General features: G+C 70.9%; 40 protein-coding genes, 4 tRNA genes, 1 other RNA gene and 4 pseudogenes. 18 read left to right on the top strand and 31 right to left on the bottom strand.

Annotated features, from left to right (window positions below):
- Nucleotides 1-492, top strand: a pseudogene (locus tag FM125_RS07550) (integrase core domain-containing protein); the annotation flags it as partial.
- 7 nt (nt 493-499) lie between these two features.
- Here the strand turns inward: FM125_RS07550 and FM125_RS07545 are convergent.
- From FM125_RS07545 to FM125_RS07520, 6 genes are all read right to left on the bottom strand, one after another.
- The gene (locus FM125_RS07545; RefSeq protein ID WP_087134174.1) at nt 500-1807 is read right to left on the bottom strand and encodes a glutamate-5-semialdehyde dehydrogenase; all 1308 of its coding nucleotides are present in this window, start codon (nt 1805-1807) and stop codon (nt 500-502) included.
- An 87-nt stretch (nt 1808-1894) separates the two neighbouring features.
- Nucleotides 1895-3112, bottom strand: coding sequence for a glutamate 5-kinase (gene proB / locus FM125_RS07540; RefSeq protein ID WP_070638995.1), 1218 nt, complete (start codon nt 3110-3112; stop codon nt 1895-1897).
- A gap of 104 nt (nt 3113-3216) precedes the next feature.
- On the bottom strand, nt 3217-4770 hold the full coding sequence (gene obgE / locus FM125_RS07535) for a GTPase ObgE (RefSeq protein WP_070638996.1): 1554 nt from the start codon (nt 4768-4770) through the stop codon (nt 3217-3219).
- Between the two features lie 221 nt (nt 4771-4991).
- Nucleotides 4992-5249: a 50S ribosomal protein L27 gene (rpmA, locus tag FM125_RS07530; RefSeq protein WP_067190216.1), complete on the bottom strand. Its 258-nt coding sequence runs from the start codon at nt 5247-5249 to the stop codon at nt 4992-4994.
- A 57-nt stretch (nt 5250-5306) separates the two neighbouring features.
- Nucleotides 5307-5612: a 50S ribosomal protein L21 gene (gene rplU / locus FM125_RS07525; RefSeq protein ID WP_067190214.1), complete on the bottom strand. Its 306-nt coding sequence runs from the start codon at nt 5610-5612 to the stop codon at nt 5307-5309.
- Between the two features lie 212 nt (nt 5613-5824).
- On the bottom strand, nt 5825-8884 hold the full coding sequence (locus tag FM125_RS07520) for an Rne/Rng family ribonuclease (protein ID WP_087134173.1): 3060 nt from the start codon (nt 8882-8884) through the stop codon (nt 5825-5827).
- A gap of 434 nt (nt 8885-9318) precedes the next feature.
- Between FM125_RS07520 and FM125_RS07515 the strand changes: the two genes are divergently transcribed.
- Entirely contained in the window at nt 9319-10002 is a 684-nt protein-coding gene (locus FM125_RS07515) for a vitamin K epoxide reductase family protein (protein WP_087134172.1), read from the top strand.
- Nucleotides 10003-10065: 63 nt separating this feature from the next.
- Here FM125_RS07515 and ndk read toward each other — a convergent pair whose 3' ends face one another.
- The 4 genes from ndk to ileS form a co-directional block, all read right to left on the bottom strand.
- Entirely contained in the window at nt 10066-10488 is a 423-nt protein-coding gene (ndk, locus tag FM125_RS07510; protein ID WP_087134171.1) for a nucleoside-diphosphate kinase, read from the bottom strand.
- Nucleotides 10489-10563: 75 nt separating this feature from the next.
- The gene (locus FM125_RS07505; RefSeq protein ID WP_087134170.1) at nt 10564-11049 is read right to left on the bottom strand and encodes a DUF4233 domain-containing protein; all 486 of its coding nucleotides are present in this window, start codon (nt 11047-11049) and stop codon (nt 10564-10566) included.
- Nucleotide 11050: 1 nt separating this feature from the next.
- Entirely contained in the window at nt 11051-12598 is a 1548-nt protein-coding gene (locus FM125_RS07500) for a bifunctional folylpolyglutamate synthase/dihydrofolate synthase (protein WP_373279960.1), read from the bottom strand.
- Nucleotides 12595-15963, bottom strand: a complete 3369-nt coding sequence (ileS, locus tag FM125_RS07495; protein ID WP_067190209.1) for an isoleucine--tRNA ligase — start codon at nt 15961-15963, stop codon at nt 12595-12597. Before ileS ends, FM125_RS07500 begins: the two co-directional genes overlap by 4 nt.
- Before the next feature lie 889 nt (nt 15964-16852).
- Between ileS and FM125_RS07490 the strand changes: the two genes are divergently transcribed.
- The gene (locus tag FM125_RS07490; RefSeq protein ID WP_087134169.1) at nt 16853-18094 is read left to right on the top strand and encodes a hypothetical protein; all 1242 of its coding nucleotides are present in this window, start codon (nt 16853-16855) and stop codon (nt 18092-18094) included.
- A gap of 257 nt (nt 18095-18351) precedes the next feature.
- Here the strand turns inward: FM125_RS07490 and FM125_RS07485 are convergent, their stop codons facing one another.
- Entirely contained in the window at nt 18352-19056 is a 705-nt protein-coding gene (locus FM125_RS07485; protein ID WP_245232176.1) for an SDR family oxidoreductase, read from the bottom strand.
- Nucleotides 19057-19286: 230 nt separating this feature from the next.
- Between FM125_RS07485 and valS the strand changes: the two genes are divergently transcribed.
- Nucleotides 19287-21974 (top strand): valine--tRNA ligase, encoded by a 2688-nt coding sequence (gene valS, locus FM125_RS07480; protein ID WP_087134179.1) that lies wholly within the window; start codon nt 19287-19289, stop codon nt 21972-21974.
- Nucleotides 21975-22161: 187 nt separating this feature from the next.
- On the opposite strand, the gene FM125_RS07475 is transcribed toward valS, so the two are convergent.
- The 7 genes from FM125_RS07475 to FM125_RS07445 form a co-directional block, all read right to left on the bottom strand.
- Entirely contained in the window at nt 22162-22776 is a 615-nt protein-coding gene (locus FM125_RS07475; protein WP_067190205.1) for a mycothiol-dependent nitroreductase Rv2466c family protein, read from the bottom strand.
- Nucleotides 22777-22838: 62 nt separating this feature from the next.
- Entirely contained in the window at nt 22839-24137 is a 1299-nt protein-coding gene (clpX, locus tag FM125_RS07470; RefSeq protein WP_087134168.1) for an ATP-dependent Clp protease ATP-binding subunit ClpX, read from the bottom strand.
- 258 nt (nt 24138-24395) lie between these two features.
- Nucleotides 24396-25061, bottom strand: coding sequence for an ATP-dependent Clp protease proteolytic subunit (locus tag FM125_RS07465; protein WP_087134167.1), 666 nt, complete (start codon nt 25059-25061; stop codon nt 24396-24398).
- Between the two features lie 41 nt (nt 25062-25102).
- Nucleotides 25103-25717, bottom strand: a complete 615-nt coding sequence (locus FM125_RS07460; protein WP_174520639.1) for an ATP-dependent Clp protease proteolytic subunit — start codon at nt 25715-25717, stop codon at nt 25103-25105.
- A gap of 287 nt (nt 25718-26004) precedes the next feature.
- Nucleotides 26005-27444, bottom strand: coding sequence for a trigger factor (gene tig / locus FM125_RS07455; protein ID WP_087134166.1), 1440 nt, complete (start codon nt 27442-27444; stop codon nt 26005-26007).
- A 48-nt stretch (nt 27445-27492) separates the two neighbouring features.
- Nucleotides 27493-27567, bottom strand: a tRNA-Pro gene (locus tag FM125_RS07450).
- Nucleotides 27568-27732: 165 nt separating this feature from the next.
- Nucleotides 27733-28659 (bottom strand): SDR family oxidoreductase, encoded by a 927-nt coding sequence (locus tag FM125_RS07445; RefSeq protein ID WP_087134165.1) that lies wholly within the window; start codon nt 28657-28659, stop codon nt 27733-27735.
- 89 nt (nt 28660-28748) lie between these two features.
- Here FM125_RS07445 and FM125_RS07440 point away from each other — a divergent pair.
- Nucleotides 28749-28822: transfer RNA gene (locus FM125_RS07440), tRNA-Gly, on the top strand.
- Between the two features lie 104 nt (nt 28823-28926).
- Entirely contained in the window at nt 28927-29754 is an 828-nt protein-coding gene (locus tag FM125_RS07435) for a DUF1345 domain-containing protein (protein ID WP_087134164.1), read from the top strand.
- 60 nt (nt 29755-29814) lie between these two features.
- Here the strand turns inward: FM125_RS07435 and FM125_RS07430 are convergent, their stop codons facing one another.
- Nucleotides 29815-30714, bottom strand: a complete 900-nt coding sequence (locus FM125_RS07430; RefSeq protein ID WP_087134163.1) for an Fpg/Nei family DNA glycosylase — start codon at nt 30712-30714, stop codon at nt 29815-29817.
- Entirely contained in the window at nt 30715-31188 is a 474-nt protein-coding gene (locus FM125_RS07425; RefSeq protein WP_087134162.1) for a ribose-5-phosphate isomerase, read from the bottom strand.
- A 264-nt stretch (nt 31189-31452) separates the two neighbouring features.
- Between FM125_RS07425 and pepN the strand changes: the two genes are divergently transcribed.
- The 3 genes and pseudogenes from pepN (at nt 31453) to FM125_RS12110 (ending at nt 35303) form a co-directional block, all read left to right on the top strand.
- Nucleotides 31453-34038, top strand: coding sequence for an aminopeptidase N (pepN, locus tag FM125_RS07420; RefSeq protein ID WP_087134161.1), 2586 nt, complete (start codon nt 31453-31455; stop codon nt 34036-34038).
- A gap of 26 nt (nt 34039-34064) precedes the next feature.
- Nucleotides 34065-34583, top strand: a pseudogene (locus FM125_RS12115) (OsmC family protein); the annotation flags it as partial.
- 261 nt (nt 34584-34844) lie between these two features.
- Nucleotides 34845-35303 carry a globin gene (locus FM125_RS12110; RefSeq protein ID WP_219337035.1) on the top strand — a complete coding sequence of 153 codons (459 nt, stop codon included), beginning with the start codon at nt 34845-34847 and terminating at the stop codon, nt 35301-35303.
- Between the two features lie 122 nt (nt 35304-35425).
- On the opposite strand, the gene FM125_RS07410 is transcribed toward FM125_RS12110, so the two are convergent.
- A complete protein-coding gene (locus tag FM125_RS07410) occupies nt 35426-36169 on the bottom strand; it encodes a DUF8185 domain-containing protein (protein ID WP_245829889.1) in 744 nt (247 codons plus the stop codon).
- A gap of 99 nt (nt 36170-36268) precedes the next feature.
- On the opposite strand from FM125_RS07410, the gene FM125_RS07405 reads away from it, so the two are divergent.
- Entirely contained in the window at nt 36269-37321 is a 1053-nt protein-coding gene (locus FM125_RS07405) for an acyl-CoA thioesterase (protein ID WP_087134159.1), read from the top strand.
- Between the two features lie 118 nt (nt 37322-37439).
- On the opposite strand, the gene ettA is transcribed toward FM125_RS07405, so the two are convergent.
- Entirely contained in the window at nt 37440-39122 is a 1683-nt protein-coding gene (gene ettA, locus FM125_RS07400) for an energy-dependent translational throttle protein EttA (RefSeq protein WP_087134158.1), read from the bottom strand.
- 69 nt (nt 39123-39191) lie between these two features.
- Entirely contained in the window at nt 39192-39797 is a 606-nt protein-coding gene (locus tag FM125_RS12105; protein WP_067190178.1) for a single-stranded DNA-binding protein, read from the bottom strand.
- A gap of 200 nt (nt 39798-39997) precedes the next feature.
- On the opposite strand from FM125_RS12105, the gene FM125_RS07390 reads away from it, so the two are divergent.
- Both FM125_RS07390 and FM125_RS07385 read left to right on the top strand, forming a co-directional pair.
- Nucleotides 39998-40071, top strand: a tRNA-Arg gene (locus FM125_RS07390).
- A 33-nt stretch (nt 40072-40104) separates the two neighbouring features.
- The gene (locus FM125_RS07385) at nt 40105-41607 is read left to right on the top strand and encodes a DUF2079 domain-containing protein (RefSeq protein WP_245829887.1); all 1503 of its coding nucleotides are present in this window, start codon (nt 40105-40107) and stop codon (nt 41605-41607) included.
- Between the two features lie 172 nt (nt 41608-41779).
- Here the strand turns inward: FM125_RS07385 and FM125_RS07380 are convergent, their stop codons facing one another.
- The 3 genes from FM125_RS07380 to mptB (FM125_RS07370) are packed head-to-tail and all read right to left on the bottom strand — an operon-like array spanning nt 41780 to nt 46607.
- On the bottom strand, nt 41780-43153 hold the full coding sequence (locus FM125_RS07380) for a glycosyltransferase family 87 protein (RefSeq protein WP_087134157.1): 1374 nt from the start codon (nt 43151-43153) through the stop codon (nt 41780-41782).
- Complete coding sequence (mptB, locus tag FM125_RS07375) at nt 43150-44955, bottom strand: polyprenol phosphomannose-dependent alpha 1,6 mannosyltransferase MptB (RefSeq protein WP_087134156.1); 1806 nt, start codon at nt 44953-44955, stop codon at nt 43150-43152. Before mptB (FM125_RS07375) ends, FM125_RS07380 begins: the two co-directional genes overlap by 4 nt.
- A complete protein-coding gene (gene mptB / locus FM125_RS07370; RefSeq protein WP_087134155.1) occupies nt 44952-46607 on the bottom strand; it encodes a polyprenol phosphomannose-dependent alpha 1,6 mannosyltransferase MptB in 1656 nt (551 codons plus the stop codon). The genes mptB (FM125_RS07375) and mptB (FM125_RS07370) overlap by 4 nt, the downstream gene beginning before the upstream one ends.
- Nucleotides 46608-46772: 165 nt before the next feature.
- Here mptB (FM125_RS07370) and orn point away from each other — a divergent pair, with 165 nt between their 5' ends.
- The 3 genes and pseudogenes from orn to FM125_RS12475 all read left to right on the top strand — a co-directional run.
- Nucleotides 46773-47411, top strand: a complete 639-nt coding sequence (gene orn / locus FM125_RS07365) for an oligoribonuclease (protein ID WP_087134154.1) — start codon at nt 46773-46775, stop codon at nt 47409-47411.
- A gap of 137 nt (nt 47412-47548) precedes the next feature.
- Nucleotides 47549-47624, top strand: a tRNA-His gene (locus FM125_RS07360).
- A 159-nt stretch (nt 47625-47783) separates the two neighbouring features.
- Nucleotides 47784-47879 (top strand): annotated as a pseudogene (locus tag FM125_RS12475) (antibiotic biosynthesis monooxygenase); the annotation flags it as partial.
- 26 nt (nt 47880-47905) lie between these two features.
- On the opposite strand, the pseudogene FM125_RS07355 reads toward FM125_RS12475, so the two are convergent.
- Both FM125_RS07355 and FM125_RS07350 read right to left on the bottom strand, forming a co-directional pair.
- Nucleotides 47906-49624, bottom strand: a pseudogene (locus tag FM125_RS07355) (heavy metal translocating P-type ATPase); the annotation flags it as partial.
- A 197-nt stretch (nt 49625-49821) separates the two neighbouring features.
- Nucleotides 49822-50049, bottom strand: a complete 228-nt coding sequence (locus FM125_RS07350) for a heavy-metal-associated domain-containing protein (RefSeq protein WP_087134153.1) — start codon at nt 50047-50049, stop codon at nt 49822-49824.
- A gap of 166 nt (nt 50050-50215) precedes the next feature.
- Between FM125_RS07350 and FM125_RS07345 the strand changes: the two genes are divergently transcribed.
- On the top strand, nt 50216-50917 hold the full coding sequence (locus FM125_RS07345) for a Crp/Fnr family transcriptional regulator (RefSeq protein ID WP_245829885.1): 702 nt from the start codon (nt 50216-50218) through the stop codon (nt 50915-50917).
- 91 nt (nt 50918-51008) lie between these two features.
- Nucleotides 51009-51626 (top strand): peptide deformylase, encoded by a 618-nt coding sequence (def, locus tag FM125_RS07340; RefSeq protein WP_087134152.1) that lies wholly within the window; start codon nt 51009-51011, stop codon nt 51624-51626.
- Nucleotides 51627-51772: 146 nt separating this feature from the next.
- On the opposite strand, the gene FM125_RS07335 is transcribed toward def, so the two are convergent.
- Nucleotides 51773-53218, bottom strand: coding sequence for a glyceraldehyde-3-phosphate dehydrogenase (locus tag FM125_RS07335; protein WP_070639700.1), 1446 nt, complete (start codon nt 53216-53218; stop codon nt 51773-51775).
- Nucleotides 53219-53388: 170 nt separating this feature from the next.
- Between FM125_RS07335 and rnpB the strand changes: the two genes are divergently transcribed.
- Nucleotides 53389-53775: RNase P RNA component class A (gene rnpB / locus FM125_RS07330), an RNA gene on the top strand.
- 150 nt (nt 53776-53925) lie between these two features.
- On the opposite strand, the gene FM125_RS07325 is transcribed toward rnpB, so the two are convergent.
- Both FM125_RS07325 and FM125_RS07320 read right to left on the bottom strand, forming a co-directional pair.
- The gene (locus FM125_RS07325; protein ID WP_143745281.1) at nt 53926-54984 is read right to left on the bottom strand and encodes a tyrosine-type recombinase/integrase; all 1059 of its coding nucleotides are present in this window, start codon (nt 54982-54984) and stop codon (nt 53926-53928) included.
- The gene (locus FM125_RS07320; protein ID WP_087134150.1) at nt 54981-55298 is read right to left on the bottom strand and encodes a hypothetical protein; all 318 of its coding nucleotides are present in this window, start codon (nt 55296-55298) and stop codon (nt 54981-54983) included. The genes FM125_RS07325 and FM125_RS07320 overlap by 4 nt, the downstream gene beginning before the upstream one ends.
- Nucleotides 55299-55358 lie beyond the last annotated feature (60 nt).

The raw sequence follows: 55358 nt of genomic DNA, 5'->3' as shown, positions 1-55358 counted from the left end.
CCGTGCTTCCAAGCGTGGTGCAGGCCGGCGAGTCGGGTACACGTACCTGCACTCGGCGATCGACGGGTTCACCCGCCTGGCCTACACCGAGGCACTGGAGGACGAGAAAGCGGTGACCACGATCGGGTTCTTCTGCCGGGCCCGCGCGTTCTTCGCCGCCCACGGGATCCGGATCGACAGGGTGATCACGGACAACGGGAACAACTACCGGGCCGCCGACTTCACCACGAAGGTAACTTCACTGGGTGGTCGGCATCACCGGATCCGCCCGTACACTCCCCGCCATAACGGGAAGATCGAACGGTACAACCGGTTGATGGTCGATGAGGTCCTCTACGCCCGCTCTTACCGCTCAGAGAAGCTCGGCGTGAGGCGCTGCAGGTGTGGGTGAATCACTACAACTATCATCGGCCTCATACTTCCTGCGGAGACGCTCCTCCGGCCTCACTGGCCCCTGCATGTGTCAACAACGTCATGCCCTCCTACACCTAGCCCGGAATCAGCGCCGGATCTGGCCGTCGCCGCGCAGGATCCACTTCGTGGTGGTCAGCTCCTCCAACCCCATGGGGCCGCGGGCATGCATCTTCTGGGTCGAGATGCCCACCTCGGCGCCGAGGCCGAGCTCGCCGCCGTCCGTGAAGCGGGTGGACGCATTGACGATCACCGCGGCGGAGTCGATGTCCTGCACGAACCGGTCCGCGTTGGCCAGGTCGTTGGTCACGATGGCCTCGGTGTGGCCGGTGGAGTACTGCGTGATGTGCTCCACCGCCTCCTCCAGGGAGCCCACGGTCTTCACGGCCATCTCCATGTCCAGGTACTCGGTGGCCCAGTCCTCGTCCGTGGCCTCGACCGGGTCCACGGCGTTGTCGCCGCGGTCCGATCCCTGCGGCATGAGCGTCATCGCCTCGGCGTCGGCGTGCAGGCGCACGCCGAGACGGGTGAGGGCCCGCAGGACCTCACGGGAGGCCTCCTCGGCGCCGCGGTGCAGGATCAGGGTCTCGGCGGCGTTGCAGACGGAGGTGCGATGGGTCTTCGCGTTCACGGCGATGTCCACGGCCATCTGCACCGGGGCGGACTCGTCGATGAACAGGTGCACGTTGCCCTCGCCGGTCTCGATGACCGGGACGCGGGACTCGCGGACGACCCTCTGGATGAGGTCGCGGCCGCCGCGCGGGACGAGCACGTCCACGGCCCCGTGGGTGGTCATCAGGGCCGTGACGCCCTCACGCCCGAGGTCGTCGATGCCCTGGACGAGGTTCGGGTCGAAGCCCTGGTTCTCGATCGCCTGGCGCAGCACCGCGATGAGGGTGGTGTTGGTGTCCTTTGCCGCCGAGCCGCCACGCAGCACCACGGCGTTGCCCGACTTCAGCGCGATGCCGGCGATGTCCACGGTGACGTTCGGACGGGCCTCGTAGACGGCGCCGACCACACCCATCGGGACGCGGGTCTGCTGCATGCGCACGCCGTTGGGGAGCATGCGACCGCGGACGACGACGCCCACCGGGTCCGGCAGGGCGGCGAGGGCCTCGACGGCGGTGGCCAGGCCCTCCAGACGGTCCTTGTCCAGGCGAAGACGGTCCAGCAGGGCCTCGGAGGTGCCGTTCTCGCGCCCCCGCTCCACGTCCTTCCCGTTGGCCTCGAGGATCACGGTCGAGGAGGCGCGCAGGGCGTCCGCGATGGCCTGCAGGGTCTCGTCCTTGCGGGCGCGGCCTGCGGTCGCGAGCTCCGGGGTAGCCGCGCGGGCGCGGCGGGAGATCTCGAGGATGGCGTCGACGGTCTTGTTCTCTGCGTTCTGGTTCTCGGTCATGTCAGTCACCCTTCGTCGATGGCTGCGGATGAGGATGTGCGTTCGGTCTTGATCGGTGCCGGCCGGCGGGCGTGCCCGCCCGCCGGATCAGCGGTAGGCGGAGTGCGAGGGAGCGAGCTTCACCCGGTCGTCGGCGTGGACGACGACGCCGTCGTAGCCGGCTCCGAGCTCCTCCTTGAGGGTCTCGGTGGAGCGGCCGAGCATGCGCGGCAGCTGCGAGGAGGAGTACTGGACCATGCCGCGGGCCAGCACCTTCCCGTGGGAGTCCGCGATCTCCACGACGTCGCCGGAGGTGAACTGGCCGCTGAACTCCGTGATGCCGGCGGCCAGGAGGGATCGTCCGTTCTCGATGACGGCGCGGACGGCGCCGTCGTCCAGCACCAGCCGCCCGCGGACCTCGGCGGTCAGCCCGAGCCAGGCGGCGCGCGCGGAGCGGCGCCGGCCGGCGACCTCGAACCAGGTGCCGACGTCCTCGCCGGCGAACGCGGCCGCCGCCTTCGGGGCGGAGGTCAGAAGGGTCGGGATGCCGGTGGTCGCGGCGATGCCGGCGGCGTCCACCTTGGTGACCATGCCTCCGGTGCCGACGCCGGCCGAACCCGGGGTGGCGACATCGACGCCGGCAAGGTCCTCGTCCGAACCGACCGAGTCGATGCGGCGCGAGTCGGGCTTCGACGGGTGGCCGGTGTAGAGGGCGTCCACATCGGAGAGCAGGACGAGCAGGTCGGCCTTGACGAGGTTGGCGGTGAGGGCGGCCAGGCGGTCGTTGTCGCCGAAGCGGATCTCGCGGGTGGCCACGGCGTCGTTCTCGTTGACGATCGGCATGACGTCCAGGGTGAGCAGGCGGGCCAGCGCACGGTGGGCGTTGATGTACTGGCCGCGGCGCATGAGCTCCTCCGCGGTCAACAGAACCTGGGCCACGGTGGTGTCGTAGCGGCCGAAGGACTGCGAGTAGTAGGCCATCAGGCCGCCCTGGCCGACCGCGGCGGCGGCCTGCTGGGTCGCGGTGTCCTTCGGGCGGCGGGCCAGGCCGAGCTGCGGGAAGCCGGCGGCGACCGCGCCGGAGGAGACCAGCACGACCTGGGTGCCGCGCTCGCGGAGGGACGCGATCAGGTCGACGAGCGCGTCGATGGCCTCGGTGTTCAGCCCCTGGTCCGTCGTCAGCGAGGAGGAGCCGATCTTGATGACCACCCGGCGTGCGTCCTGGAGGGTGTCCCTGGTGGTGACCGGGTTCGTCTTCGGTTCTCCGGGCGCACCTCCGGTGGCGGGGGTGGCGTAGCGGTACACGACGGTCTTGCGGTCGGCCATGGGCGGTGGACTCTCCTCGATGTCTCGGGGGCGGTGGTCGTTCGGCGGCCGGGTCGCCGACCGGGAGCTCCCCCGCGCCGGCCGCCCGGAAGCGGTGGCGGGGGTCAGTCCTCGTCGTCGCGGTCGTAGGTCTCGGTCCAGATGCCTGCGCGGCGCTCGGCCTCCATCTCGGCACGCGTGGCCGCGCGGGCGGCCTTGCGGCGGTCCTGGTCCTCGCGCTTCTCCTGGCGGGTGGCGCGCGTGCGCTCCTCCAGACGGATGTCGGAACCGCGGGGGCCGGCGAGCAGCTCGGCACCGGTGGAGATGGTGGGCTCCCAGTCGAAGAGGACACCGGTGGAGTCGTCACCGATCACGACGGCGTCGCCGGGCTTGGCGCCGGCCTTGAACAGGCCGTCCTCCACGCCCAGGCGGTGCAGCCGGTCGGCGAGGTAGCCGACGGCCTCGTCGTTGGTGAAGTCGGTCTGGGCGACCCAGCGCTCGGGCTTCGGGCCGCGCACGCGGAACAGCGGCAGCAGGTTGCGCTCCTCGCGGCGGATGTCGAACTCATGGTTCTGGCCCTTCCTGGCGCGGCGGCGCGGCACCTCGACCGGCGCGGCGTGCTCCGGCTCGGGCTCCTGGGCGCGGGCGGCCTCGACGAGTTCGGCCATCGCGTACTTGAGGGCGTCCAGGCCCTGGTGGGCGAGCGCGGAGATGTCGAAGACGCGCAGGCCGCGCTCCTCGAGCTGCGCACGGACCAGGTCCGCCATGTCCGCGCCGTCGGGAAGGTCCGTCTTGTTCAGGGCCACGAGGCGGGGGCGCTCGTTGAGCGGGACCACACCGGCGCCACCCTGGGCGAAGACGGGCTCCACCGCGTAGGCCTCGAGCTCGGCTTCGAGGGCCTCGAAGTCGCTGACGGGGTCACGGTCGGACTCGAAGGTGCCGCAGTCCAGCACGTGCACCAGCGCGGCGCAGCGCTCGACGTGGCGGAGGAACTCGAGGCCGAGGCCCTTGCCCTCGGAGGCGCCGGGGATCAGGCCCGGCACGTCGGCCACGGTGTAGCGGACGTCGCCGGCCTGCACCACGCCGAGGTTCGGGACCAGGGTGGTGAACGGGTAGTCGGCGATCTTCGGGCGGGCCGCGGAGAGGGCAGCGATGAGCGAGGACTTCCCGGCGGACGGGTAGCCCACCAGGGCGATGTCCGCAACGGTCTTGATCTCCAGGACCACGTCCCGCTGCTCGCCGGGCAGGCCGAGCAGCGCGAAGCCCGGTGCCTTGCGCTTCCTGGAGGCCAGCGCGGCGTTGCCGAGGCCGCCCTGGCCGCCGGCGGCGGCCGTGAAGGTGGCGCCCTCCCCCACCAGATCCGCGAGGATGTTGCCGTCTGTGTCCTTCACCACGGTGCCGTCCGGCACCGGCAGGATCAGGTCCTGTCCATGCTTGCCGGAGCGGTTGTCGCCCATGCCGGGGCCGCCGTTCTCGGCGGAGCGGTGCGGCGCCTGGTGGTATCCGAGCAGGGTGGTGGTCTGCGAGTCCACGACGAGCGTGATGTCGCCGCCGTTGCCGCCGTCGCCGCCGTCTGGGCCGCCGAGGGGCTTGAACTTCTCGCGCCGCACGGAGACGCAGCCGTGGCCGCCGTTGCCGGCCGTGAGGTGCAGGACCACGCGGTCCACGAAGGCTGCCATGTCGGACGTCCCTCCTCGGGTCAGGGGCGGTGCGCGGAGACCGCGCTGCGGGTACGGAGTCGGCCGTGGCCGTCCGTGGGGCCCGAAGGGCCCGGGTACGCCGACGGCGGAGGCGGGTCGTGAGTGGTGTCAGCGACCCGCCCCCGCCGGGGCGTCTGTGCGGCTGCGGGCCGGTGTCATCTCACCGATCTGCGGGCCGACGGAGTCTGTTCAGCCGAGGGTCACTCGGCGGCCGGGACGATGTCCACGACCTTGCGGCCGCGGCGCTGGCCGTAGGCCACCGAGCCGGCGGACAGGGCGAACAGGGTGTCGTCCTTGCCGCGGCCCACGTTGTGGCCCGGGTGGAACTTCGTGCCCCGCTGGCGGACGAGGATCTCGCCGGCCGAGACGACCTGGCCGCCGAAGCGCTTCACGCCCAGGTACTGCGGGTTGGAGTCACGGCCGTTCTTCGAGGAACTGCCGGCCTTCTTCTGTGCCATTGCTGTTACCTATCCTCTCGGATGCTATCGAGGTGCCGGTCCTGCGCGGGGCAGGCCTCAGGCGATCTCGGTGATCTTGACCGTGGACAGCTCAGAGCGGTGACCCTGGCGCTTCTTGTAGCCGGTCTTGTTCTTGTACTTCTGGATGACGACCTTCTTGCCACGGGAGTGGGAGACGACCTCGGCGGTCACCTTCACACCGGCGGCGTCGGTGCCTGCCTTGACCTTGTCCCCGTCCACCAGCATCAGAGCGGGCAGCTCGACGGAGCCACCGGTCTCAGCGGCAACGCGGTCAAGGGTAACGAGGTCGCCGACGGCAACCTTCTCCTGGCGGCCGCCAGCGCGGACAATCGCGTACACCACTTGGGACTCACTTCTCTCGACGTTTCGGATTGACTGTGTCCACGCCTGCTTCTCGACCGCACGTGCGGCTCCGAAATTCCGAACCTCGCCGCCGTGTGCGACGGGCATGCGGGAGCCAGCTGGCGGTGAACACCGAGTGACCATCATACGCGGTCACGGTTCACCGGACAAATGTCCGCTCCGGCGGCGTGGCGACCGGAGCGGACACCGGCTCAGCGGTGGCGGACGATGTCCTCCGCCTTGACGCCCACGCCCAGCATCACCGGGGCGGAGGTGGCCTCCTCCTTCTTCGCCGGGGCGCCGGCGGTGGCGGTGAAGGTGGCGCCGCCGGAGGCCTTCTGGTCCTCGACGGTGCTCACCGAGGAGCCGGCAGAGCCGGACGAGACGGCCCGGCGGGAACGACGACGCGGCGCCGGCTGCTCCCGGCCGTCCGCCGCGGACCGGTCGTCGGCCGCATCCCGGGCGTCGGCGGATGTGGACTTCGTCTCATTCGGCTCGGAACGGCGGCGCGAGGCCGACTTCTGTTCGAGGGCGTCCTCGAGGGCGGAGAGGTCCTTGGCGCCCTCCTCCGTCGCGGCACGGCGCCCGCCGCGACGGCGCGGCACGGAGACCGGCTCGCCGTCGAAGGTGATCACGGCGTCGTCCGTCGGACCGGCCTGGGCGGCCTCGCCCTGCCCGGCGCGCTGCTGCACGGCATCGTCGCGGCCCTCGGCCTTCGGTTCGGCGTCCTTGCGCTCCGCGTCCTGGCGGCCGGTGTCCGCGCAATCGCGGCCGTCGGACTCGGAGTCGTCCTGCTCCTGGTCCCGGCCCTCGCTGCGGCCCTCACCGCCACGGCCCTCGCCGCCGCGGCCGCGGCGGCGTTTGCCGCGCCGCTTGCGGCGCGAACGGCCGGAGGACTGCTCCCGTCCGGAACCGTCCTGTCCGTCGGAAGCATCCGGTCCGTCAGAACCGGCCGACGCGGTGGCGGGCTCGGTCGAGGCGGCGGTGTCCTCCGCTGCGGAGGCGGTGCCGTCGTCGACGGACTTGCCGGAGGCCTTGGCGATGGACTGGAGCGCGGCCCGCGCGGCGGCGGCCCGCTCCTGACGCTGCTTCTCCTCCTCGGAGACCTCGGCATCGGCGGAACCTGCGGTGTCCTTCTGAGCGGCGTCGCCGTCGTGCTGCTGTCCGCCGCTGCCGCCTCGCCTCTTCCGGCGACGACGGCCGTCGCCCTCGCCGCGCGGCTCGCCGTGGGAGTTGTGGGAGCGGTGGCGGTCCACAGGCTCGTCCTGGATCAGGATGCCGCGTCCGGCGCACTGCTCACAGGTCTCCGAGAACACCTCGACGAGGCCGGTGCCCATGCGCTTGCGCGTCATCTGCACCAGGCCCAGCGAGGTCACCTCGGCCACCTGGTGCTTGGTGCGGTCCCGGCCGAGGCACTCGACCAGACGACGCAGCACCAGGTCCCGGTTGGACTCGAGCACCATGTCGATGAAGTCGATGACGATGATGCCGCCGATGTCCCGCAGGCGCAGCTGGCGGACGATCTCCTCAGCGGCCTCCAGGTTGTTCTTGGTGACGGTCTCCTCGAGGTTGCCGCCGGAGCCGGTGAACTTGCCGGTGTTCACATCCACCACGGTCATGGCCTCGGTGCGGTCGAACACGAGCGATCCGCCGGAGGGCAGGTACACCTTGCGCTCGAGCGCCTTGTGGAGCTGCTCGTCGATGCGGTGGGTGGTGTAGAGGTCCTCGCCCTCGTGGTCCTCCGGCACCCAGTGGTGCAGACGGTCCAGCAGGTGCGGGGCCACGTACATCACGTAGGCCTCGATGTTGTCCCAGGTCTCCTGACCCTGCACGAGCATCGCGGAGAAGTCCTCGTTGAAGACGTCGCGGACGGTCTTGATGGTCAGGTCCGGCTCCGCGTACAGCAGCTCCGGGGCCAGCACCTTGGTGCCCTTGGCCTTCTCCTGGATGCCCTCCCACTGGGCGCGCAGGCGGTTGATGTCGTTCTGCAGCTCCTGCTCCGAGGTGCCCTCGGCCGCGGTGCGGACGATCACGCCGGCGTCCTGCGGCAGGTGGTCCTTGAGGATCTTCTTCAGGCGGGAACGCTCCACGTCCGGGAGCTTGCGGGAGATGCCGGTCATCGAGCCGCCGGGCACGTACACGAGGTAGCGGCCGGGCAGGGAGACCTGGCTGGTCAGACGGGCGCCCTTGTGGCCCACCGGGTCCTTGGTGACCTGCACGAGCACCGAGTCGCCGGACTTCAGGGCGTTCTCGATCTTCTTCGGCTTGCCGTCCAGGTCGGCGGCGGACCAGTCGACCTCGCCGGCATAGAGCACGGCGTTGCGGCCGCGGCCGATGTCCACGAAGGCGGCCTCCATGGACGGCAGCACGTTCTGGACCTTGCCCAGGTACACGTTGCCGATCATCGAGTCCTGCGTGGTGTGGGAGACGAAGTGCTCGGCGAGCACACCGTCCTCCAGCACGGCGATCTGGATGCGCTTGTCCCGCTGACGGACCAGCATCTTGCGGTCCACGGACTCGCGACGGGCAAGGAACTCGGCCTCGGTGATGACCTGACGGCGGCGGCCCCCGGCGCGGGAGTCGCGGCGGCGCTGGCGCTTGGCCTCCAGGCGGGTGGAGCCCTTGACGCTCTGCACGGCGTCCGTGGCCTTCACGGAGGCCTGGCGCGGGGCGCGGACACGGGTCACCGTGTTCTCCGGGTCTCCCTCCTCGCCTCCGTCCAGCTCCATGTCCACCGATCCGCGGCGACGCTTGCGACGACGGCGCGAGGTGGTGCCCGTCTCACGCTCCTCGTCCTGGTTCTCCTCGCCGGAGTCCTCGGACTCGACGTCCTCGCCGTCGGCGTCGGCGCCGGGCCCGCCGTGGTCCGTGCGGGAGCCACGGCCCCGGCCCCGGCGACGGCGGCGGCCGCGTCCGGACTCCGGCGACTCGTCGTCGTCCTGGTCGTCGTGGTCGTCACGCCCCGCTTCGTCCTTCTCCTCGTCGCGGTCGCCGCGGCGAGGCTCCGAGGCGGTGAGGGTCGGGATCAGGTCCTCCGGCACGGCGAACGGGTCCGACGGGTCGAAGGTGATGGTCTGGGCGGCGGCGGGCTGCTCGGCCTCGGCCTCGGCGGGGTCACCGGCGGCGTCGGTGCCCGCGCCCGCCGCAGCGTCCACGTCCGCGGTGGCGGCCTGCTCGGCCGTGGTCTCCGCTGCCTTCGGCGCGATCGCCGTCTCCGCGGTGGTCTCGGCGGGTTCCGCCGTGGTGGTCTCGGGGGTGTTCTCGGCTGCCATTGCAGCTCCTCCTGCCGCCGGACGGTGCCACACCCACCGTGCCGGAGGCGTCCAGGTCTGCCGCCCCGACGCGTTGCCCCCGGTGCCGGCCCCGAAGGGCCACGGGGTGCGTCGCGGAGCAGACGCCAAAGTCCTGTGGTGAACCGGCGGGCCGCTCGTCTCAAGACTCCTCGGCTGCCCCGTCCGGAACCACTGGGTCGTCCTGGCCGGTTCCGCCGGTGTCCGTTCCAGGTCCGCGCGCTGCGGGGCGAGTCGATGCCCCACGCGCTGCGTGGACCGGGTCGGACTCTGCCGACCCCGGTGCGTCGGCGGCGACCTGGCCGGTCGCCCAGAGGAACGCGTCCGCGGTGTGGCCACGGTGCGTCCGCGAATGATTCTCTCACACGCCGACACGTGAGCCAGAGCTCGTGCGCCCCGGGCCTAGACTGCCTGCCATGGACCGCACCAGTTCTGCCCCAGCCACCGCCGCTGCACCGGTCGCCCACGACGCCACCGCGCTCACGCCGCGCGGCACCGCCCCGTCCCCGGACGAGCGTGGCACTCTCGCCCGCCCGCGCGGCATCGCCGCGATGCTGCTGTTCACCTCGCTGGTCGCGCTCGCGGCGACGATCATCATCATCGTCGAGCGCGCGCTCCTGGCGGTGGACCCGAACCACCGCACCAGCTGCGACCTCAACCCCTGGATGTCCTGTGGCAAGGTGATGCAGTCCTGGCAGGCCGGCACCTTCGGCTTCCCGAACACCTACGTCGGCATCGTGGGCTTCTCCGTGCTGATCACCGTGGCCGTGTCCCTGTTCGCCGGCGCCCGCTTCGCCCGCTGGTACTGGCTGCTGATGAACCTCGGCATCCTCGCCGGCCTCGGCTTCGCCGTGTGGCTGTGGTACGCGGCCGTCTACCAGATCAACACCCTCTGCCTGTACTGCATGATCGTCTGGGCCATGGTCATCATCCAGGCCGTCATGGTGACCTCCGCCACCATCCAGAACGGTCTGATCCCCGCCTCCGAGGGCCTGCGGTCCAGGGCGCGCGAGTTCGCCTGGCCTGTGGTCGTCCTCCTGTACCTCGCGGTCGCGGCCTCGATCGTCCTCCGCTTCGGGCTGGGCGTCCTCGGCCTCTGAGCCGCCCGTCGTCGTACAGCCGGGGACGACAGTCCCCTCCTCGGCCCGGTCGTCGGCGGCGGATCAGCCGAACCAGATGCCCAGCTCGCGCTCGGCCGAGAGGGTCGAGTCGGAGCCGTGCACGAGGTTCTTCTGGACCTGCTCGCCCCAGTCGCGGCCGAGGTCGCCGCGGATGGTGCCCGGGGCGGCGGTGGTCGGCTCGGTGGCGCCGGCAAGGGAGCGGAAGCCCTCGATGACGCGGTTGCCGGCCACACGGGCGGCCACCACCGGGCCGGAGCCCATGAACTCCACGAGCGGCTCGAAGAACGGCTTGCCCTCGTGCTCCTCGTAGTGCTTCACCAGCATCTCGCGGGTGGGGGTGAGCATCCTCAGCTCGGTGATCACGTAGCCCTTCGCCTCGATGCGGGCGAGGATCTGGCCGGTCAGGCCGCGCTCGACTCCGTCCGGCTTCACCAGGACCAGGGTCTCTTCGTGGTTGTGGGTCACAGGGGTCTCCTTCGACGAGGGGGGACTTCGGTTCCTCGGACCAGCGTAGTGGTCCACAGCGGCAGGGCCGACGGCTCAGGCGCCGTGCTCGGCCTCCCATTCGGCCTGCAGGCGGTCCCGCTCCCGGTTCTCCACGTCCATCCGTCGGCCCTTCACCACGGCATACCACCAGGCCAGGGCGAACAGCGGGCCGATGACGAACATCGAGTACTCCCAGAAGCCCGAGAGGACCAGCACGAGCTGCAGGACCCAGCCGACGGCGATTCCGGCAGGCTTCCGGATGATCGCGCAGGTGAGGACCGCGACGACGGCCAGCAGCGAGTAGCCGACGATGAACCACACGGCGTGGTCCTCGGACCGGTTCAGCCCGAAGATCGTCATGCCCAGGAAGAACAGGACGATCGCCTCCAGGCACAGCACCGAGGAGGCGAACAGCGCCTGGATGGACCGGCGCTTCTTCTTCATGCCGGGGCGCCAGGCCTGCTGGGACCTCGTCTCGCGAGCAGGGCGCCAGTCCTCGGAGCCGAAGCCGGCGTCGGAGGAGTCGGGGGTGTGCGCCATGTCAGCGGCCTCCGTCCGTGTCGTCGTCCAGGACGTCGAGGACCTCGGGGTCCACGGCGTCCTCGTCCTCGTCGTCCAGGCCGAGCGCGCCGAGCAGGTCGGCGGGGTCGATGCCGCGGGCCGCCACGGTCACCGGGCCGGGCGCCGCGGGGGCGCCGAGCAGGTGGCGGACGTCCGCGGCGAGGGTGATCGAGCCGATCGCCAGCACGCCGCCGCCGGTGCCGTGGGCCAGCGCGTCCGCGGAGGTGTCCACGGCCTCCGCGCGGCCGACGGCCCATTCGAGGGCGTCCGGCACGGACTCGGTGACGAACAGGTCCTCCTCCGGCCAGCCGGCGTCCAGCGCCGTCTGGGCCAGGTCGACGGCCGGGACGGCGCGCGGAGACGTGGACTGGGTGACGGCCACATCCTCCACGAGGTCGCCGAACTCCCGGTACAGCGTCTCGAGCATGGAACGAGCGTCCTTGTCCTCCAACACGCCGACCACCAGGGACAGACGGGTCAGCCCGAAGGACTCCTTCATGGCCCGAGCCGAGACGCGCACGCCGTCCGGGTTGTGGGCGGCGTCCACGATGATCGTCGGCGCCGCCCTCAGCACCTCGAGGCGACCCGGACTGGTCACCTGGGCGATGCCCTCACGGAGCAGCTCCGCCTCGAGCGGCTTCTCGCCGCCGCCGAGGAAGGCCTCGAGCGCGGCCACGGCGACCGCCAGGTTCTCCGCCTGGTGTTCGCCGTAGAGCGGGAGGGTGAGGTCCTCGTACTCGCCGGCGATGCCGCGCACCGACACCTGCTGACCCCCGACGGCCAGGGCACGGGAGGTCACACCGAACTCGACGCCCTCGAAACGGTAGGGCACGCCCGCGGCCTGCGCTGCCTCGAGCAGCACCTGGGCCGCGTCCCGGTCCTGGGCGGACGAGACGAGGAACCCGCCGGGCTTGATGATCCCGGCCTTCTCCTCGGCGATCTCCGCCTCCGTCTCCCCGAGCAGGTCCGTGTGGTCCAGGCTGATGGGGGTGACCACGGCGACCTTCGCATCCGCCACGTTGGTGGCGTCCGTGATGCCTCCGAGGCCGACCTCCAGGACGACGACCTCCACCGGCTCGTCCGCGAACACCGCGAAGGCGAGCGTGGTGACGGCTTCGAAGTAGGTCAGGGGCGGCTGACCCGCGGCCTCGAGCTCGGCGTCCACGAGCTCCACCATCGGCAGGATCTCCGCCCAGATGCGGACGAAGGCCTCGTCCTGCACCGGCTCGCCGTCGATGCTGATGCGCTCGGTGACCCGTTCCAGGTGCGGCGACGTGTACCGGCCGGTGCGCAGCCCGTAGGAGCGCAGCACCGCCTCGATCATCCGTGCCGTGGAGGTCTTGCCGTTGGTGCCGGTCAGGTGGATGACCGGGGCGGCGTGCTGGGGGTCGCCCAGCAGCGCCAGCACCCGGCGCATCGGCTCCATGCGCGGCTGCATCCTGTTCTCCGGGGCACGCGCGAGCAGGTCGCGATAGACCCCCTCGACATCGCGCGGGGCGTCCACGTGGCCCTGTGCGGGGTCCATCATGCGTCCGCCTTCTCCACGGTGACGGCCACGGTCCTGGTGGCATCGTCCGCGGCGTTGCTGCGCGGGTCCGCGGCACCGGAGTCCTCCACCACGAGGTCGGTGGTGAGGGTCTCGCGGCAGATCAGCTCGCGGTGCACCTGCAGGGCGGCGGCCACGGCCGACGGTGCCGAGATGACGGTGCGCACCCGGTCCGCAACGTCCAGGCCGGCGTTCTTGCGCGCCGACTGGACGGCACGGACGACGTCACGGGCGGTGCCCTCGGCGGCGAGCGCCTCGGACACCTCTGTGGTGAGCACGAGGAAGCCGGAGGTGCCGGACAGCACGCCGACCGCGGTGCCCTCCGGGGCGCCGGAGGTGACGGTGCGCAGCTCGTAGAGCTCCGGCGCCAGGGTGACGGGGCCGTCGTCGAGGTTCACCTGGAGGCCGGAGGCGGTCTCCTCGTAGGAGCCGACGTCCACGGCCTTCTTGATCAGCGGGACCTGCCGGCCGAACGCCTTGCCCAGCTCGCGGAAGTTCAGCTTCAGCTCGGTGCCGATGCCGTACTCGGCCACGGCCTCGGCGGTGAGCTCGGAGAGCGTCACGTCCTTGAGGTTCAGCTCGTCCGCGATGATGCGCGCGAACGTGCCCTCCAGACCGGCGGCGTCCGGGACCACCACGGACAGGTTCGCCAGCGGCAGGCGCACGCGGCGGTTCGCGCCCTTGCGCAGCGCCGAGCCTGCCGAGGCGATGGCACGCACGGCGTCCATGCGGGCGATCAGGGCGTCGGCCTCGTCACCGTGGGGGAACAGGTCCGCGTCCGGGTAGTCGGTCAGGTGCACCGAGCGGCCGCCGGTCAGGCCGCGCCAGATCTCCTCCGTCACCAGCGGCAGCAGCGGGGCGGCGGCGCGGGTGAAGGCCTCCAGCACCGTGTACAGCACGTCCATCGCCTCCGTGTCCTCGGCGAAGAAGCGCTGCCGGGAGCGGCGGATGTACCAGTTGGTCAGGGTGTCCATGTAGGTGCGCAGGGCGTCGCAGGCGTCCGAGACCTCGTAGGCGTCCAGAGCGGCCTTCACCTCGCGCAGCATGGTGCCGGTGGTCGCCAGGATGTACTGGTCCAGCGGGTCCGAGGCGGAGTGCTTCAGCCGGGCACGGTAGCCCTCCGGGCGGGTGCCCCCGGCGGTGGCCGTGTTCGCGTACAGGCTGAAGAAGTGCCATGCGTTCCACAGCGGCAGCTGCACCTGGCGCACACCCTCGCGGATGCCCTCCTCGGTGACGATCAGGTTGCCGCCGCGCAGGATCGGCGAGGCCATCAGGAACCAGCGCATGGCGTCCGAGCCGTCGCGGTCCAGGACCTCGTTGACGTCCGGGTAGTTGCGCAGGGACTTGGACATCTTCTGGCCGTCCGAACCCAGCACGATGCCGTGCGAGATCACGTTGGAGAACGCCGGGCGGTCGAAGAGCGCGGTCGCCAGGATGTGCAGCGTGTAGAACCAGCCCCGGGTCTGGCCGATGTACTCGACGATGAAGTCCGCCGGGTGGTGGGAGTCGAACCACTCCTTGTTCTCGAAGGGGTAGTGCACCTGCGAGTACGGCATGGAGCCGGAGTCGAACCACACGTCCAGCACGTCCTCCACGCGGCGCATGGTGGCACCGGCGGCCGCGGCCTGGGGATCCGGGTGCGGGCGGGTGAGGTCGTCGATCCACGGGCGGTGCAGGTCCACCTCGCCGTCGGCGTTCACCGGCAGACGGCCGAAGGCCTCCTCCAGCTCGGCCAGGGAGCCGTAGACCTCGGTGTGCGGGTAGTCCGGGTGGTCCGAGACCCACACCGGGATCGGGGAGCCCCAGTAGCGGTTGCGGGAGATCGACCAGTCACGGGCGTTCTCCAGCCACGTGCCGAACTGGCCGTGCTTCACGTTGCCCGGGATCCAGTTGATGTCCTCGTTGTGGGCAAGCATCCGGTCCTTGAACTCCGTCACGCGGACGTACCAGGAGGTGATGGCGCGGTAGATCAGCGGAGTGCGGCAGCGCCAGCAGTGCGGGTAGGAGTGCTCGTAGGAGGCCTCGCGGAAGACACGGTCGGCCGCGCGCAGGGCCCGGACGATGGTCATGTTGGCCTCGAACACCTGAACGCCGGCGATCTCCTTCAGGACTCCCCCGCCGTTCTCCTCCTTGCCGAACAGCGGCAGGAACCTGGCGCCCTCGTCCACGGAGAGGACCACCGGGATGCCGGCGGCCTCGCAGACGCGCTGGTCGTCCTCACCGTAGGCCGGGGCCTGGTGGACCACGCCGGTGCCGTCCTCGGTGGAGACGTAGTCGTCCACCAGCAGCTGCCAGGCCTTCTCGGTGCCGTATTCCTCGGTGTCCGCGAAGTAGGTGAACAGCGGCTCATAGCGCAGGCCGCCCAGGGTGGCGCCGGTGTGGGTCTCGGCAATGGCGTCGAGGGCGGCGGCGGCGTCCTCGTAGCCGAGCTCCTTGGCGTGGGCGCCGACGAGGTCCTCGGCGAGCAGGAAGCGCTCGGCGTCGATCGCCGAGCCCTTCGGTCCGGCCGGCACCACGGCGTAGGAGACCTCCGGGCCGACGGCGAGCGCCGCGTTGGTCGGCAGGGTCCACGGGGTGGTGGTCCAGGCGACCACGTGCACGCCGGCGAGCGCGGCGGCGGTCTCGGCCGAGGCGGAGCCGCCGTCGACGACCTCGCCGGTCAGCGGGAAGGACACGGTGACCGAGGGGTCCTGGCGCATCTTGTAGACGTCGTCGTCCATGCGCAGCTCGTGGTTCGACAGCGGGGTCTCGTCCTTCCAGCAGTACGGGAGGACGCGGAAGCCCTGGTAGGTCAGGCCCTTGGAGTGGAGGGACTTGAAGGCCCAGAGCACGGACTCCATGTAGTCCGGGGTGAGGGTCTTGTAGTCGTTGTCGAAGTCCACCCAGCGGGCCTGGCGGGTGACGTAGTCCTGCCACTCGCGGGTGTACCTGAGCACGGACTCGCGGCAGGCGTCGTTGAACTTGTCGATGCCCATCTGTTCGATCTGGGCCTTGTCCGTCATGCCCAGCTGCTTCATGGCCTCGAGCTCGGCGGGCAGGCCGTGGGTGTCCCAGCCGAAGCGGCGCTCGACGCGGCGGCCCTGCTGGGTCTGGTAGCGGGCCACGAGGTCCTTCACATAGCCCGTGAGCAGGTGGCCGTAGTGCGGCAGGCCGTTGGCGAAGGGCGGGCCGTCGTAGAAGACGAACTCGTTCGGGGTGCCGTCCTCGTTCTGGGCGGCGCGGGCGTCGATCGAGGCCTGGAAGGTGCCGTCCTCATCCCAGTACTTGAGGATGCGCTCCTCGATCTCCGGGAAGCGCGGGGAGGCGGCGGCGCCGGAGGCGGGGTCGGTGGAGGCGAGAGGGTACACGAGGCGTCCTTTGCGGTCCTTGGCTGAGTGGGGGTCTGCTCCCGGCGGGAGCCGGCTGCCGGCCCGGGTGGAGCCGACGGTGCCGCTGCTGCAAGGACGCTCGCCGTGGTGCACGCGCCGGGACGTCCCGGGGGCTTGTGCTCCGCGCGGCGGGCGCGGTACCACCCTGCTTGCCGTCCGCTCCGGCGGTGAGTGCCGGGCGCGGGCGACCGCTCGTGACTGCTGTGACGGGCTTACCCGTCCGGTTCTACTGGGGACCTGCGCTGAGCGTGGGCTCGGCTTCGCTCGGCTGCGTCCGTGCGGGTGAGTCCGTGCGCATGCGGGGAGCGAGGCGGTGCCGGTCCTGTTCTTCCGGAGGCTCGCCGGTGATGGCCGGGTCGACGCCTGTGCGCACCAGTGTAGAGGATGCACGCGGTGTCCTCCTCGCTCTGGTGCCCTGTGCCTTCATTCCGATGCAGAGCACTCCTCGCTCCGGTGCCTCGTGCCTTCATTCCGATGCAGAGCACTCCTCGCACGCTCTTCTTCGGAACGAGCACGCCTGATTTGCGGCACGCCCGCACCCTGTGGCCTCGTTCCGATCCGAAGCCGCTCTCGCGCGCTCCGATTCCGATCGACGCCGCTGGATTGGGTGGGCAGCGGACACCGGACCTGAACCCATCGACCCGATCCAGAGCCGCTCTCGCACGCTCTGTTTCGTGTCCCCGCCGGGCGTCAGGAGGCTACCCCGTCCTGGTCCTCTCCTCCACAGGTACGACGACGGCCCCTGAACGCCGCATGTCACCGTGAGTTCTCCACAGATCGGCCTGCCTCTGGGACTGCGGCCTCCTGGTTCTGGCAAGACTGGCCCGACGATGCCGGCGATGCAGAACCGCAGCTGAGGAGGCCGACCATGACACTGCTGATCACCGAGGACTCGAGACAACGGGTATGGCGCGAGACCTGGGCGGAAGCGACGGCAGAGACGGGCTCGCCGATTCTGACCGCCGGAAGCTCCTCTGCACGCGGGTGGAAGGACCGACTCCGCAATGGCTTCCTGCGCGGGGAGCTTGTACGCCTGGCCCACGGTGCGTACGTACCGCTGGATCTCTGGCAGAACTCCCGTCGATGGGACCGGGAGAAGTTCTGCATCATGGCCGTCGTGCGCACACGTCGCGCTGCCCCCGCTGTACTCACCGGTACCACGGCACTGATGCTCCATGGCCTGCCGCTGGGCAGACACCTGCCTCACGTCGAGTTGGTGGCCCGCGGACAGGGACGAGCGAAGCCGGCACCCCGCATCGAACCGTTCGCAGCCCCGGAGCGCAGTCTGAGGCTCATGGCCGGCTTGCACGCCGCATGCAGTGACGCAGAAGGCGATCCCCCGGCACTTCCTGGCACGAATCCTTCACTGTGGACGCCGGTCCGCCATCGATACCGGGTCCGGAGCGAGGACGAACAGGATCGACCGTCCGTCCGTCTGCCCGTCACACTCTCGGACGGCACGGTCATCGGGGAGGCCACGGCGGAGTCCCTTGCACCGGCCCTCGCTGTCGGGCTGAAGGAGACGACGGCCAGCGAGTCGCTGCCCGTTCTGGACGCCCTCGCCTTTCGAGGCGTGGACGAGTCAGGACTGCTTGTCGGGCAGGCTCCGCCGCCCCCTGAAGACAGACGTGTCCCCCACGGTTCGGTGCCTGCAACGATCACGGCCGACGCCGTCGTGACGTCCGCCGTCGAGCTGGCGCCGACACGGGCCGCCGGGCGACGCCTCAAGCAGGACTGGAAACACGCCTCGCCCCTGGCCGAGTCTGCTGGAGAGTCCGTCAGCCGCGGCCGGATGATCGAACTCGGCTTCGAGGTGCCTGAGCTGCAGGTCGCCGTGTCCGATGCCGACGGGTTCATCGCACGCGTGGACAGTCTCTGGCGGGAGCGGGGCATCGTGGGAGAGTTCGACGGCATCGGCAAGTACGACGTGGACGCGCACGCGAATGCCGAGGAACGGCGGCGTTATCTGCGCCGGCAGCAGGATCGGGAGATCCGCCTGCAGCGTGTGTGCTCCCACGTCCTGCACTGGACCTGGCGTGATGTGCAGGATCCTGCTCGGCTACGCCGACTGCTCGACGGAGCGGGGGTGCCCCGGACGGCGCGACGGTGATCGCTGGGCCCGGAGTCTCATGACGTCGTTCCCGTGCTTCATGACTTCGATCCGATGCGAAGCACCTCTCGCATGCTCCCGATCGGATCGAAGTCTTCAGGGACGGCGGGGTTGCCGGCACCGATGTCTTCGTTCCGATTCGGAGCACGCGACGCACGCTCTGGATCGGAACGAAGGCACGTGTACCTGGTCAGCACCCACCGAGCAGCCCCCGCGCACAGCACCCGCCGAGCAGCCCCCGCGCACAGCCCCGGGGCTCACCCCTTGCGGATCACCTTGTGCTGGGCGGCCTGGGCCACGGGACGCAGAACGATCTGGTCCAGGTTCACGTGGTGCGGCAGCTCGACAGCGTGGACGCACACCTCGGCGACGTCCTCGGCGGTGAGCGGCTTCTCGACGCCGGCGTAGACCTTGTCCGCGGCGGCCTGGTCGCCGCCGAGGCGCATGAGGGAGAACTCCTCGGTGTGCACCATGCCGGGCAGCACCTCGATCACGCGCACATTGTGCTCGGCCTCCTCCAGGCGCAGCGCCCCCGTCAGACCGTGCTGGCCCATCTTCGCCGCGTTGTAGCCTCCGCCGCCCTCATAGGCGGTCACAGCAGCGGTGGAGGTCAGGTTGAGCACGGTGCCCTCGCCGTGGGCGCGCAGCATCGGCAGGAACGCCTTGCACATGGTCAGGGTGCCCAACACGTTGACGCGGTACATCCACTCCCACTGCTCCAGGTCGCCGTCGCCCACCGCGTCCGTGCCACGGGCGCCGCCGGCGATGTTCACCAGGGTGTCCGCGCCACCGTCCTCGGTCACGCGCTCCGCCAGACGGGCCACCGCGTCCGCATCGGTCACGTCCAGCGCGCACGGGATCAGCAGGCCCGGCACGTCCTCCTCCACGCCCTGCGCCTGCAGCTGTTCAAGCCGCTCGGCGCGGCGGCCCACGGCGTAGACGCGCCAGCCGCGGCGGGCCATCTCGAGGGCGGTGGCCCGGCCGATGCCGGTGGTGGCGCCGGAGACGACGGCGCCGCGGGCGGAGGAGGACGAGGACTGCTGCACGGGCGACTTCTGCACCGAGGACTGCTGCACGGCGGACTCCTGGGACTCGCGGACGGTGGTCATGGCCACAGCCTACGCGGGTGAGCCTGCCTGCCAGGGCGAGGCGTCGCCGTCGGGACGGGCGCTCACATGACAGGATGGACCGCATGGCTGACAAGACCCCGGGCACAGACACGCCCGTCACCGAGTCCACCACCGCCGCGACCGCCGAGGCACGCACCGTCTCGGTCCCGGACCGCCCCGCCCTGGAGGGCCTCGAGGAGAAGCTGACCGCCCGCTGGGCCGAGGAGCGCACCTACGCGTTCGACCCGGAGACCACGCGCGAACAGGTCTACTCCATCGACACTCCGCCGCCGACCGCCTCCGGCTCCCTGCACGTGGGCCATGTGTTCTCCTACACGCAGACCGACGTGCTCGCCCGCTACCAGCGCATGAACGGCAAGAACGTCTTCTACCCGATGGGCTGGGACGACAACGGCCTGCCCACCGAGCGCCGCGTGCAGAACTACTACGGCGTCCGCTGCGATCCCGCCAAGCCGTACGTGGAGGGCTACCGCCCGCCGGAGAGGCCGGCGAAGAACCAGCGCGACTGGGACGTGGTCTCCCGGAAGAACTTCATCGAGCTCTGCGAGGAGCTCGCCGTGGAGGACGAGAAGGTCTTCGAGGGCCTCTTCACCCGCCTCGGCCTGTCCGTCGACTGGGACATGACCTACCGGACCATCGACGACGTCTCCCGCGCCGTCTCCCAGCGCGCCTTCCTGGCTGGCATCGCCTCGGGTGACGCCTACCTGGCCGAGGCCCCCACCATGTGGGACGTCACCTTCCGCACCGCCGTGGCCCAGGCCGAGCTCGAGGACCGCGAGGTCCCCGGCGCCTACCACCGCTACGCCTTCACGGCCGCCGACGGTGAGCAGGTCTTCATCGAGACCACTCGCCCCGAACTGCTGGCCTCCTGCTCCGCCCTGGTCGCCCACCCGGACGACGAGCGCTACCAGCACCTGTTCGGCACGACCGTCACCTCCCCGCTGTACGGCGTTCAGGTGGAGGTCTTCCCGCACCCGCTGGCCAAGCCGGACAAGGGCTCCGGCATCGCCATGGTCTGCACCTTCGGCGATCTCAACGACGTCACCTGGTGGCGCGAGCTGCAGCTGCCGACCCGCACCCTGATCGGCCGCGACGGCCGCTTCGCCGCCGACACCCCCGAGTGGATCACCACGGACGCCGGCCGACAGGCCTACGCGGACACCGTGGCCGGCAAGACCGTGTTCTCCGCCAAGCAGGGCGTGGTGGACGCGCTCACCGCGGCCGGCCTGCTGGACGGCGAGCCGAAGAAGATCATGCACGCCGTGAACTTCTACGAGAAGGGCGACAAGCCGCTCGAGGTCGTGACCTCCCGCCAGTGGTACATCCGCAACGGCGGCCGCGACGCCGACCGCCGCGCCGAGCTCATCGAACGCGGCCGCGAGCTGGCCTGGCATCCGGAGCACATGCGGCATCGCTACGAGAACTGGGTCGAGGGCCTCAACGGTGACTGGCTCGTCTCCCGCCAGCGCTTCTTCGGGGTGCCGATCCCGGTCTGGTACCCCCTGGACGCCGAGGGCGAGCCGGACTACGAGAACCCGATCCTCCCGGCCGACGACCAGCTCCCCGTGGATCCGGCCGCCGAGGCCGCCCCGGGCTTCTCCGAGGACCAGCGCGACGTCCCCGGCGGCTTCACCGGCGACCCGGACGTCCTGGACACCTGGGCCACCTCGTCGCTGACCCCGCAGATCGTGGGCCGCTGGTCTCGGGACGAGGCGTTCTTCACCAACGTCTTCCCGTTCGATCTGCGTCCGCAGGGGCACGACATCATCCGCACCTGGCTGTTCTCCACCGTGGTGCGCGCCCACGCCCTCAACGGCTCCGTGCCGTGGACGGACACCGCACTCTCCGGCTGGATCCTGGACCCGGACCGCAAGAAGATGTCCAAGTCCAAGGGCAACGTGGTGGTCCCGACCGACATCCTGGACCAGTTCGGCTCGGACGCCGTGCGCTACTGGGCCGCCTCTGCGCGCCTCGGCGCGGACACCGCCTACGAGGTGGCGCAGATGAAGATCGGCCGCCGCCTGGCCATCAAGCTGCTCAACGCCTCCAAGTTCGTCCTCAACCTGGGCGCCACCGAGTCCTCGGTGATCCGCTCGGCCGAGGACGCCGCGGCCGTCACCAACCCGCTGGACGCCTCCCTGCTGGCCCGCCTGGCGGCCACCGTGGAGCAGGCGACCCGGGCGTTCGAGGCCTACGACTACGCCCGTGCCCTCGCTGTCACCGAACAGTTCTTCTGGGCCTTCACGGACGACTACGTGGAGCTGGTGAAGGACCGCGCCTACGGCGGCCAGGGCGAGGCCGAGCAGGCGTCCGTAGTGGCTGCGCTGGCCACCACCCTGGACGCCCTGCTGCGCCTGCTGGCACCGTTCCAGCCGTTCGCCACCGAGGAGGTGTGGAGCTGGTGGCGGGCCGGCTCCGTGCACACCGCCGCGTGGCCGGGTGCCGCGGACGAGGCCGCCGCCCTGTCCTCCGCCGCCTCCGCCGGCGACGCCGAGGTCCTGCCCACCGTGGCGCAGGTCCTCGGTGGCGTGCGCAAGTCCAAGTCCGAGGCCAAGGTCAAGCAGCGCACTCAGGTGCGCTCGGCCGTGGTGACCGGCCCGGCCGAGTGGCTCGAGAAGCTGCGCCGTGGCCTGGCGGACCTGAAGGCGGCCGGCAACATCGCCGACCTCACCCTCACTGAGGGCGCCGCCGGCGAGTCCGCGCCGCTGACCGTCTCGGACGTGGAGCTGGCCCCGGCCGAGGACGCCTGACCCGCGCCGCACGTTCCCGGAAGGTGTCTCGGGAGCGCACGCGGCACGACGACGGCCCCGTCACCTCCTCGAGGTGACGGGGCCGTCCTCATGGCACGGGCCGGACGTCCGCGCCGTGCCGGCACTCGCACCGGGCGGCGCCGCCAGCCGCCGAGCGGCGGCCCCGGAGAGGCCGGGCGCGCGTCGATCAGTCGAACTGCGGCGTCGTGTCCCGGGCGCGCTTGATCTCGTAGAAGTACGGGTAGCGGGCCAGGGCCAGCGAGGCGTCGAAGATCTCACCGGCGGTCTCGCCGCGCGGGATGCGGGTGAGGACCGGGCCGAAGAAGGCGACGCCGTCGAAGGCCACTACCGGGGTGCCGACGTCGTTGCCCACGAGGTCCTCGGCCTCCTTCTGGGCCTCGCGGAGCTTCGCGTCCAGGGCGTCGGACTCGGTGGCGGCGAGGATCGCGTCCGCGTCGTGGCCGAGCTGATCGGCGGCGGCGCGCAGCACGGCCGGGTAGTCCTTGTCCCCCTCGTTGTGGATGCGGGTGCCCAGGGCGGTGTACCAGTCGGCCAGGGCCTCGGGGCCGTAGGTCTCGCGCACGTGCATGGTGGCGCGGCCCGGGACGAGGCCGGCGTCGGTGTGCTTGCGGTAGTCCGGGTCCAGGTCGCGGCCCTCGTTCAGCATGTACAGGGACATCTGCTTGAACTCGACCTTCACGTCACGGACCTTCTCCACCTCCAGGATCCACCGGGAGGTGATCCAGGCGAACGGGCAGGTCGGGTCGAAGTAGAAGCCGACGGTGGGGGTGTTCTCGGTCATGCGGGGGTCCTTCCTTCGTGGGGCCGGCGGACCGGCCCCGGGGCGGGCGTCTTTCGGTCTGGTCAGGCGGACTCGTCCCGGCGGGAACGCTCGACGTCCGCCGTGATCAGCGTGGGCTCGGCGCCGTCGCGGACGACGTCCCCGGTGATCACCACGGCACCGATGTCCGTCCGGGAGGGCAGGTCGAACATGACGGGCTTGAGGACGTCCTCCATGATCGAGCGCAGGCCGCGGGCGCCGGTGCCTCGCGCCACGGCCAGCTCCACCACGGCGTCCAGCGCGTCGTCATCGAACTCGAGGTCCACGCCGTCCATGAGGAACATCTTCTGGTACTGCTTCACCAACGCGTTCTTCGGCTCGGTGAGCACCTTCACGAGCTGGTCGTGGGTGAGGTCCTCCACCGCGGTGATCACAGGCAGGCGGCCGATGAACTCCGGGATGAGGCCGAACTTGAGCAGGTCCTCGGGGCGGACGTCCGCGTAGGAGGTCTCGCCGTCCCCGAGATGGCTGAGCGGCGCACCGAAGCCGATGCCCTTGCGTCCGGCGCGGGAGCCGATGATCTCCTCGAGTCCCGCGAAGGCGCCGGCCACGATGAACAGCACGTTGGTGGTGTCGATCTGCAGGAACTCCTGGCGCGGGTGCTTCCGCCCACCCTGAGGCGGCACGGAGGCCACGGTCCCCTCGAGGATCTTCAGCAGTGCCTGCTGCACGCCCTCGCCGGAGACGTCACGGGTGATCGACGGGTTCTCGGACTTGCGGGAGATCTTGTCGATCTCGTCGATGTAGATGATGCCCTGCTCGGCCTTCTTCACGTCGAAGTCCGCGGCCTGGATGAGCTTGAGGAGGATGTTCTCCACGTCCTCGCCCACGTAGCCGGCCTCGGTGAGGCTGGTCGCGTCCGCCACGGCGAACGGGACGTTCAGCTGGCGGGCCAGGGTCTGGGCCAGGTAGGTCTTGCCTGAGCCGGTGGGGCCCACGATGAGGATGTTGGACTTGCCGACCTCCACGTCCGCGAGGTCCGTCCGCTCCGAGAAGCGGTCCGCGGACTCCGTGCCCTTGGACTGCGGGCTCCGGACCCGCTTGTAGTGGTTGTACACGGCCACGGCGAGGGAGCGCTTGGCGTTCTCCTGGCCGATCACGAAGCGGCCGAGGTGGTCGAAGATCTCCTGCGGAGTCGGCAGGACCATCTCGTCCGACTCGCTGACCTCCCCGAGCTCCTCTTCGATGATCTCGTTGCAGAGCTCGATGCACTCCTCGCAGATGTACACACCGGGCCCCGCGATGAGCTTGCGGACCTGCTTCTGGCTCTTGCCGCAGAACGAGCACTTGAGCAGATCGGCGCTCTCTCCGATGCGTGCCATGGAACGGGACTCCTCCGGGTCTGACTGCAGTGTGCGGGTCCGGGCCCAACGGGTCGGGGCCGGACGTGTGCGGCGCGGACCTCACCGGTCCGGCAACGGAGCCACAGGGCTCCACGCGTACGAACCAGGATACGACCCGGTCCGGACACGACAGCGAATCGCAACGGCCCCGGACCGTGCACCGGCAGCGCACGGCCCGGGGCCGTCGTCGTGGTCTCCCGCACCGAGCGGGACCGGCCGGTCCCGCCCGGACGCCGGTCAGGCGGACGGGCGGGTGATCTTGCGGGAGGACAGCACCTCGTCCACCAGGCCGTACTCGAGCGCGGCCTGCGCGGAGAGGAACTTGTCACGGTCGATGTCCCGGGAGACCTCCTCGGCCGACTTGTCAGTCAGCGAGGCGAGGGTCTCCTCCATCCAGACACGCATGCGGTTGATCTCCTGCGCGTGGATCTCGAGGTCGGTCGCGGTGCCGCGGTCGCCCTGCATGGCCGGCTGGTGGATCATCACGCGGGCGTTCGGCAGCGCGAGGCGCTTGCCCGGCGCACCGGCGGCCAGCAGCACGGCGGCGGCGGAGGCGGCCTGGCCCAGGCACACGGTCTGCACCTCGGGGCGGATGAACTGCATCGTGTCGAAGATGGCGGTCATCGCGGTGAAGGAACCGCCCGGGGAGTTGATGTACAGGGTGATGTCGCGCTCGGAGTCCATGGCCTCGAGCACGATCAGCTGCGCCATCACGTCGTCGGCCGAGGCGTCGTCCACCTGCGAGCCGAGGAAGACGATGCGGTCCTCGAACAGCTTGGCGTAGGGGTCCTGGCGCTTGAAGCCGTACGGGGTGCGCTCCTCGAACTGCGGGAGGATGTAGCGGGCATCCGGAGTGGGCTGGGAGGGCTTCGCGGTCGGGAGCCCGGCGGTGAAGTGGTTCATGACTGTGTCTCCTGGAAGGTCGTGGGTCCGCGGGCGTGGCCTCAGGCCTGCATGCCTCCGCCGCCGGAGACGGCGGTGGAGCGCTCGGCGATGTGGTCGATGAAGCCGTAGTCGAGGGCCTCCTGCGCGGTGAACCACTTGTCACGCGCGTTGTCCTCGAGGATCGTCTCGACCGACTGGCCGGTCTGCTCCGCGGTGAGCTCGGACATGACCTTCTTCATGTGCAGGATCAGCTGCGCCTGGATGCGGATGTCCGACTCGGTGCCGCCGATGCCGCCGGAGGGCTGGTGCATCAGCACGCGGGCGTGCGGGGTCGCGTAGCGCTTGCCCTTGGTGCCCGAGGAGAGCAGGAACTGGCCCATGGAGGCGGCGAGGCCGGTGGCCACGGTGACGACGTCGTTCGGGATGAACTGCATCGTGTCGTAGATGGCCATGCCGGCGGTCACGGAGCCGCCCGGGGAGTTGATGTAGAGGTAGATGTCCTTCTCCGGGTCCTCCGCGGAGAGCAGGAGCATCTGCGAGCAGATGGCGTTCGCGTTGTCGTCGCGCACATCCGAGCCGAGCCAGATGATGCGCTCCTTGAGCAGACGGTTGTAGATGTAGTCCTCGCGCTGCGCCGGGTCCACCGACTGCATCCGGGGGGTGATGTCCGTCATCACGGGTGCCTTCCTGTTGGCCTGCCGGGTGGGGCTCTGCCGACCGCTCCCTCAGGGGCGGACGCAGGCCCGGTATCTGGCTCGAGCCTACTCATCCGTGCCGCGCCCGTGGGGGCACGGCGGACCATTTCGCTGTTGGCGCATGGTGGGCGCCCGGGGCCACCGCGGCGACGCGCCCGCGGTCGCCGGGGCGGACACCGCACGACGACGGCGCCGCACCTCCCGTACGGGTGGTGCGGCGCCGTGCGTCTCGGCCTCGTCCCCTCACGCCGAGGGGACCACGCGGATCAGGCGTCCTTCTCGTCGGCCTTCTTCTTGGCCGAGGCCTTCTTGGCGGCCGGCTTCTTGGCCGGAGCCTTCTTCTCGCCCTCGTCCTCCTTGGCCGGCTTCTCCTCCTCGGCCTTCTCGGCCTCGGCGGCGTCCACGGCCTCCTGGCCGCCCGGGGTCACGAAGGCGGTGAGGTCCACGGCCTTGCCGTCGGTGTCCTCGACCTTCGCGTACTCGAGCACCTTGGCCAGCGCCTTGCGACGGCGGACCTCGCCCATGATCATCGGAACCTGACCGGCCTGGTCCAGCATCATGGCGAACTGGTTCGGGTCCATGCCGTACTCGGAGGCGGTGGCGATGATGTACTCGATCAGCTCGCCCTGGTCGACCGAGACCTCCTCGGCGTCCGCCACCGCGTCGAGGATGACCTCGTTCTTGAACGCCTCACGGGTGTTCTGCTCGAGCTCGGCGCGGTGCTCCTCGGTGTCGTGGTCGTCACCGGCGGTGTGCCCCTGGGAGTTGAAGTGCTGTTCCAGCTGCTCGGCGATCACGGCGTCCGGGACCGGCACCTCGACGAGCTTGACGAGCTCCTCGAGGACCTTGTCACGGGCCTCGACGCCCTGACGGTTCTGCGCGGCCTCGGCGGCCTGCTTCTTCAGGTCCTCCTTGAGCTCGGCCACGGTGTCGAACTCGGAGGCCAGCTGGGCGAACTCGTCGTCGACCTCGGGCAGCTCGCGCTCCTTGACGGCCTTGAGGACCAGCTTCACGGTGGCCTTCTCGCCGTCGTGCTCGCCGCCGTTGAGGGTGGTCTCGAAGGTGGCGTCCTCCTCCGCGGACAAGCCGTCGAGGGCCTCGTCGATGCCCTCGAGCATGGTGCCGGCGCCGACCTGGTAGGACAGGCCCTCGGCGGCGTCGACCTGCTCGCCGTCGACGGTGGCGGTCAGGTCCATGGTGACGAAGTCGTCCTTGGCGGCCGGACGGTCCACGTCCTTCAGAGTGCCGAAGCGGGCGCGAAGCTGGTCCAGCGCCTCCTTCTCGTCCTCCTCGGTGGCAGCGGACGGCTCGACCGTGACCTTCAGGCCCTTGTAGTCCGGCAGCTCGATCTCCGGGCGGACGTCGAACTCGGCGGTGAAGGTCACCGGGTCCTCGCCCTGGGCGCCCGGGGTGCCGGTGACGTCGACCTCGGGACGGGAGATCGGGGTGACCTCGGCCTCCGCGGCGGCCTGCTGGAACCAGGTGTTCAGGCCCTCGTTCACGGCGGTGTCCACGACGACCTCGCGGCCGAAGCGCTGGTCGATCAGACGCGCCGGCACCTTGCCCTTGCGGAAGCCCGGAATCTGGACCTGATCGGCGATGTCCTTGTACGCCTTGTCCAGAGCCGGCTTCACCTCCTCGAAGGGGACCTCGACGGCCAGCTTCACGCGGGTGGGGCTGAGGTTCTCTGCGGTGGTCTTGACCACGGATGGCTCCTGTAGGGGTCGGTGTCTGTACGGAATGTCAGGGAAGAGTCGGGGTGACAGGATTTGAACCTGCGGCCTCACGCTCCCAAAGCGCGCGCTCTAGCCAAGCTGAGCTACACCCCGGATCGCCTGCGGGACGCGGGTGGACCCGGTCCGTCCCGCCAGAGGCATGACGTCCTTGACGCAGCCTGCCGGTCGGCAGACTGAGCCAGACTACCGTGCCGCGCCGTCACAGGGAAAATGTCCGCGATGCACTCCCGGCAGCGGCCCCACGGCGCTCGGGAGCCGTCAGCGGCCGGTGCGGGACGTCTGCTCGTCGGCAGCCCGGTCTGCGGCGACGGGCTCGGCGGCACCGGCGCGGCCGGTGAAGCCGTCCATGGTGGCATTGACGCCGAGCATGTCCACGACGGCGTCGAACGCACGGATCGGCAGCACCCGCAGCGGAGCCAGGGCGTGCGCGGCCGGCGGCAGCAACAGCTGCTGGGCGCTGGACTCGACCGCGTCCAGGACCTTGGTGGCCACATGCTGGGGCTCCAGGATCGGCAGCAGCCACGGCACCGTCGTCTGCGCTCCTGCGAACATGCCGGTGTCGATGTAGAACGGGCACACCACCAGGGACCGGACCGCGCTGCCGGCCTTGCGCAGCTCGGCGCGCAGGGACTCGGCGAAGCCCACGGCGGCGTGCTTGGAGGCGGAGTAGTCGGTCTGGCGCGCCACCCCCACCAGGCCGGCGGCGCTGGCGACGGTGACGACCACGCCGGCGTTGCGCTCCACCATGCCCGGCAGGAACGCGCGGGTGACCCAGTACGGGGCGAGCGCGTTGACCTCGAAGGTGCGGCGGATGCCTGCCTCGGTCGCCTCGGTCAGCGGGGCACCGGTGACCACGCCTGCGTTGTTCACGACGACGTCCACCTCCGGGCTCTGCCTGCTCGCCTGGGCCACGGCGTCGGTGGAGGTGACGTCCACGGCGACGGCGAGCGCCTCGGCTCCGCGCACCCGCACCTCAGCGGCGACGGCCTCCGCGGACTCGGCGGCCACGTCCCAGACGATCACCTGGGCCGCCCCGCGCTCGGCGGCACCGAGGGCCATGAGACGGCCGATGCCCGAGCCTCCGCCGGTGATGAGGACGCGCGCGCCGGCCAGGGGCAGTGCGCCGGGACGGGAGCGACGCTCCTGCCACGGGCGTCGGGGCAGGATACGGTCGAGGATGCTCATGGCGCGCCTCCATCCTGGGCCGCGGTGCCTCGGAGCACCGGCGGCACGTGCTAGTGTGGACGCCGTTCCGCTTGAGAGGGCGGCGCCGTGGGGATGTAGCTCAATGGTAGAGCCCCAGTCTTCCAAACTGGTTACGCGGGTTCGATTCCCGTCATCCCCTCCAGATTCACGCAGGGCCCGGTCTTCGGACCGGGCCCTGTGTTCGTCCGTGGCCAGCCCCCACCCGGGTGTTCCGCTGCGGTGCCCCCTCTGTGCAGGATGGTCACCATGGGGAAGAACGAGCAGACGCGGCGGGGCACGGCGACCGGCTCTGGGATGCGCCCGTGGCGCCGCAAGGTCCTGGAGGACGACACCTGGCGGTCGACCGTGCTGTCCATGACGGCGGCCTTCGTCGCGATCGGCGTCAGCGTGCTGGTTATCGGCACTCCGCTCGGCGACGTGATCGGCATGGACGAGGACCGTCGCTCCTACGGGCTGTCCGCCCTGATGACGCTCGGACTGATGTGGACCCTCTACTCGCTGCTCGATGCGGTGGTCCTGCACCGCTGGCTCGGTCGACGTGACTCCGTCGGCCTGCACGAGCTGCTGCGAACGAACTCCCGGGGACCGGAGGAGTCCGGCGGCAGGGTCCGTTGGCGGGCCTGGCTGCGGGGAGAGGCGAGCACGCTGGGCAACACGGCCACCTTCTCGATGATGGCCATGATCGTGGTCGTCGTCTCGATGTGGATACCTCAGGTGCGCGACATCCCGGCCATGCGGTTCCTCGCCGTGGCCACGGTCCTGTCCTCCTGGACGAGCATCGTCCTGGCCCAGGCGCTGCGCTACGCCCGGCTCGCAGCCCAGCACGATCCTGACCGGCCACGGGCCGCGGGCGAGTCCTGCGCGCCGCCGATCCGCTTCCACGGCTCCGACGCCCCGGTGTTCTCGGACTATGTGTCCCTGTCCCTGACGCTGTCCACGATGATGGGCGCCCAAGACGTCGAGTTCTCCGGCCGCGCCGCCCGCACGACGGTGCGCGAGCACGCAGTCGTCGGATTCCTGTTCAACTCGATGATCATCGCAGCCCTCGCCTCGCTGCTGCTCACCGTCACCTGATCATGCCCGGCGGCAAGGCCCGAGCAGCTCGCGGCCGTCACCGGCTCTGACGCCGCACGGTCACCGCTGGCAGACCGTGCACCGGTAGAGCCGTCGGTTCGCCATGTCCTCGGCGACGATCCGGTCCTCGCCGCAGACCAGGCATGGCTGCCCCTGCCGCTGATACACGTAGTTCGCGTGCTCCGGCCAGGCCTGTTCGGCCGGCACGCCCGGCCTGTGCTCGGCGCGGGTGGTGACGATCCGCCCGAGCCGCACGCCATCGCGCAGCAGCCGGCGGTTGTCCTCGTACAGGCCGCGCAGACCCTCCTCCCCCACGTCCTTCGCCGGCCGCCACGGGTCGATGCCCGCCCGGAACAGGGACTCGGCCCGGTAGATGTTGCCGATGCCGCCAACCATCGCCTGGTCCATGAGGACAGCGCCGATCGGCCGCCGCGTCCTCCCGGCACGCTGCAGGAACGGCGCCGGGTCGTCGTCGTTGAGCGGGTCCGGGCCCAGCTTCGTGGTGACCTCCAGGACCTCCGCGGGCGTGAGCACGCGGCACGTCGACGCCCCGATCAGGTCGGCCCACCCATGGGCGGACACCAGGCGCAGCCGCACGGTGGGCGCAGGCGGAGGCGGGACGGCGGCGGACGGCGAGGGGCCGTCGTCGGGAAGCCTGGAGGAGACCTCCCGCTCCCCGATCCTCCGGGGAGCCCCGATGGAGGAGGCAGCTGCGAAGGTCTCGTCCCCGCCGAAAGAGAAGGCACCGTACAGGCCGAGGTGCACGTTGAGCGTCAGCCCTCCGGAGAAGTCGGCGAAGAAGTGCTTGCCGTGCGCCCAAGCGCGCTCGAGCACCTGCCCGTCCAGGAGGGCGGCGCCGTCCGCGAAGCGGCCCTGCGGCGAGCTCGCGCGCAGAGCCTGCCCGCCGAAGACGTCCTGGACCTGGCGGGCGAGTCGGTGGAGAGAGTGCCCCTCAGGCACTCACATCAGCACCTCTCCGGTGGTCTCGTAGTGGGCGATCTTCCCGATGCGGCGCACGTGGCGCTCGTCCTCGGAGAACGGCTCGACGAGGAAGGCTTCGATCAGAGCGGTCGCCTCCTCGATGGAGTGCTGGCGGCCGCCGACGGCCACGACGTTGGCGTCGTTGTGCTCGCGGGCCAGCTTGGCGGTGTCCAGGTTCCAGGCCAGGGCGGCGCGGATGCCCTCCACCTTGTTCGCGGCGATCTGCTCGCCGTTGCCGGAGCCGCCCAGGACGATGCCCAGGGAGTCCTTGCCCTCGGCGCGCTCGGCGGCGACGGCCTTCGCGGCGTTGATGCAGAAGCCCGGGTAGTCGTCCAGGGCGTCGTACTCCTGCGGACCGTGGTCCACCATCTCGTAGCCGGCGGCGGTCAGGTTCTTCACCAGGTGGGCGGACAGCTCCATCCCGGCGTGGTCGGTGGCGATGTGGACGCGCATGCTCAGGTCCTCCTGAAGGGCGGGTGGCGGACGGGCCGGACCCACGACGACGGCACGCGCCTCCCGCGGGGAGGCGCACCGGGCGTCGTGGCCCGGCTTCCAGGGTAGTCGGGTCCCACGGTCGGCCGTGCGCGGGAGGCGCCGTCCCGGCGTCTCGGCCCCCGCGACGCACAGGTGGCACAATGGCTCCGGATCGTGACCGCGGGCACACCCGCCCCGCGCCTCACCCGTCGCACCATTCACCACCCCTACTGGAGGACACCTGTGTCGACTGCCGCACGCCTGAACATCACCCGCGAGGAGGCCGCCGAGCGCGCCGCCGCCGTGGAGGTGCAGTCCTATGACGTGGCGCTGGACCTGACCCTGCCGGGCGACCGCTTCGGCTCCGTGAGCACCGTCCGCTTCACCGCCGCCGACGACGCCGTCGGCACCCACACCTGGATCGACTTCGTCTCCACCCAGGCCCCGAAGGTCACCCTCAACGGCGAGGAGCTGGACGCCGCCGACTACGACGGCGCCCGCGTGAAGGTCGGCCCCTTGTCCGCCGAGAACGAGCTCGTGGTGGCCGGCGCGGCCGACTACATGACCACCGGCGAGGGCCTGCACCGCTTCATCGACCCGGTGGACGACGAGGTGTACCTCTACACCCAGTTCGAGGTGCCGGACTCCCGCCGCATGTTCGCCGTGTTCGAGCAGCCCGACCTCAAGGCGACCTTCACCTTCACCGTCACCGCCCGCGCCGACTGGGCCGTGGTGTCCAACCAGCCGACCCCGGAGCCGACCGCCGCCGGCACCGACGCGCAGGGCCGAGAGACCGCCACCTGGGCCTTCACCCCCACCCCGCGGATCTCCTCCTACATCACCGCGCTCGTGGCCGGCCCGTACAAGTCCACCCACTCCGAGCTGACCAGCGCCGACGGCCGCACCATCCCGCTCGGCGTGTTCTGCCGCGCCTCCCTGTTCGAGCACCTGGACGCGGACAACATCTTCGAGCTGACCCGCCAGGGCTTCGAGTTCTTCGAGGCTCAGTACGGCCACCCCTACCCGTTCGAGAAGTACGACCAGCTGTTCGTGCCGGAGTTCAACGCCGGTGCCATGGAGAACGCCGGCTGCGTGACCTTCCTGGAGAACTACGTGTTCCGCTCCACCGTGCCCGAGGCCATGGTCGAGCGCCGCGCCATCACCATCCTCCACGAGCTGGCCCACATGTGGTTCGGCGACCTGGTGACCATGAAGTGGTGGAACGACCTGTGGCTGAACGAGTCCTTCGCCGAGTTCATGTCCACCCTGGCCGCCGCCGAGAACACGAAGTACACCGGCGCCTGGACCACCTTCAACTCCATGGAGAAGTCCTGGGCCTACCGCCAGGACCAGCTGTCCTCCACCCACCCGATCAAGGCCCCGATCCGGGACCTGGACGACGTGCTGGTGAACTTCGACGGCATCACCTACGCCAAGGGCGCCTCCGTACTGCGCCAGCTGGTCGCCTGGGTCGGCCAGGAGAACTTCATGGCCGGCGTCCGCGCGTACATCGCCAAGCACGCCTGGACCAACACCGAGCTGCCGGACCTCATGGTCGAGCTGGAGAAGGCCTCCGGCCGCGACCTGTCCGAGTGGACCGCCCAGTGGCTGGAGACCTCCGGGGTGAACACCATCGCCGTCGAGGTGGAGACCGACGGGTCCGGTGCCATCACGTCGCTGGAGTTGGTGCAGACCGCCCCGGACGGCTCTGCTCTGGCCCCGGGCGACCAGGTCCTGCGCCCGCACCGCATGGCCGTCGGCTTCTACGACGTGGACGCCGAGGGCAAGCTCACCCGCGTGGCCCGCCATGAGCTGGACGTCGCCGGGGAGCGCACCAGCGTGGCGGACGCCATCGGCTCCCGGCGTCCGGCCGTGATCCTGCCGAACGACGACGACCTGGCCTACGCCAAGATCCGCCTGGACACCGAATCCTGGGCCGTCGCCGCCACCGGCCTGAAGGACGTGGCCGAGTCCCTGCCGCGCACCCTGCTGTGGTCCTGCGCCTGGGACACCACCCGCGACGGCGAGGCCTCGGGTCGCTGGTTCGCCGACCTGGTGCTGGCGAACATCGGCCACGAGAAGGACTCCTCCGTGGTGCAGACCCTGCTGCGTCAGCTGGCCACCTCGCTGGGCCAGTATGTGCCTGAGGACGAGGCCGCCGAGGCCCGCGCCGCCGCCGCGGACCGTCTCTGGGAGCTGGTGCAGGCCGCCGAAGCCGGCTCGGACAGCCAGCTGCAGTTCGTGAAGGCCCTGGCCCTGCACGCCCGCACCGATGCCCAGCTGGACACCGTGGCCGGCATCCACGACGGCTCTGTGAAGGTGCCGGGCCTGGATCTGTCCACCGACCTGAAGTGGGAGCTGCTCACATCGCTGGTGGCCGGCGGCCGCGCCGGCGAGGCGGAGATCGCCGCCGCCGAGGCCGAGGACCCGACGGCGACCGGCGCGTTGGCCGCCGCCCAGGCCCGCGCCGCCGTCCCGACCGCCGAGGCCAAGGCCGAGGCGTGGAAGCAGGTCGTGGACGGCTCACTGTCCAACACCACCCAGCGCCAGGTGCTGCTGGGCTTCCAGCGCGTCAACGACCCGGCCCTGATCGCCGAGTACGCGGAGAAGTACTTCGAGGGCATCGAGGGCGTGTGGAGCTCCCGCTCGCACGAGATGGCTGAGACCGCCGCGACCCTGGGCTTCCCGTCCTCGCAGGTCTCCCAGCAGACCTGTGACCGCGCCACCACCCTGGTGGATGCGGTCAAGGGGTCCAACGCGGGCCTGGCCCGTGTGGTGGCCGAGTGCCGCGACGACATGGCCCGTGCGCTGAAGGCGCGCCAGGCCTGAGGCGGATGGCCGTCGTCTGAAGGACGATGCGGCCCGGCAGAAGCGATCGTGCCGGGCCGCTGGCCTCTGTGTCCGTGCACCGGCTCTGCTGCCGGTTCACCGCCACTAGGCTGGACGCCATGAAGCACCAGTTCAGCCTCCGTGCAGAGTGGACCGGCAACCAGGGCTCCGGCACGTCCGGGTACAGGGACTACCGACGTGACGTGACGCTGCAGGCCGCCGGCCCGGGCGAGATCTCCGGTTCCTCCGCCCGGGCGTTCCACGGTGACGAGTCCCGGTGGAACCCGGAGCAGCTGCTGCTCGGCGCGCTGGCCCAGTGCCACACGCTGTCCTACCTGCACTACGCCACCGCCGCCGGTGTGGTCGTCACCGGCATGACGGTGGCGGTGGAGGGCACCCTGGAGGTGGATTCCTCCGGTGCAGGCCGGATGACCGCTGCCACGCTGCGCCCCGAGGTGTGGCTGGCGGACGAGGCCCAGCGCGAGCAGGCCGACGGCCTCCACGCCCCGGCCCACCGCGACTGCTTCATCGCCAACTCCCTGAACTTCCCGGTGGAGCTGGCCCCGCAGGCACCGCGGCAGATGCCGCACCTGCCGGAGTTCTCCTCCCGCCTGGGCGCGCCGATCGCCGTCGCCCGTCCGCGTCCGGCGAACCGCCCGTCCCAGGTGACCGGCATGAAGGACCGGCCCACCGAGGTCGAGCCGGTCATGCGGGAGGACCTGCCCACCGGCGCCGAGCAGGTCGCCGCGCGGAACGCGGGCCCCGCCGCGCGCTCCGGGGACACGCCGCAACTGTTCCCGCCGTCGATGCGGCCCGCTGCCGGCGCCCCGACCACCGCCGACCGCGCCGCCACCCCGTCCGCGGCGGCCTCGGCGCCGGCGGCCCCCGGACAGGCCACCAGCTTCTTCGAGGCCGTGGGCGGCCACGAGACCTTCGCACAGCTGACGAAGGTGTTCTATGAGAACGTCCGCCAAGACCCGCTGCTGGCGCCGATGTACCCGCAGGACGACTGGGAGGGCGCCGAGGCGCGCCTGCGCCTGTTCCTCGAGCAGTACTGGGGCGGCCCGCGCACCTACTCGGAGCAGCGCGGCCACCCGCGGCTGCGCATGCGCCACATGCCCTACAAGGTGGACTTCGCGGCCCGAGACGCCTGGCTGCGCCACATGCGCACCGCCGTGGACTCCCTGGACCTGGCCCCGTTGCAGGAGGCCGAGCTCTGGGACTACCTCGAGCGCGCCGCGCACTCCATGGTCAACTCCGCCTGAGCGGCCTGACTCCCCCGCCTGAGCGGCACCGGCCCACCACCGGGGTGGACGGGGCGGGGTCCGTCGTCGGGAAGTGCCGGAAGGCGTCCGGCGAGGCGGCGGTGAGGCTCACGGCCGGCGGGTCAGAGGGCGACCGCGGGCCTGTGGAGGACGAAGCCGCCGGTGGTGTCGATGCGCGTCCACGGCCCCGACTGCAGGACGCGGGCGCGGCCTTCCGGCGGGAGGAAGCCGAGAGCGAAGGCTGCGAAGGCGCATCCGGAAGGGACTACGGCCGGTTCGCCCAGCATCTGGCCCCAGACGGCTGCGCGCAGACGCTGGACCACGGCGTCCCCGGGGTTGGTCGGCAGGGCCTGTCGGATGGCCGTGATGCCGTCCTTGGCCACCATGATGAGGTCCTTGTGGGCGACCTCGGCGACCTGGGTCCAGCCCGCGCGCGGCGGCGTCAGGGCAGTCCACGGCTGGTTCTCCCGGGACGGCGGGACGCTGAAGGTACGGTCCACTCCGCCGGCCGGCCCCGAGTCCTTCATCCGCGCGGTGCGCTCGAGGACCGCGGCCAACGGCACGGTCGCGTCCAGGTCATCGGCGTGCTCGGCGGACGCGACCGGGACGGTGCGCAGGCCGAGGATCGTGGGCACCTCGTCGCCGAGTCCACGCGGTGCCATGACGTTCACCCACTGGGCGAGGACGGCGTCCTTCCCCTCCGCGGCCGGGCCGATCAGCTGCAGGCGCATGCCGGTGTCCGAGACCTTCTTCGCACGTGTGGCGAACTGCTCCAGGTCCGCGACCGCCGCATCCGAAGTGAGGGTCAGGCGGGACGGGTCTGCATGGATCTCGGATCCGGCTCCGGGGCGGCGCTGCTCAGTCATACTGGTCATTGTCGCAGGGCGGCTCCGGCTTCCGGGGCCCGCCACGCGCCGCAGCCGAGCAGTACCGCTGGTACCGTACCGCGCCGAGGAGGAAGACGCATGAGACAAGGACCGGAGCCCGACCACGAGGGCAACCAGGGCTCGCCGGCCCGGCGCCCCCTGCGCCACGGCCTGGTGCGTCCGGACACCGCCCCGGCCGATCCCACCGCCATGCTCCGCGGCCTGCTGGAGCTGGAGGAGGCCGCTGCCCATCCGCTCACCGGCGATGCTCGCTTCACCGGCATCACTCCAGAACAGGCCCATGGTCGCGTGTTCGGCGGCCAGGTGCTCAGCCAGTGCCTCGCCGCCGCCGCGCGGACGGTGGAGCCCGGCCGGGACGCGCATTCGCTGCACGGCTACTTCGTGCGCCCGGGCGACGCCTTGAAGCCCATCACCTTCACCGCGGAGCGGGTCCGCGACGGCCGCTCCTTCTCGGTCCGCCGCGTGCTCGCCAGCCAGGACGAGAAGGCCATCCTCACCCTCACCTGTTCCTTCCAGGCGCCGGCAGACGGCGTCGACCACCAGGCGACCATGCCGGAGGGCGTGCCCGCCCCGGAGGATCTGCCCACCACTGCGGACCTGCTCGGCGACATCCGCCACCCCATCGCCCAGGAGTGGGCCTGGGCCCGGCCCTTCGACATCCGCCACGTGGCCCCGGCCGTCTACGTGAGTCCCGCCGCCGAGCGTACGAACACGAACATGGTCTGGATGCGGACCTTCACCCGGCTGGCCGACGACCCGAACCTGCACCGCGCGGCGCTCGCCTACGCCTCCGACTACACGCTCCTGGAGCCCGTCCTGCGCCAGCACGGCCTGGCCTGGACCCAGCCGAAGATGTCCGTGGCCTCCCTGGACCACTCCATGTGGTTCCATCGTCCGGCCCGCGTCGACGAGTGGCTGCTCTACGTCCAGTCCAGCCCGTCCGCCCAGGGCTCGCGCGGCCTCGGCCAGGGGCACGTCTTCACCCGAGACGGGGAGCTGGTGGCCACGGTCGCGCAGGAGGGCATGCTCCGCCTGCCGCAGGGGTCCGACGCGGTGACCGCCAAGGTCCAGGGGGCGCTGCAGACCCTGGCGATGAAGACGGTGATGCGGCGCCCGCGTCGGAAGGGCTGATCGGCAGCACGAAAAGCCTGATCGGCAGCACGGGTGTCGGCCGGCTCGGCCGGCACCGACCGCAGCCCGCCGTCGAGGAGTGCTCGCACGGCGGGCCGCGGGGCGGGCCCGGACGCGGTCAGTCGCGGGTGAGCTTGCGGTGGGTGACGCGGTGCGGGCGGGCGGCCTCGGGGCCGAGGCGCTCCACCTTGTTCTTCTCGTAGGACTCGAAGTTGCCCTCGTACCAGTACCAGTTGGCCGGGTTCTCCTCGGTGCCCTCGTAGGCCAGCATGTGGGTGGCCACGCGGTCCAGGAACCAGCGGTCGTGGGAGACGACCACGGCGCAGCCCGGGAACTCGAGCAGCGCGTTCTCGAGGGAGGTCAGGGTCTCCACGTCGAGGTCGTTGGTGGGCTCGTCGAGGAGCAGCAGGTTGCCGCCCTCCTTGAGGGTCAGGGCCAGGTTCAGGCGGTTGCGCTCACCGCCGGAGAGCACGCCGGCCTTCTTCTGCTGGTCCGGGCCCTTGAAGCCGAACGCGGACACGTAGGCGCGCGAGGGCATCTCGACGTTGCCGACCTTGATGTAGTCCAGGCCGTCCGAGACGACCTCCCACAGCGACTTCTCCGGGTCGATGTTGGCGCGGGTCTGGTCCACGTACGAGATCTTCACGGACTCGCCGATCTTCAGTTCGCCGCCGTCGAGCGGCTCGAGGCCGACGATGGTCTTGAACAGGGTGGTCTTGCCGACGCCGTTCGGACCGATCACGCCGACGATGCCGTTGCGGGGCAGCGAGAAGGACAGGCCGTCGATGAGCACGCGGTCGTCGAAGCCCTTCTTCAGGTCGGTGGCCTCGATGACGACGTTGCCCAGGCGCGGGCCCGGCGGAATCTGGATCTCCTCGAAGTCCAGCTTGCGGGTCTTCTCGGCCTCGGCGGCCATCTCCTCGTAGCGGGCCAGGCGGGCCTTCGACTTGGCCTGGCGGCCCTTGGTGTTGGAGCGGACCCAGTCCAGCTCCTCGGCGAGGCGCTTGGCGAGCTTCGCGTCCTTCTTGCCCTGGATCTCCAGGCGCTTCTGCTTGGTCTCGAGGTAGGTGGAGTAGTTGCCCTCGTACGGGTAGAGGCGGCCGCGGTCGACCTCGCAGATCCACCCGGCCACGTGGTCCAGGAAGTAGCGGTCGTGGGTCACGGCCACGACGGCGCCCGGGTAGGAGGCCAGGTGCTGCTCCAGCCAGAGCACGGACTCGGCGTCCAGGTGGTTGGTGGGCTCATCGAGCAGCAGGAGGTCCGGCTTCTCCAGCAGCAGCTTGCACAGCGCCACGCGGCGCTTCTCGCCGCCGGAGAGGTGGGTCACCGGGAAGTCGCCCGGCGGGCAGCGCAGCGCGTCCATGGCCTGCTCGAGCTGGGAGTCCAGGTCCCAGGCGTCGGCGGCGTCGATCTCGGTCTGCAGCGAGCCCATCTCCTCCATGAGGGCGTCGAAGTCCGCGTCCGGGTTCGCCATCTCGTCGGAGATCTCGTTGTAGCGCTGGATCTTGCGGTAGATCTCCCCCACGCCCTCCTGGACGTTCTCGAGCACCGTCTTGTCCTCGTCCAGCTCGGGCTCCTGCATGAGGATGCCGACGCTGTAGCCCTCGCTCAGCCGGGCGTCGCCGTTCGAGGGCTCGTCCAGGCCGGCCATGATCTTCAGGATCGTGGACTTGCCCGCGCCGTTGGGACCGACCATGCCGATCTTGGCGCCGGGGAAGAACGACATCGTCACGTCGTCCAGGATCAGCTTGTCGCCCACCTTCTTGCGGGCCTTGACCATGGTGTAGATGAATTCCGCCATGCTCACCAGGCTAGTCGGTGGCCGCCGAAAACCTCGCCTCGACGGCCACCTTCGCCCGAGAGACGAGACTCACGCCCAGCTCGGGGTGCGCTCAGACGCCTCGGCGGCGGCCTCCTCGAACTCCTCCTCGGCCTCCTCACCCCCGGCGTCGCCGGGCACCTCTGCGGACCACGGGTCCGCCAGCGACTCGCCCACACGGGCCAGCTCGCCGGTGTCCGGGTCCACACGATGCCCCTCGGGCACATCGGCCTCGTCGACCTCCTGCGGTTCCCCCGGCTGCCCGGTGCGTACCTGGAAGTCCTGGTCGGCCTGGTGTGCGGAGACCGTCTTGTTGTAGGCGCAGGTGCCGAAGTTCAGGTCCAGCCCGACGGCGTCCGCCACGATGTCCACCGAGGTGCCGGAGCGTTCCTCGGTGGACCAGTCCCGGATGCGCTGGCGTCCGACCACCACGAGCGGGTTGCCCTTCTTCGTGGACTGCAGCACGTTGGTGGCCTGCCGCCCGAAGACGGCCACGTTGTACCAGTTGGTGTGGGCGTCCGCCCAGTGGCCGGCCGCGCGGTCGAAGCGCCGCTCGGTGGTGGCCATGCGGAAGTTGACGACGGTGACGCCGTTCGGTGTGGTGCGCTCGGCCGGGTCGGTGGCGATGCGGCCGCGGAGCGTGATGGTGTCCTGCATGTGCGGATCCCTTTCCGGTGGTGGACCGGCCCGGATGGCCGGCCGCTGGGACCAGTCCACGCGACACGTCTGCCGTGGTGCCACGGCTCACCCCGGTTCTGTGGACGGCTGAGCCGGTCCGGTCGGCTGTGCAGGACAGGAGGGACCCGCGGACGCCGCCGCGGCGTGCCCCGGCGGAGCAGTAGACTGGCCGGTGCCCAGCCCCAGTAGCTCAGCCGGACAGAGCAGCGGCCTTCTAATCCGCCGGTCGGGGGTTCGAATCCCTCCTGGGGCGCTTCCCGTGCACGGCCGACCCCTGAGGAGTCCCTTGCGTTCCCGCCTGAGAGCCGCGCTGACGGCCCCGCACTCCCCCGTTCCCGCGGTGACGGTGTCCCGCGGCCAGTGGATCCAGCTCGGCCTGCTCATGGCGGCCTTCGCGGCACTGTACGTCACGCACTCGTTCCTGCGCTTCGCCGCCTACGAGGCGAAGGGCTACGACCTCGGCATCTTCGACCAGGCCGTCCGCCAGTACGCGATGTTCAAGGCGCCGATCGTCCCGGTCAAGGGCGTGGACTTCAACCTGCTCGGTGACCACTTCCACCCGATCCTCGCGCTGCTCGCGCCGTTCTACTGGATCTGGGACGACCCGCGGATGCTCGGCATCGTGATGGCCCTGTGCCTGGCCGTCACCGCGATCCCGGTCTACCTGTTCGCCCGCCGCCGCACCGGTCACGTCACCGCGATGATCGCCTCCGCGGCCCTGCTGCTGTGGTGGCCGTTCCAGGCGATGGTGAACTGGGACTTCCACGAGATCACCCTCGGCGTGCCGATCATGGCCTGGCTCATCTGGGCCCTGGACGGTCACCGGGCCTGGCTCGCCACGGCGCTGGCCGTCGGCCTCCTGTCCGTCCGCGAGGACATGGGCATCACCCTGGTGGCGATCGCCCTGGTGATGGCGATCCGCCGCCACTGGTGGCCGGCGCTCGTCACCTTCGTGTCCGGCCTGGTCGGCTACTGGTTCGCCACCTCGGTGGTGATCCCGCACTTCTCCCCCACCGGCGCGTTCGGATACTGGCAGTTCACGGCCCTCGGCCCGGACATGGGCAGCTCGGTGACGTTCCTGCTCACCCAGCCCTGGAACGCCGTCGCCGTGCTGTTCGACCACCCGCTGAAGGTCGCCCTGTGGCTGCTGCACTTCGTGCCGCTGCTCCTGCTGCCGCTGCTCAGCCCGGTGACGCTCATGGCGTTGCCGATCATCTGCTCCCGCCTGTTCAACGACCGCCTCAACGTCTGGTCCCCCGTCTACCAGTACGACGCGATCCTCGCGCCGATCCTGCTGATGGCCGCGATCGAGGTCGCCGCCCGCCTCGGCCTGCGCTGGCCCAAGGTCTCTAGGCTCCCCACGGCAGTGGCCTCGGTCCTGCTGGCCTCCGGACTGGTCGGCACCGCCTTCTTCCCCCAGGTGTTCCCGTTCCACCGCACGCTCACCGGCGAGCTGCACCTGCGCCAGCACGGCCAGGACCTCGCCCACGCCGTCTCCCTCATCCCGGACGGCGTCTGCGTGGAGGCGGCCGACAACGCCGTCCCCCACCTGACCACCCGCACCTATGTGGGCCTGCACGGGGACATCGGCGACGAGCTGTCCACCTGGATGATCGTGGACACCAAGGTCGACGAGCTCGGCGGCTGGGACCCGCTCACCCCGGACCAGGCCCTCGAGCGCGCCGAGCGCCTGGGCTTCACCGAGGTCTGGCACGAGCGGGACGTGGTCGTCCTCGAGAAGAAGGGCGCCCCTGTCAGCCCGGTCTGCTCGGACTACCTGGAGCGCTGAGCCTGCGGCGCCCGCCGTGCGCCGCAGGCCCGGCGGCCGGGTGACGTCCGTGGCGCAGCCCCGCCCCGCGGTGCCCCTCCTGGACCACGACGGCGGTGGCCCACCTCCTCCAGGAGGTGGGCCACCGCCGTCGTGAAGGGTGTGGGTGTGGCCCCGTGGGCGCCTCCGCCCGTCAGCGCACCGCGGGCTCCCGGCGTTCCGTGCGGACGGGGCCGCGACCGGCAGGCGGAAGCAGGAAGCGGTCCGGGTGGTCGGCGAAGACGCCGTCGCCCGGGTCCGCGTAGCGGCCGTCCCCGGCGTCCGGGGCGAGCCCGGCACGCACCGGGTCTCGCTCGGGGTCGAGGATGTCCTTGACCACGGTCACGCAGATCCAGATGACCGCGGCCATGTGCAGGACGATGCCGGAGCCGTACCAGAGCGGGATCCACAGCGCGTCCTGGCCGAAGGCGCCGGAGGAGGTGATGCGGGCCGACTCCATCCAGACGCCGCCCCAGTGGTAGACCTCGATCGCCTGCCAGACCCAGAAGGTCTTCCAGCGCGGGCTGGCGAGCACGACGAGCGGGATCAGCCACATCACGAACTGCGGCGAGTACACCTTGCCGAGCAGGATGAACGAGGCCACGATCAGCAGGCACAGCTGGGCCATCCGCGGACGGTGGCGGCTGGACAGGCCCAGGTAGGCCACGCCGGCGCAGCAGAGGGCGAACAGGCCGTTGGAGATCAGGGAGAAGGTCTCGCCGGACCAGCCGGTCCAGGTGAAGGCGAGCCACAGGGAGGAGAACGAGACGGGCCGGTCGCCGGAGAACGTGTAGAAGCGGGACCACTGGTCGAAGGCGGTGAGCATGAACGGGACGTTCACGGCCAGCCAGGTGAGCACGCCCACGGCGAGGGTGGTGAAGAACCTCCCTAGCTTCAGGGTGCGGATCGCCAGGACGAGGATCGCGCCGAGGAAGAACAGCGGGTAGAGCTTCATCGCCGCGCCGAGGCCCAGCAGCACGCCGGAGAGCACGGTGCGGCCGTTCGACCAGGTCCACAGGGCCAGGGCGGCGAGCATGACCGCCCAGAGGTCCCAGTTGAGCATCGAGGTCAGCACGATGCCCGGGGCGAGGGCCACCAGGAGGGCGTCCTTGGAGCGGTGGCCTGCGGTGAAGGCCGTGGCGACCACGACGACGATCCAGCACAGCACCACCCCGAGCGCGTTGACGTCGAAGTAGGTGACCGTGCGCTCGGCCACGGAGCCGTCTGCCGGCACGAGCCAGCTCGTCACCCCCGCGACGACCGCCAGCAGCGCCGGGTACTCCATCCACTGGTCCTCAGGCAGCGGCGTGTAGAACGGGAAGTAGCCGTCGGCGAGGCCGCGCGTGGGGTACAGCTGAGCGAAGTCCGAGTAGCACATGTGCAGGTGCACATCCGGCACGCCCCAGCCGTTCAGGCGGCACCACTGTTTGGACAGGAACGCCGCGACGGCGGCCAGCAGCGTGAGACCGACCAGCACGGCGATCCACTTCGACCGTGGAGCGGTCTGTCCGGCGACGGAATGGCTCACTGGGGACTCCTGGGAAGGGGACGGGAAGCGGGACCGGAGTCGGTCCGGTTCGAGGCTATCGCGGGGGCGAGGCGGACGACGTCGGCGGCGCGGTGTGCCGGGGTGGGCTCTGCCTCAGGCTCGATCAGCTCGGCCTGCCGGCGGCGGCCCGGGAAGAGCCGTCGCGTGTGCGGGTCGAGCCAGACCAGCCACACGATCATGGCCAGGCAGAGCACCGCCGTACAGAGGCGCACCACGGTCAGCGGCACCCAGTTCGCCACAGCGAGCTGGTCCACCGCCCCCACGGCGGTGAGGGCGAGGACCAGGGCGATGTTCACCCAGCCGAGCCAGCGCGGGTGGTTGTTGCGTCCCGGCAGCGCGCAGGCCGCCAGGGGCAGCACCCAGAGCAGGTACCAGGGCTGGACGATCGGGGCCAGCACGATGGCCACGAGCAGCACCGAGGCGGAGGTGGCGATGGGGTCGGCGGCGCGGGGACGCAGGGCACACCAGGCCGTGTAGGCCAGCGTCGCCGCCGTTCCGGCGGTGTAGAACCAGCCGGCGGCCTGCCGGGCGGGCACGGCGGTGACCACGTCCACGAGCGCGCCGAAGCCGAGGCCGAGCAGTCCGAAGGGCGCATACGGGAAGGCGGCGTCGCCGCTGGTGAGCATCGCCTGGACCCACCCGAAGCCCAGGCCGGTGGCCGCGCCGATCGCCGCGAGGACGGCCAGGGCGGCAGCACCGGTGGTGAGCCAGGGGCCGATGCGGCGGCGCAGGCTCAGGCCGGTTCCGTCCCGGAAAGGCCTCCAGCCGGCCGGCAGCAGCAGGGCCGCGAAGGGCAGCACGAGCGCCGTGAGCGGCTTGATGGCGACGGACAGCACGATGAGCAGGATCCCTGCGAGGGCGGGGAGACGGCGGCGGGGCTCGCGCACCAGCAGCACGAATCCGGCGAGCATGAGGCCGATCATCAGGGCGTCGTTGTGGACGCCGGCGACCATGTACAGCAGGAAGAGGGGGTTGGCCACCACGAGCCACACCGCCCAGTCCGGGTTCCGTCCGGCCGCCTCGGCCAGGCGCGGCACGGCCCAGAGGCACAGTGCCAGTCCGGCCACGGCAATGGTGCGGAACAGGAGGACCGCGACGTCCGGGATGCCGGCGCTGAGGCGCCAGATGGCCTCGCCCATGCCGAGGAACAGCGGCCCGTAGGGGCTCGGCGACTCCGCCCAGATGGAGTCCGCGCCGTACATGAACCAGCCGGGCAGCTGGGAGACGCCCTCGGCGTACGGGTCCAGCCCCGCGGCGACCATCCGACCCTGCTGGATGTAGGAGAACACGTCCCGCGAGAAGATCGGCACGCAGACCAGCAGCGGGACCGTCCACCACCAGACCGCCCGGCGGACGGCGATCCCATGGGTGGCCCAGCACCCTGACACCTGCTGGCCCAGCCGCAGCCAGGACCGCACGAGCAGCAGACAGCCCACGGCGAGGACCAGGGCGAACGGCAGCGCCGTGGACAGGTCCAGCCGGACCAGCTGGAAGGAGCGCACCCGGGCGAGGAACGACTCGGGCACGGAGGGCATCCATCCCACGCCGAGGGAGCCGATCACCACGAGCACCGAGGCGAGCACGCCCTGACGCAGCGCGGCGTAGGGGTCACGGTCGTGGGACGGCAGGAACCAGCCCACCACCGCCAGCCGGCAGAGGCGGCGACGCAGCCGGTGCAACGTCCTGCCGAGCCCTCCGGCCGGGGGCTCGTGCGCGGGTGCCTGCCGGCCGCCGGCCCGCGGGGACGTGCCGACCGGGCCGGGGTGCTGCGCAGAGGTCATCGTTCGTCGCCTGAACGACCCTGCACCTCGTGCGGCTCGGCGGATCGGCTGCCGAACAGGGCCGCCAGCGCCGGGCGCACGTGCCAGTCGTCCTTCACGAAGCGTGACGTCTTGCGGTCGACCACGAGGATCCACCCCAGGCAGATCACCGAGACCAGCAGGGAGAGGTGCTCGACGTCCTGGGCGATGTCCAGGAACTGCCAGGTGAACAGCTGGTCCGAGGCGCCGAAGGCCAGGAAGTAGCCCACGGTGAAGACGACCCACTTGATCTGCCAGTTGTCCCTCAGGCCGATCACGGCGAAGAACGGGAGCAGCCAGAGCAGGTACCAGGGCTGGATGATGGGCGAGAACACCACCAGGGCGGTGAAGGCCCACGTCATGCGCTCCATGACCCGATCCTGCCGGCCGACGAACATGAGGATCACAACGACGATCACCGAGATGATGCGGCCCACCCGCTTGTACGTGTCCTCCACACCGGAGGTGTCCCAGTCCATCAGGCCGAACACGCCCTGGGTGATGTCGTTGAGGATGCCGATCGGCGACCACGGGACGGTGCCCGTGCCGGTGCCGAGCATGACCTCGAGCCACCCGAAGCCGAAGCCGTTCAGCCGGCCGACGACGACCATGATGCCGAAGGCCAGGGCCGCGGTGATGCCCCACATCACGAAGCGCCGTATCCAGCCGGCCGCCGGACCGGCCCAGAGCAGGGCGATGAACGGCAGGAGCACCATGGTGATCGGCTTGATGCCGATCGACAGTGTGGTCAGCACGACGGCCCCGACCCCCCAGGCGGCCGAGATGACCGGCCCCTCGGCGGGCCGCGGCCTACCGGCGCGCAGCGCACAGTAGGTTCCGGCCAGGGCCAGGCCCACCATCAGGGCGTCGTTGTGGCCGGAGGCGACGAAGGAGATCGTGAACAGCGGATTGGCCGCCGTGATCCATACGGCCCAGGCCCCGTTGACCTGACGCTCTCGGCACAGCAGGGGGACGAAGACGAGGATCAGCACCACACCGGCGACGGCGGCGAGGCGGAAGAGGAAGATCGCCAGGTCCGGGTTGTCCGGGCCGGTCGCGGCCACGACCGCCTCCTCGATCCAGAGGAACACGGGACCGTAGGGGGTGCCGTCGTTGGCCCAGGTGGCGTCCGTGCCCAGCTGGAACCAGTTGGAGAGGGAGGAGATGCCGTCGGTGTAGGGGTCCTGGCCGGCGACCATGAGCCGCCCCTGCCCCACATAGGCGAAGATGTCACGGCTGAAGATCGGCAGCGCCAGCAGCTGCGGCAGGCACCACAGGACCGTGGCGACGTTCACCGTCCTGAGCGCTCCGTGGCCGAACGGCCGGGTCACCTGGCCCAGCCGCAGGCAGGCCCAGAACATCACCCAGCAGCCGAGGGTGAGCAGGACGGTGCCGAGCATGACCCCGCTCTCCTGCGTGCGGTACGGGATGAGCCACTGCCAGCGGTTGATCGGGGAGGTGGAGGCGAGCCAGCCGACGGAGAACGACCCCAGCACCAGCAGCAGGGAGCCGAGCGTGCCCGCGACGAGCGGGGTCGCGGTCCAGCCGCCCACCTTCGGATCGACGCGGAACCCGCCGATGCCCACATACTCCGGCGCGTTCGCGTCGCGCGCGGGCGGCGTCGGCACGTTCATGTGGCGGCTCCTCCTCCGGGGCACCCCTGCGGCGGGGCTCACGTGGGTCCCGTTCCCACCGGCAGTCCGGGTCGGGCGTCTACGGGGCACGAATCTACCATCGAGGCCCCCTCGAGCACGCTGGACTGCCACGGAGACGGTGGCGGCAAGAGTAGGGTGTGAGCCGTGACCGAGACAACGAAGAACGCTGACGCCCACGCTCCGCTGGTCTGGATCGACTGCGAGATGACCGGCCTGGATCCGGTGGTCGACGACCTCGTGGAGGTCGCGGTGCTGATCACGGACTCCGAGCTGAACATCCTGGACGAGGGGATCGACCTTGTGATCCGGCCCTCGGCCGAGGCCCTGGCGCAGATGGACCCGTTCGTGCGAGACATGCACACCACCTCGGGGCTCATCCGCGAGTTCGACTCCGGCCTCGCCCTCGAGGACGCCGCGGCGCAGGTGCTGGAGTACATCACCGCCCGCGTGCCGGAGCCGCGCAAGGCCCTGCTCGCCGGCAACTCGGTGGGCCAGGACAAGCTGTTCCTCTCCGCCTCCATGCCGAAGGTCGTGGAGCACCTGCACTACCGGATCGTGGACGTCTCCACCGTCAAGGAGCTGGCCCGCCGCTGGTACCCCCGCGCCTACTACCAGGCTCCGGCGAAGACCGGCGGCCACCGTGCCCTCGGGGACATCCGCGACTCCATCCAGGAGCTGCGCTACTACCGCCGCGCCGTGATGGCCGCCCCGCCGGGGCCGAGCACCGACGAGGCCCACCGGATCTCCCGCGAGGTCACCCGGGAAGGCCAGGCCGGCATCTGACCGGCGACGGCGGCCCCGCACCTCGCTCACGCCTCGATGCGTGAGCGGTGTCACCGCCGGAATGGTCATGATCGGCTGCCGAGTGTGTGTATAGTTGAACGCGCTGCTCCGAGCGCTCCACCGCTCGGGGACGCATGGTGGGCGTAGCTCAGTCGGCAGAGCGTCTGGTTGTGGTCCAGAAGGTCGCGGGTTCAATCCCCGTCGCTCACCCCATGCGGAAGGCCCCGGAATCCTGCGGATTCCGGGGCCTTCCTCGTCTGCCCGAGCGGGCTGCGGTGCCCCTGCGCGCCGTCGGGTGATCGTGGGGCCGGCCCGGTCCCGCGTGGCCGGGCATCGAGGCGGCCGGTGACGGAGCGCTGGCGGGACGGGCGCTTGCCCGCCGCTCACGCCGCCGAGCGGGGCGGCCGCCCGGCGCCGGTCGCCACGGGCGCCGACCTGCTCGAGTTCGAGGTCGTGGACCTGGGCTGATCCCGGCGCCGCAGCAGGCGCATCGCGTTCACGATGACCAGCAGGACCGATGCCTCGTGCACGAGCATGCCGAGGGCCATCGTGACGCCGCCGGCGAAGACGCCGGCTAGCAGGGCCGCGACGGTCACGAGGGAGATCGCGATGTTCTGCCGCATCACCCGCACCGTGCGCCGGGCCAGATTGAGGGCCTGCGGCAGCCGCTCGAGCCGGTCGCCCATCAGGGCGATGTCCGCGGTCTCGATGGCCACACCGGAGCCGGCCGCGCCCATGGCCACGCCGATGTCCGCCGTCGCCAGGGCCGGGGCGTCGTTGACGCCGTCACCGACCATCGCGACGACGCGGCCCTCGGCCTGCAGGGCCTCGATCGCCTCGAGCTTGTCCTGGGGCAGCAGGCCCGCCCGCACGTGGTCGACGCCCACCTGCCGGGCCACGGCCTGCGCGACGCCGGGCTGGTCGCCGGTCAGCATCACGACCTCGCGGACGCCGATGCCGTGCAGCGCCCGGATCATGCCCGCGGCTTCGGGCCGGACGGTGTCTGCGACAGCGAGGACGCCGAGCGGGACACCGTCGACGACGACCGCCGCCGGGGTCCGGCCCGCCTCCGCCAGCTCGGCCGCGACGGTCTCGACCCGGTCGGTCGCGGCCGGATCCACGCCGCGCTCGCGCAGCAGCGCCACGTTGCCCACGGCGACGACGCGGCCGTCCACCTCTCCGGTGAGCCCGCGGCCGAGGACGACGTCCACATCGGTGGCCAGCGGGCCGTCCAGCAGGCCGCGGTCCCGGCCCGCCGCGACGACCGGCGCGGCCAGCGGGTGGTCCGAGGCCGCCTCGAGCCGTGCGGCCCAGCGCAGCACCTCGTCCTCGGCCCCGGGCTCGAACGCGACGACGTCTGTCAGCTCGGGGGTGCCCGAGGTGAGGGTGCCGGTCTTGTCGACGGCGACGGCGTCGACCTTCGCGGAGCGCTCGAGGAACTCCCCTCCCTTGATGAGCACGCCGTCCCTGGCGCCGCGGCCGATCCCCGCCACAATCGCGACCGGGATGGAGATCACGAGGGCGCCCGGGCAGCCGATGACCAGCAGGGTCAGGGCCAGGGGGACGTCCCGCGTGATCAGACCGGTCGCGAAGGCCAGCACCATGATCGCCGGGGTGTACCAGCGGGAGAAGCGGTCCATGAACCGCTGGGTCCGAGCGCGGGCCTCCTGGGCCGCCTCGACGCGGTGGATGATGCGCGCCAGGGTGGTGTCGGCGCCCACGCCCCGCGCCTCCACCTGCAGCAGGCCTGCCGTGGCCACGGTGCCCGCGTACACGGCGTCGCCGTCGGTCTTCTCCGCCGGGATGGACTCGCCCGTGATGGATGCCTCGTCCACGGCGCCGGCCCCGGTGAGCACCACGCCGTCCACGGGCACCCGGGCGCCGGCCTTGACGAGGACGGTCGCGCCGGGGGCCACCTCGTGGGCGGGCACGGTGCGCTGCGTCCCGTCTGGGTCCACGACGACGGCGGTCTCGGGCGCCGTGGACACGAGGTCCGCGAGCGCCGAGCGAGTCTGAGACAGGGTCGCGTCCTCGAGGCCGTGGCCGAGGGCGAAGAGGAAGGTCACGGCGGCGGCCTCCCAGAAATTGCCGAGCAGAGACGCGCCGATCGCGGCGGTGGCGACGAGCAGGTCGATGCCGACGGTCTTCACCCGCAGGGCGGCGATCGCGTCGCGCGCGATCGGCAGGCCGGCCACGACGGCGGCGGTGAGCATCAGGCCCGCCGCCACGAGGTGTCCGGTCCCGTGGGCCAGCTGCACGGGCGCCAGCACGAGCGAGACGGCGATCAGCAGGCCGGCCACCACGGGACGCCGCCAGCGGCGGGGCAGAGCGAGCCGGGCACGGGTGCGGCCCGGTCGCGTGGGGGCGGAGATGGACATGGCGGACTCCGTTCGTCGGGGGCGGGGCGGTGTCAGAAGGCCGACGGCCGGGCGGTGTAGCCGACCTTGGCGACGGCCTCGACGAGGTCCTGGGCAGTGGTGGTCTGCGGGTCGTGGTCGACCTCGATGCGCTGGGTCTCGAAATGGACCTGCGCACCTCTCACGCCGGGCAGGGCATGGAGGGCCTTCTCGATCTTCCGGACACAGGAGGGGCAGCTGAATCCCTCGGCACGGAGCAGGGTGTGCGTGGTGGCGGTCATGGTCACTCCAGTCGGTCGTCACCGGCGCGGCCGTCGGTGAGGCTGAACGGACCGGGCGGGTGCCGGGTCCGGGTCCCCGTTCCTTCCGGGGATGTCACTGACGCTACGAAGGGGACGGCGGGCTTGCCTTGACCACGGTCAAGGCACCGTGTGGGAGGCTGATGGCGTGCGTATCGACCTTCCCCTCGCCCCCGTGGGTGAACCGGAGCCGTGCGCGGCACGGGTCCCGCTGTTCGCCGGGCTGGACCTGGAACAGCTGCGCCGGGTCTCGGACCTGGCGCGGCCGGTCGTGCTCGAGGCCGGCGAAGCCCTGCACCTCGCCGGCGACCGCACCGACCGCCTGTGCGTCGTGCACAGCGGCCGCCTGGCGCTGACCCTCGGCTCAGCGACCGGCCGGGAACGCGTGGTGCGGATGGTCGAGCCCGGCGACTCCGTGGGCGAGCACGAGTTCCTCACGGGCGAGCCGGCCCGACACGGGGCACGCGCCGTGGTCGCAACGCGCCTGTGCACCTTCTCCCATGCCGAGGTCACCCGACTTCTGGCCGAGTATCCGAGCATCGGCGCACGGGTGATGCGGACGCTGGCCGTTCGCCTGGCCGAGGCCGAACAACGTCTGGCCCGGGAGCGTCAGCCGGTCACCGCGCGGATCGCCGGGCATCTGCTCGGCCTGCCCGCCTCCCGGAACAAGGCCGAGCTCGTCGTGGTGCTGGTCGCGCCGAAGAAGGACGTCGCATCGTTGCTGGGCACCACCCCAGAGGCGTTCAGCCGCGGGCTGCGCCGACTCGCCGACGACGGCCTGATCGCCCTCGAGGGCCCGCGGGTGACGCTGCTGGATCCGGATGCGCTGGAGGCCCTCGCCGCGGAATGACCGCCGTGGTGGTGTCCCCGGCGGTAGGCTGGGGACTCCCCCGTCTCCGACCCACGCAGGCCCGCACCCCGGGCCGGGAAGCGCAAGCACCATGCCCTCCATCCGTCCCATCACCGTCTACGGCGAGCCCGTCCTGCACGAGCGCGCCGCCGAGGTCGAGGTCATCGACGACGAGATCCGCACGCTGATCGAGGACATGTACGTCACCCAGGAGGCGGCCCGCGGCGTCGGCCTGGCCGCCCCGCAGGTCGGCGTGGGGCTGCGCATCTTCACCTGGACCTTCCACGACACCGGCGACGCCCCGAACGTCGGGCACGTGATCAACCCGGTGCTCACCTATCTGTCCAAGGCCTCGCAGGAGGAGCCGGACCGCCACGAGGACTCCGAGGGCTGCCTCTCCGTGCCGGGCCTGTCCTACCCGCTGAAGCGCTCTGACCACGTGCGCCTGACCGGTCAGACGGTGGACGGCGAGCCGATCGACGTCGAGGCCCGCGGCTGGTTCGCGCGCATCATGCAGCACGAGTACGACCACCTCAACGGCACGCTCTACGTCAACCGACTCGGGGGCCGGTGGGCCCGGAAGTGGAAGCGCACCCAGCGCGCCGAGAAGATGAACGTCCCGGGCGTGACCTGGCTGCCCGGCGAGGACCGCGACCCCTTCGGCCACGACGACGTGGACGCAGACGAGGTGACCGGACAGGCGGACTGAGCCGACCGTCGTCGGCCCCTCCCCCGACGACGGCGCCGGCCTCCTCCAGGCCGCCCTCCGCCGGTGACGACTCACCGCAGACAGACGAAGGCCCCGCCCGGGACGACGGGCGGGGCCTTCGTGTCAGCCGTTCAGGCGCTCAGGCGTCAGGCCTTCGGGAAGGACGGCACGTCCTGGCCGGCCATCTTCTCGACGACGCGGACCACCTGGTGCGAGTAGCCGTACTCGTTGTCGTACCAGACGTAGAGGATGGCGTTCTTGCCCTCGTTGTTCACGAGGGTGGCGAGGCCGTCCACCACACCGGCGCGGTCCGAGCCGACGAAGTCGGTGGACACGACCTCCGGGGAGTCCACGTAGCCGATCTGGCCGCGCAGCTCACCGGTGAGGGACTCCCGCTGCAGGCGGGAGTTCAGCTCCTCCACCGAGGTCGGCCTGTCCAGGGCCAGGTTGATGATGGCCATGGACACGTCCGGAGTGGGGACGCGGATGGCGTTGCCGGAGAGCTTGCCGGCCAGCTCCGGCAGGGCCTTGGCCACGGCCTTGGCCGCTCCGGTCTCGGTGATCACCATGTTCATGCCGGCGGCCCGGCCTCGGCGGGCACCCTTGTGGAAGTTGTCCACGAGGTTCTGGTCGTTGGTGTAGGCGTGCACGGTCTCCACGTGGCCGTGGTCGATGCCGTACTCGTCGTTGACGACCTTGAGCACCGGGGTGATCCCGTTGGTGGTGCAGGAGGCGGCGGACACGATGGTGTCGGCGTCCTCGATGGTGTCCGAGTTCACGCCGAACACGATGTTCTTCATGTCGCCCTTGCCCGGGGCGGTGAGCAGGACCTTCTTGGTGCCGGTGGCCTGCAGGTGCTGGGACAGCCCCTCGACGTCGCGCCAGCGGCCGGTGTTGTCGACGACCAGGGCGTCCTTGATGCCGTACACGGTGTAGTCGACCGTGGTCGGGTCGGACGAGTAGATGACCTGGATCTCGGTGCCGTTGGCGGTGATGACGTTGCGGTCCTCGTCCACCACGATGGTGCCGTCGAACGGGCCGTGGATGGAGTCGCGGCGCAGCAGGGAGGCGCGCTTGATCAGGTCGTCGTCCGAGTTCTTGCGGACCACGATGGCGCGCAGGCGCAGCTTGGAGCCGCCGCCGGCATGGGACAGGAGGATGCGGGCCAGCAGTCGTCCGATGCGGCCGAAGCCGTAGAGCACCACGTCCTGGGTCTCGCCGAGGCCCTCGCCCCCCTTGCCCTTGACGTCGGCGAACTCGGCGTCGAGGAAGGACTGGACGTCCTGGCCGGACTCCTTCTGCTTGCGGGCCAGCTTGGCGAGGTCCACGGTGGCCGCGCCCAGGTCCATGGCGGCCATGGCCTCGACCAGCGGGTAGGTGGCCTCGACGGACAGCGGCTCGTTCTCCACGCGGCGGGCGTAGCGGTGGGCCTTGATGATGTCGATGACGCCGCGGTGGACGAGGGAGCGGCCGTAGATGCTGGTCACCACGTTGTTGTCGCGGTACAGGGTGCCGAGCAGCGGCACCATCTTCTCGGCGAGCTGCTCCTGGGTGTTCCACTCGGGAGTCTGGGTCGAGGCGTTGTCTGCCACGGTGGTCCTTCCTTGGATGCCGGTGCGGGCAAGCGCGGGCGCTTGGACCCGATCCACGTCGTCGTTGACTGCGGACGGGCCTCATTCTAGGGGGTGCGGACGCCCTCGGGCAGGGAACGGCCGCGTGGGCGGTGGTGATGCTCCGCACGCGGGTAGACTCTCGGCTCGGGACGGACCGGTGGACGGCCGCGGCCCGCACCGTCCACGGTGCGGGGTGAGGAACGTCCGGGCACCACAGGGCTGGATGGTGGGCAACACCCACTCGGGGCGACCCGCAGGCCAGTGCCACAGAGAGAAGACCGCCTCCGCTGCTCGCAGCGGGGGTAAGGGTGAAAGGGTGGTGTAAGAGACCACCAGCGGCCCCGGTGACGGGGCCGGCTCGGTAAACCCCATCCGGTGCAAGGCCGAACAGGACGCGTCACGAGGGCTGCCCGCCCCAGCGTCCGGGTTGGCCGCTCGAGCCCGTCGGCGACGGCGGGCCTAGACAGATGGCCGTCGCTGCGTTCCAGGGCAACCGACGCGCAGAACAGAACCCGGCGTACAGCCGGTCCGTCCCCTCGCCCACCAACATCACACCTGCACCAGGCCGCGGAATCCGCGCCCGCATGCGGGAAACCAGCCGCGGCCGCCCTCACCCCAGATACGGTCACTTGTGGTCAGATACGGTCGCCTGTGGTGTCCCAACCGGAACAGAACCGGAACAGCAGCTACCTGACCAGCCCGTCTGCCATGTCTGCCAGAAGCGCATCGTCAGCAGGCATTACGTGGGCGTAAGTCGCCAGCGTCTCCGTCGCGTCCTTGTGACCGAGACGCCGGGACACCGCCACCACCGACGCCCCACCTGAGAGCAGGACCGAGGCGTGATGGTGCCGCAACAGGTGCCAGCCTCCCGGCCCCATCCAGGAGAGCTTGCCCCGCACGTCGTCCCACACGTCATACAGCCGGTGACGCGACCACCCACCACGGTGATGGAACAACCGGCCCTCACCGTCGGCGTCCTCAACCAGCCGGCCCAACACGTCCACGGTCGCCGGGCCGACGGTCACCACCCGCCGTGACGCCGCCGTCTTCAGCGGCCCCCACGTGGACACCGTTTCCCCGATCTGCCGGTCCACCAGGACCGTCCCCGCCTCCAGGTTCACCCGGTCAGCGGTCAGCCCACGCCACTCCCCCGGACGTAGCCCCGTCGCCGCCGCCACCAGCACCGCATCACGCGCCCACGGTGCAATCGTGTCTGCGATCTGCTGCACCTGCCCCACCGTCAACACCTCCACCGGCTCCGACGGCAACGCGGGCAGGCGGATACGCACCGCCGGAGACACCGGGATGATGCCCTCGAGGACCGCCTCACGCAGCATGGACGACAAGTACCGGTAGGACAGCCGCACCGTGGCCGGAGCAAGCTCCTTGTCTGTCCAGGCGAGAACGGCGTCCTGCACGTCGGCGCGGGTCAGCGAGTCCAGGCGGCGGCCGCCGAGGACCGGGATGATGTCGCCCTCGACACGGAGCCTGATCGTCTCCCGCGATCGGCCCCGCTGGTGCACTTGTCGTGCCTGCCAGGTGGCCGCCCACTCCGCGACCGTGACCGGGACGGTGGCCGCGGCGTCCGCGTGAGCCCAGGCGGTGGCGGCGTCCTTGGTGCGGAACGTGCGCGTGACCTCTCCGCCACGCCCGTCAGTCCTCACCGCCTTCCACCTGTTGCCCTTCCCGTATCGGGCGGTCCTTGTGCGGTCACGCCGCAGCCACAGGTCGACGACCCGGCTCACTGGTCGGTGAAGTCCGCGGTGCCGGTGAACTCGTCCCCGTCGAACGTCACATCGCAGGTGTAGGACATGACGTTCACCCCTCCGAACCCGTTCTTCGCCCGCACCGTGCCGGTCGAGGTCCACTTGTCCCCGGACCCGGTCGCGGACTGATCCGAGAACTCCGCGGACGACGGGTCCCGGAGCCTGTCCTTGACGATGGACTCGCAGGACACGTTCGCGAGGTCAGCGTCGGGTGCGTCGTCGCCGCACCCGGTGAGGGTGAGCAGGGTGAGCGGGAGGACGAGGACGGTAAGGGCCTTGCAGGGGCGGTTCATGGGTGTGTCGCGCGTCAGACTTAGTGGCAGGGCCGTTATGTAGGTCCTGAAGGAGAGTCA

Source organism: Micrococcus lylae (assembly GCF_900163825.1).
In the GTDB taxonomy this organism is placed as follows: Bacteria; Actinomycetota; Actinomycetes; order Actinomycetales; family Micrococcaceae; genus Micrococcus; species Micrococcus lylae.
The sequence above is the reverse complement of the archived record's forward strand: the minus strand, read 5'-3'. Positions and strand labels throughout refer to the sequence as shown.

What these genes read in the sequence shown, in the direction of transcription:
- FM125_RS07545 (WP_087134174.1), bottom strand. Translation starts at nt 1,807, where the DNA reads ATGACCGAGAACCAGAACGCAGAGAACAAGACCGTCGACGCCATCCTC.
- proB (WP_070638995.1), bottom strand. Translation starts at nt 3,112, where the DNA reads ATGGCCGACCGCAAGACCGTCGTGTACCGCTACGCCACCCCCGCCACC.
- obgE (WP_070638996.1), bottom strand. Translation starts at nt 4,770, where the DNA reads ATGGCAGCCTTCGTGGACCGCGTGGTCCTGCACCTCACGGCCGGCAAC.
- rpmA (WP_067190216.1), bottom strand. Translation starts at nt 5,249, where the DNA reads ATGGCACAGAAGAAGGCCGGCAGTTCCTCGAAGAACGGCCGTGACTCC.
- FM125_RS07520 (WP_087134173.1), bottom strand. Translation starts at nt 8,884, where the DNA reads ATGGCAGCCGAGAACACCCCCGAGACCACCACGGCGGAACCCGCCGAG.
- FM125_RS07515 (WP_087134172.1), top strand. Translation starts at nt 9,319, where the DNA reads ATGGACCGCACCAGTTCTGCCCCAGCCACCGCCGCTGCACCGGTCGCC.
- FM125_RS07505 (WP_087134170.1), bottom strand. Translation starts at nt 11,049, where the DNA reads ATGGCGCACACCCCCGACTCCTCCGACGCCGGCTTCGGCTCCGAGGAC.
- FM125_RS07500 (WP_373279960.1), bottom strand. Translation starts at nt 12,598, where the DNA reads ATGATGGACCCCGCACAGGGCCACGTGGACGCCCCGCGCGATGTCGAG.
- FM125_RS07490 (WP_087134169.1), top strand. Translation starts at nt 16,853, where the DNA reads ATGACACTGCTGATCACCGAGGACTCGAGACAACGGGTATGGCGCGAG.
- FM125_RS07485 (WP_245232176.1), bottom strand. Translation starts at nt 19,056, where the DNA reads ATGGCCCGCCGCGGCTGGCGCGTCTACGCCGTGGGCCGCCGCGCCGAG.
- valS (WP_087134179.1), top strand. Translation starts at nt 19,287, where the DNA reads ATGGCTGACAAGACCCCGGGCACAGACACGCCCGTCACCGAGTCCACC.
- FM125_RS07475 (WP_067190205.1), bottom strand. Translation starts at nt 22,776, where the DNA reads ATGACCGAGAACACCCCCACCGTCGGCTTCTACTTCGACCCGACCTGC.
- clpX (WP_087134168.1), bottom strand. Translation starts at nt 24,137, where the DNA reads ATGGCACGCATCGGAGAGAGCGCCGATCTGCTCAAGTGCTCGTTCTGC.
- FM125_RS07465 (WP_087134167.1), bottom strand. Translation starts at nt 25,061, where the DNA reads ATGAACCACTTCACCGCCGGGCTCCCGACCGCGAAGCCCTCCCAGCCC.
- FM125_RS07460 (WP_174520639.1), bottom strand. Translation starts at nt 25,717, where the DNA reads ATGACGGACATCACCCCCCGGATGCAGTCGGTGGACCCGGCGCAGCGC.
- FM125_RS07445 (WP_087134165.1), bottom strand. Translation starts at nt 28,659, where the DNA reads ATGAGCATCCTCGACCGTATCCTGCCCCGACGCCCGTGGCAGGAGCGT.
- FM125_RS07435 (WP_087134164.1), top strand. Translation starts at nt 28,927, where the DNA reads ATGGGGAAGAACGAGCAGACGCGGCGGGGCACGGCGACCGGCTCTGGG.
- FM125_RS07425 (WP_087134162.1), bottom strand. Translation starts at nt 31,188, where the DNA reads ATGCGCGTCCACATCGCCACCGACCACGCCGGGATGGAGCTGTCCGCC.
- FM125_RS12110 (WP_219337035.1), top strand. Translation starts at nt 34,845, where the DNA reads ATGCGGCCCGCTGCCGGCGCCCCGACCACCGCCGACCGCGCCGCCACC.
- FM125_RS07410 (WP_245829889.1), bottom strand. Translation starts at nt 36,169, where the DNA reads ATGACTGAGCAGCGCCGCCCCGGAGCCGGATCCGAGATCCATGCAGAC.
- FM125_RS07405 (WP_087134159.1), top strand. Translation starts at nt 36,269, where the DNA reads ATGAGACAAGGACCGGAGCCCGACCACGAGGGCAACCAGGGCTCGCCG.
- ettA (WP_087134158.1), bottom strand. Translation starts at nt 39,122, where the DNA reads ATGGCGGAATTCATCTACACCATGGTCAAGGCCCGCAAGAAGGTGGGC.
- FM125_RS12105 (WP_067190178.1), bottom strand. Translation starts at nt 39,797, where the DNA reads ATGCAGGACACCATCACGCTCCGCGGCCGCATCGCCACCGACCCGGCC.
- mptB (WP_087134156.1), bottom strand. Translation starts at nt 44,955, where the DNA reads ATGACCTCTGCGCAGCACCCCGGCCCGGTCGGCACGTCCCCGCGGGCC.
- mptB (WP_087134155.1), bottom strand. Translation starts at nt 46,607, where the DNA reads ATGAACGTGCCGACGCCGCCCGCGCGCGACGCGAACGCGCCGGAGTAT.
- FM125_RS07350 (WP_087134153.1), bottom strand. Translation starts at nt 50,049, where the DNA reads ATGACCGCCACCACGCACACCCTGCTCCGTGCCGAGGGATTCAGCTGC.
- def (WP_087134152.1), top strand. Translation starts at nt 51,009, where the DNA reads ATGCCCTCCATCCGTCCCATCACCGTCTACGGCGAGCCCGTCCTGCAC.
- FM125_RS07320 (WP_087134150.1), bottom strand. Translation starts at nt 55,298, where the DNA reads ATGAACCGCCCCTGCAAGGCCCTTACCGTCCTCGTCCTCCCGCTCACC.